The organism is Caballeronia sp. AZ1_KS37, from assembly GCF_023631165.1.
GTDB classification, from domain to species: domain Bacteria; phylum Pseudomonadota; class Gammaproteobacteria; order Burkholderiales; family Burkholderiaceae; genus Caballeronia; species Caballeronia zhejiangensis.
Genome location: NZ_JALQDP010000008.1, coordinates 57,672 through 109,928 on the forward strand (window position 1 = coordinate 57,672; position 52,257 = coordinate 109,928).

General features: G+C 64.8%; 53 protein-coding genes (1 of these 53 cut by a window edge). 28 read left to right on the forward strand and 25 right to left on the reverse strand.

All coding sequences use genetic code 11. From position 1 onward, the window contains the following. Positions 1–640, reverse strand: partial view of a hypothetical protein gene (locus NCS00_RS07315; protein ID WP_250439741.1) — the 5' portion only. 590 nt of this gene lie to the left of the window's left edge; only the first 640 of its 1,230 coding nucleotides appear in the window; it begins with the start codon at positions 638–640; the stop codon falls past the left edge of the window. A 121-nt stretch (positions 641–761) separates the two neighbouring features. Continuing rightward, entirely contained in the window at positions 762–1,823 is a 1,062-nt protein-coding gene (locus NCS00_RS07320; RefSeq protein WP_175982891.1) for an AI-2E family transporter, read from the reverse strand. A 244-nt stretch (positions 1,824–2,067) separates the two neighbouring features. Here NCS00_RS07320 and rarD point away from each other — a divergent pair, with 244 nt between their 5' ends. Continuing rightward, positions 2,068–2,943: an EamA family transporter RarD gene (rarD, locus tag NCS00_RS07325; protein ID WP_008349632.1), complete on the forward strand. Its 876-nt coding sequence runs from the start codon at positions 2,068–2,070 to the stop codon at positions 2,941–2,943. Between the two features lie 4 nt (positions 2,944–2,947). On the opposite strand, the gene NCS00_RS07330 is transcribed toward rarD, so the two are convergent. Both NCS00_RS07330 and NCS00_RS07335 read right to left on the reverse strand, forming a co-directional pair. Beyond that, the gene (locus tag NCS00_RS07330) at positions 2,948–3,943 is read right to left on the reverse strand and encodes an aldo/keto reductase (protein WP_008349630.1); all 996 of its coding nucleotides are present in this window, start codon (positions 3,941–3,943) and stop codon (positions 2,948–2,950) included. Positions 3,944–3,983: 40 nt separating this feature from the next. Continuing rightward, entirely contained in the window at positions 3,984–5,375 is a 1,392-nt protein-coding gene (locus NCS00_RS07335; RefSeq protein WP_250439743.1) for a DHA2 family efflux MFS transporter permease subunit, read from the reverse strand. A 153-nt stretch (positions 5,376–5,528) separates the two neighbouring features. On the opposite strand from NCS00_RS07335, the gene NCS00_RS07340 reads away from it, so the two are divergent. Both NCS00_RS07340 and NCS00_RS07345 read left to right on the forward strand, forming a co-directional pair. Further along, positions 5,529–6,389: a LysR family transcriptional regulator gene (locus NCS00_RS07340; protein WP_250439745.1), complete on the forward strand. Its 861-nt coding sequence runs from the start codon at positions 5,529–5,531 to the stop codon at positions 6,387–6,389. Between the two features lie 113 nt (positions 6,390–6,502). Beyond that, on the forward strand, positions 6,503–8,161 hold the full coding sequence (locus NCS00_RS07345) for a tannase/feruloyl esterase family alpha/beta hydrolase (RefSeq protein WP_250439747.1): 1,659 nt from the start codon (positions 6,503–6,505) through the stop codon (positions 8,159–8,161). Positions 8,162–8,179: 18 nt separating this feature from the next. Here the strand turns inward: NCS00_RS07345 and NCS00_RS07350 are convergent, their stop codons facing one another. Further along, a complete protein-coding gene (locus NCS00_RS07350) occupies positions 8,180–8,578 on the reverse strand; it encodes a DUF2917 domain-containing protein (protein ID WP_250439749.1) in 399 nt (132 codons plus the stop codon). A gap of 276 nt (positions 8,579–8,854) precedes the next feature. On the opposite strand from NCS00_RS07350, the gene NCS00_RS07355 reads away from it, so the two are divergent. From NCS00_RS07355 to NCS00_RS07370, 4 genes are all read left to right on the forward strand, one after another. Continuing rightward, complete coding sequence (locus NCS00_RS07355) at positions 8,855–9,208, forward strand: YciI family protein (protein WP_175982887.1); 354 nt, start codon at positions 8,855–8,857, stop codon at positions 9,206–9,208. A gap of 77 nt (positions 9,209–9,285) precedes the next feature. Next, positions 9,286–9,684 carry a VOC family protein gene (locus tag NCS00_RS07360; protein WP_008349619.1) on the forward strand — a complete coding sequence of 133 codons (399 nt, stop codon included), beginning with the start codon at positions 9,286–9,288 and terminating at the stop codon, positions 9,682–9,684. Beyond that, positions 9,681–10,985 carry an RNA polymerase sigma factor gene (locus tag NCS00_RS07365; protein ID WP_250439752.1) on the forward strand — a complete coding sequence of 435 codons (1,305 nt, stop codon included), beginning with the start codon at positions 9,681–9,683 and terminating at the stop codon, positions 10,983–10,985. The genes NCS00_RS07360 and NCS00_RS07365 overlap by 4 nt, the downstream gene beginning before the upstream one ends. 304 nt (positions 10,986–11,289) lie before the next feature. Further along, positions 11,290–12,675 (forward strand): glycosyltransferase family 9 protein, encoded by a 1,386-nt coding sequence (locus NCS00_RS07370; RefSeq protein WP_250439753.1) that lies wholly within the window; start codon positions 11,290–11,292, stop codon positions 12,673–12,675. Between the two features lie 4 nt (positions 12,676–12,679). Here NCS00_RS07370 and NCS00_RS07375 read toward each other — a convergent pair whose 3' ends face one another. Together NCS00_RS07375 and NCS00_RS07380 are read right to left on the reverse strand one after the other, a co-directional pair. After that, on the reverse strand, positions 12,680–13,186 hold the full coding sequence (locus NCS00_RS07375; protein ID WP_008349614.1) for a CBS domain-containing protein: 507 nt from the start codon (positions 13,184–13,186) through the stop codon (positions 12,680–12,682). Between the two features lie 60 nt (positions 13,187–13,246). After that, entirely contained in the window at positions 13,247–13,558 is a 312-nt protein-coding gene (locus tag NCS00_RS07380; RefSeq protein ID WP_008349612.1) for a TFIIB-type zinc ribbon-containing protein, read from the reverse strand. 244 nt (positions 13,559–13,802) lie between these two features. On the opposite strand from NCS00_RS07380, the gene NCS00_RS07385 reads away from it, so the two are divergent. The 3 genes from NCS00_RS07385 (at position 13,803) to NCS00_RS07395 (ending at position 15,288) form a co-directional block, all read left to right on the forward strand. Beyond that, positions 13,803–14,501, forward strand: coding sequence for a carbonic anhydrase (locus NCS00_RS07385; RefSeq protein WP_008349610.1), 699 nt, complete (start codon positions 13,803–13,805; stop codon positions 14,499–14,501). Positions 14,502–14,585: 84 nt separating this feature from the next. After that, a complete protein-coding gene (locus NCS00_RS07390; RefSeq protein ID WP_250439756.1) occupies positions 14,586–14,810 on the forward strand; it encodes an FmdB family zinc ribbon protein in 225 nt (74 codons plus the stop codon). Positions 14,811–15,012: 202 nt separating this feature from the next. After that, positions 15,013–15,288, forward strand: a complete 276-nt coding sequence (locus NCS00_RS07395; RefSeq protein ID WP_008349606.1) for a DUF1488 family protein — start codon at positions 15,013–15,015, stop codon at positions 15,286–15,288. A 39-nt stretch (positions 15,289–15,327) separates the two neighbouring features. Here NCS00_RS07395 and NCS00_RS07400 read toward each other — a convergent pair whose 3' ends face one another. Further along, positions 15,328–15,783: a response regulator gene (locus tag NCS00_RS07400; protein ID WP_008349604.1), complete on the reverse strand. Its 456-nt coding sequence runs from the start codon at positions 15,781–15,783 to the stop codon at positions 15,328–15,330. A 68-nt stretch (positions 15,784–15,851) separates the two neighbouring features. Next, entirely contained in the window at positions 15,852–16,334 is a 483-nt protein-coding gene (locus tag NCS00_RS07405; protein WP_250439758.1) for an ElaB/YgaM/YqjD family protein, read from the reverse strand. A gap of 323 nt (positions 16,335–16,657) precedes the next feature. Between NCS00_RS07405 and NCS00_RS07410 the strand changes: the two genes are divergently transcribed. After that, positions 16,658–17,608: a DMT family transporter gene (locus NCS00_RS07410; protein WP_250439759.1), complete on the forward strand. Its 951-nt coding sequence runs from the start codon at positions 16,658–16,660 to the stop codon at positions 17,606–17,608. A 4-nt stretch (positions 17,609–17,612) separates the two neighbouring features. Here the strand turns inward: NCS00_RS07410 and NCS00_RS07415 are convergent, their stop codons facing one another. The 3 genes from NCS00_RS07415 to NCS00_RS07425 all read right to left on the reverse strand — a co-directional run bounded on the left by NCS00_RS07415 (position 17,613) and on the right by NCS00_RS07425 (position 18,847). After that, the gene (locus tag NCS00_RS07415; RefSeq protein ID WP_008349599.1) at positions 17,613–18,146 is read right to left on the reverse strand and encodes a cupin domain-containing protein; all 534 of its coding nucleotides are present in this window, start codon (positions 18,144–18,146) and stop codon (positions 17,613–17,615) included. Positions 18,147–18,214: 68 nt separating this feature from the next. Further along, complete coding sequence (locus NCS00_RS07420) at positions 18,215–18,466, reverse strand: hypothetical protein (RefSeq protein ID WP_235366340.1); 252 nt, start codon at positions 18,464–18,466, stop codon at positions 18,215–18,217. Positions 18,467–18,496: 30 nt separating this feature from the next. Continuing rightward, positions 18,497–18,847 carry a hypothetical protein gene (locus NCS00_RS07425; RefSeq protein ID WP_008349595.1) on the reverse strand — a complete coding sequence of 117 codons (351 nt, stop codon included), beginning with the start codon at positions 18,845–18,847 and terminating at the stop codon, positions 18,497–18,499. A 235-nt stretch (positions 18,848–19,082) separates the two neighbouring features. Between NCS00_RS07425 and NCS00_RS07430 the strand changes: the two genes are divergently transcribed. The 7 genes from NCS00_RS07430 to NCS00_RS07460 all read left to right on the forward strand — a co-directional run bounded on the left by NCS00_RS07430 (position 19,083) and on the right by NCS00_RS07460 (position 28,039). Further along, positions 19,083–20,000, forward strand: a complete 918-nt coding sequence (locus NCS00_RS07430) for a LysR family transcriptional regulator (RefSeq protein WP_008349593.1) — start codon at positions 19,083–19,085, stop codon at positions 19,998–20,000. 166 nt (positions 20,001–20,166) lie between these two features. After that, a complete protein-coding gene (locus tag NCS00_RS07435; RefSeq protein ID WP_250439760.1) occupies positions 20,167–22,470 on the forward strand; it encodes a two-partner secretion domain-containing protein in 2,304 nt (767 codons plus the stop codon). Beyond that, complete coding sequence (locus NCS00_RS07440) at positions 22,443–24,209, forward strand: ShlB/FhaC/HecB family hemolysin secretion/activation protein (RefSeq protein ID WP_250439761.1); 1,767 nt, start codon at positions 22,443–22,445, stop codon at positions 24,207–24,209. Before NCS00_RS07435 ends, NCS00_RS07440 begins: the two co-directional genes overlap by 28 nt. An 8-nt stretch (positions 24,210–24,217) precedes the next feature. Then, complete coding sequence (locus tag NCS00_RS07445) at positions 24,218–24,865, forward strand: FecR family protein (protein ID WP_008349588.1); 648 nt, start codon at positions 24,218–24,220, stop codon at positions 24,863–24,865. A 10-nt stretch (positions 24,866–24,875) separates the two neighbouring features. Next, positions 24,876–25,022 carry a hypothetical protein gene (locus NCS00_RS07450; protein ID WP_250439762.1) on the forward strand — a complete coding sequence of 49 codons (147 nt, stop codon included), beginning with the start codon at positions 24,876–24,878 and terminating at the stop codon, positions 25,020–25,022. Next, on the forward strand, positions 25,019–27,247 hold the full coding sequence (locus NCS00_RS07455) for a CHASE2 domain-containing protein (protein ID WP_250439763.1): 2,229 nt from the start codon (positions 25,019–25,021) through the stop codon (positions 27,245–27,247). The genes NCS00_RS07450 and NCS00_RS07455 overlap by 4 nt, the downstream gene beginning before the upstream one ends. Positions 27,248–27,253: 6 nt before the next feature. After that, positions 27,254–28,039, forward strand: coding sequence for a 3',5'-cyclic-nucleotide phosphodiesterase (locus tag NCS00_RS07460; protein WP_250439764.1), 786 nt, complete (start codon positions 27,254–27,256; stop codon positions 28,037–28,039). Positions 28,040–28,042: 3 nt separating this feature from the next. On the opposite strand, the gene tehA is transcribed toward NCS00_RS07460, so the two are convergent. From tehA to NCS00_RS07475, 3 genes are all read right to left on the reverse strand, one after another. Beyond that, entirely contained in the window at positions 28,043–29,077 is a 1,035-nt protein-coding gene (tehA, locus tag NCS00_RS07465; protein WP_250439765.1) for a dicarboxylate transporter/tellurite-resistance protein TehA, read from the reverse strand. Between the two features lie 98 nt (positions 29,078–29,175). Then, positions 29,176–29,445, reverse strand: a complete 270-nt coding sequence (locus NCS00_RS07470) for a hypothetical protein (RefSeq protein WP_008349582.1) — start codon at positions 29,443–29,445, stop codon at positions 29,176–29,178. 143 nt (positions 29,446–29,588) lie between these two features. Beyond that, positions 29,589–29,732, reverse strand: a complete 144-nt coding sequence (locus tag NCS00_RS07475) for an alpha/beta fold hydrolase (protein WP_008349581.1) — start codon at positions 29,730–29,732, stop codon at positions 29,589–29,591. Positions 29,733–29,846: 114 nt separating this feature from the next. On the opposite strand from NCS00_RS07475, the gene NCS00_RS07480 reads away from it, so the two are divergent. Beyond that, positions 29,847–30,167: a hypothetical protein gene (locus NCS00_RS07480; protein WP_008349580.1), complete on the forward strand. Its 321-nt coding sequence runs from the start codon at positions 29,847–29,849 to the stop codon at positions 30,165–30,167. Positions 30,168–30,171: 4 nt separating this feature from the next. Here NCS00_RS07480 and NCS00_RS07485 read toward each other — a convergent pair whose 3' ends face one another. After that, the gene (locus NCS00_RS07485) at positions 30,172–31,653 is read right to left on the reverse strand and encodes an NCS1 family nucleobase:cation symporter-1 (RefSeq protein ID WP_175983162.1); all 1,482 of its coding nucleotides are present in this window, start codon (positions 31,651–31,653) and stop codon (positions 30,172–30,174) included. A 162-nt stretch (positions 31,654–31,815) separates the two neighbouring features. Here NCS00_RS07485 and NCS00_RS07490 point away from each other — a divergent pair, with 162 nt between their 5' ends. From NCS00_RS07490 to NCS00_RS07510, 5 genes are all read left to right on the forward strand, one after another. After that, positions 31,816–31,986: a hypothetical protein gene (locus NCS00_RS07490; protein ID WP_160172930.1), complete on the forward strand. Its 171-nt coding sequence runs from the start codon at positions 31,816–31,818 to the stop codon at positions 31,984–31,986. Positions 31,987–32,063: 77 nt separating this feature from the next. Next, entirely contained in the window at positions 32,064–32,975 is a 912-nt protein-coding gene (locus NCS00_RS07495; RefSeq protein ID WP_008349578.1) for a YihY/virulence factor BrkB family protein, read from the forward strand. Positions 32,976–33,042: 67 nt separating this feature from the next. Further along, positions 33,043–33,915, forward strand: a complete 873-nt coding sequence (locus NCS00_RS07500; RefSeq protein ID WP_250439766.1) for a DMT family transporter — start codon at positions 33,043–33,045, stop codon at positions 33,913–33,915. A 493-nt stretch (positions 33,916–34,408) separates the two neighbouring features. Beyond that, the gene (locus NCS00_RS07505) at positions 34,409–35,170 is read left to right on the forward strand and encodes a hypothetical protein (RefSeq protein ID WP_250439767.1); all 762 of its coding nucleotides are present in this window, start codon (positions 34,409–34,411) and stop codon (positions 35,168–35,170) included. Positions 35,171–35,204: 34 nt separating this feature from the next. Next, positions 35,205–36,281 carry a GGDEF domain-containing protein gene (locus NCS00_RS07510; protein ID WP_250439768.1) on the forward strand — a complete coding sequence of 359 codons (1,077 nt, stop codon included), beginning with the start codon at positions 35,205–35,207 and terminating at the stop codon, positions 36,279–36,281. A 9-nt stretch (positions 36,282–36,290) separates the two neighbouring features. Here NCS00_RS07510 and NCS00_RS07515 read toward each other — a convergent pair whose 3' ends face one another. Continuing rightward, entirely contained in the window at positions 36,291–37,202 is a 912-nt protein-coding gene (locus NCS00_RS07515) for a recombination-associated protein RdgC (RefSeq protein ID WP_250439769.1), read from the reverse strand. Positions 37,203–37,255: 53 nt separating this feature from the next. Next, the gene (locus NCS00_RS07520; RefSeq protein ID WP_250439770.1) at positions 37,256–38,194 is read right to left on the reverse strand and encodes a DMT family transporter; all 939 of its coding nucleotides are present in this window, start codon (positions 38,192–38,194) and stop codon (positions 37,256–37,258) included. Between the two features lie 112 nt (positions 38,195–38,306). Between NCS00_RS07520 and NCS00_RS07525 the strand changes: the two genes are divergently transcribed. Both NCS00_RS07525 and NCS00_RS07530 read left to right on the forward strand, forming a co-directional pair. Beyond that, the gene (locus NCS00_RS07525) at positions 38,307–38,777 is read left to right on the forward strand and encodes an Lrp/AsnC family transcriptional regulator (protein ID WP_250439771.1); all 471 of its coding nucleotides are present in this window, start codon (positions 38,307–38,309) and stop codon (positions 38,775–38,777) included. 86 nt (positions 38,778–38,863) lie between these two features. After that, positions 38,864–39,184, forward strand: a complete 321-nt coding sequence (locus NCS00_RS07530; protein ID WP_008349571.1) for a hypothetical protein — start codon at positions 38,864–38,866, stop codon at positions 39,182–39,184. 111 nt (positions 39,185–39,295) lie between these two features. Here NCS00_RS07530 and NCS00_RS07535 read toward each other — a convergent pair whose 3' ends face one another. Beyond that, positions 39,296–39,451 (reverse strand): hypothetical protein, encoded by a 156-nt coding sequence (locus NCS00_RS07535; RefSeq protein ID WP_167354197.1) that lies wholly within the window; start codon positions 39,449–39,451, stop codon positions 39,296–39,298. 187 nt (positions 39,452–39,638) lie between these two features. On the opposite strand from NCS00_RS07535, the gene NCS00_RS07540 reads away from it, so the two are divergent. Both NCS00_RS07540 and NCS00_RS07545 read left to right on the forward strand, forming a co-directional pair. Further along, entirely contained in the window at positions 39,639–41,033 is a 1,395-nt protein-coding gene (locus NCS00_RS07540) for a selenium-binding family protein (RefSeq protein ID WP_034474191.1), read from the forward strand. A 20-nt stretch (positions 41,034–41,053) separates the two neighbouring features. Next, positions 41,054–41,677 carry a hypothetical protein gene (locus NCS00_RS07545; protein WP_250439772.1) on the forward strand — a complete coding sequence of 208 codons (624 nt, stop codon included), beginning with the start codon at positions 41,054–41,056 and terminating at the stop codon, positions 41,675–41,677. A gap of 81 nt (positions 41,678–41,758) precedes the next feature. Here NCS00_RS07545 and NCS00_RS07550 read toward each other — a convergent pair whose 3' ends face one another. From NCS00_RS07550 to pcaF, 6 genes are all read right to left on the reverse strand, one after another. Then, the gene (locus NCS00_RS07550; protein ID WP_250439773.1) at positions 41,759–43,258 is read right to left on the reverse strand and encodes an efflux transporter outer membrane subunit; all 1,500 of its coding nucleotides are present in this window, start codon (positions 43,256–43,258) and stop codon (positions 41,759–41,761) included. Continuing rightward, positions 43,258–44,466, reverse strand: coding sequence for an efflux RND transporter periplasmic adaptor subunit (locus tag NCS00_RS07555; protein WP_250439774.1), 1,209 nt, complete (start codon positions 44,464–44,466; stop codon positions 43,258–43,260). Before NCS00_RS07555 ends, NCS00_RS07550 begins: the two co-directional genes overlap by 1 nt. 27 nt (positions 44,467–44,493) lie before the next feature. Next, a complete protein-coding gene (locus NCS00_RS07560; RefSeq protein WP_250439777.1) occupies positions 44,494–47,682 on the reverse strand; it encodes an efflux RND transporter permease subunit in 3,189 nt (1,062 codons plus the stop codon). Between the two features lie 254 nt (positions 47,683–47,936). After that, a complete protein-coding gene (gene paaK / locus NCS00_RS07565; protein ID WP_008349558.1) occupies positions 47,937–49,277 on the reverse strand; it encodes a phenylacetate--CoA ligase PaaK in 1,341 nt (446 codons plus the stop codon). 33 nt (positions 49,278–49,310) lie between these two features. Beyond that, complete coding sequence (locus NCS00_RS07570; protein WP_250439779.1) at positions 49,311–50,825, reverse strand: 3-hydroxyacyl-CoA dehydrogenase; 1,515 nt, start codon at positions 50,823–50,825, stop codon at positions 49,311–49,313. 13 nt (positions 50,826–50,838) lie between these two features. Further along, a complete protein-coding gene (pcaF, locus tag NCS00_RS07575; RefSeq protein WP_250439781.1) occupies positions 50,839–52,041 on the reverse strand; it encodes a 3-oxoadipyl-CoA thiolase in 1,203 nt (400 codons plus the stop codon). Positions 52,042–52,257: the final 216 nt, after the last annotated feature.

Here is a 52,257-nt window from a genome sequence, read left to right on the forward strand (position 1 = left end):
GTTCGATGAGCGGCGTTCGCTGCGCGGCATCCAGCGTCATGAACGCGCACTGCTGCCATGCATGCGCAGGTGCTTCGCCGGCATACGCGGAGAGCCGCCCGGCAACATAATCGGCTCGCCATGTCAGATTGCGCATCGACTCCATCCCGATGATGCCGTCGAAAGGCCTCTCATCGACGGAAGAAAGGCGCGCCATGTCACCGATGAGCACCGGTCCGCCCGCCGCCATCGACCAAGCGTCGAGACGGGTCGGCGGACTCGTGCCAAGCTCCATGCGCATCGTGTCGCTCGCCGTTCCGCTCGTGACGGCGCGGTCGCCAACGGGCTCCGGTAGCAGGCCGTTCCTGAGGAAAACCGCTTCGGCGGCCGGCGTCATCGGGACGGCGGCCAGCCGACCGCGACTATCGAGTACGTTCAGGGTCGCACCTGTATCCAGAAGGACCCGCACTGATTTGCCGTCCGCGCTGCGCGCCTCGAGGAGCCAGTGGCCGTCACGCTTGAGGGGAACCGAAAGCACCGGAACGTCGTCGGCCGCGGCGGGCATGTCGTCGTGCCTGCCGTTGCAACCGGCGAGCACCGCGCAAAGTAAAAAGCCAGTTGCCGTTGCTCGGAGTTTTGCGAGTCTGGGATCGGTTGTCATGCGGTACTGCCGGATGGTGGTTCGAAACCGCCACCATACAGACAGCCTACACGCCAAGACACATCTTCTTGATGATTCGTTACAGACGAGCAGGCCACGACACCAGGCAGACCAACGCGCGTCACTCGCCCCGGCCGCTCACCCCATCCTGCGAAAACAAATCCCAGCTCGCCATGAACAGCGCCGCGACGAGCGGCCCGATCACGAACCCGTTGATGCCGAAAAGCGCCATCCCGCCGAGCGTCGAAATAAGCACGACCCAGTCCGGCATTTTCGTATCCTTGCCGACGAGAATCGGTCGCAGTACGTTATCGACGAGCCCGATCACCACGACGCAGAACGCGACCAGAATCAGCCCCTTGACGATTTGCCCCGTCATGAAAAAGTAGAGCGCGGCGGGCGCCCACACGATTGCCGCGCCGACCGCGGGCAGCAGCGACAAAAACGCCATCAGCACGCCCCACAAAAGCGAACCGCCGATGCCGAGAATCCAGAAAATCAGCCCGCCGAGAAGACCCTGGACGGCCGCAACCGCGATGTTCCCCTTGACCGTCGCGCGCACCACGGTCGTGAACTTCGCGATCAGATGCTGCTTCGGCTCGGGATCGAGCGGAATCGCGCGCCGGATGCGCCGTCCGATTTCGCCGCCATCGCGCAGTAGAAAAAACACCAGATAAAGCATCACGCCGAAGCTCACCACGAACTGGAACGTGTTCTGCCCGATCGACAGCGCCTGCGTCGCGGCGAACTGGCTGATCTGCGACGCGCCTTCCATCAGCTTGCGCTGCACGCCGGGAATGTCGTCGAGTCCATAACGGCCGAGCAGTTGCTGCACCGACGCCGGCAACGCGTGCAGCACATGCTGGAAGTAAAGCCCGAAATTCAGCTCGCCGCTCTTGATCCGCGCGTAGACGAGGGCGATTTCCTGCACGAGCGTCACCGCGACGATCGCGAGCGGAATGATGACGATGAGAATCGCGGCGGCCAGCGTCGTCAGCGCGGCGAGGTTTCGACGCTTGCCGAAGCGCGCGGCGAGGTAACGCTGCATCGGCTGAAACAGGATCGCGAGAATCGCACCCCAGAAGATGGCGCCAAAAAACGGCAGCAGCACCCAGGCGAGCGCGAGCGTCACGACGCACAGCAGGATATGGAAGAAATTCTGATTGACGTTGTGGTTATTCATTAGCGGCCAGGAAACAAACAAAAGGGCGAAGAGCGGGGCGTTCGCGCTAGGGTTCGAGCAAGAATTCGTCCAAGGGTTCGCCGCGAACCGGCCGATTGTTCGGTCACTGCTGGAGCCGAACCGCTCGCGTCGACTAAAATCCGGCTTCCAATCCTTGCGGATCGCTTTCCGGGAACACGGCGAGCAGGCGCGCGAACGAGCCGATCGTTCGTACGCGGCGTTTATCCGCTCAACGCATCGAACAATGAATCCAGGCGTCGTCTACGCATTCGCGGCCTTTGCCATCTGGGGCCTTTTTCCGATTTACTTCAAGGCCTTGCATTCGATCGGCGCGGTCGAGATGCTCGCGCATCGCATGGCGTGGTCGATGGCATTCCTGCTGATCGTCATGACCGTGCGGCGTCAATGGAAGTGGCTCGGCCCCGTCCTGCGCGACAAGCGTCTGCTTGCGCGTTTCGCCGCGAGCGCCGTGCTGCTGTCGGCGAACTGGGGCATCTATATCTGGGCGGTGAACGACGGGCGCATCGTCGAGGCGAGTCTCGGCTACTTCATCAACCCGCTCGTCAACGTGCTGTTCGGGATGGCGTTCCTGCACGAGCGGCTGCGGCCGGTGCAGTGGCTCGCGGTAACGATCGCCGCGGCAGGCGTCGCGTGGCTGACGTGGGTGAACGGCGCGCCGCCGTGGATCAGTCTCGCGCTCGCGCTGACCTTCGGCGGCTACGGGCTGTTGCGCAAGACCGCATCGCTCGGCGCGCTCGAAGGACTCACGCTCGAAACGATGCTGTTGTGTCCCGTTGCGCTGCTGTATCTCTTTTTTCTGAATTCGCACGGCGGCAGCGGCTTCGAACATGCCTCGCTCAGCGTGAAACTGCTGCTTGCGGCGGCGGGGCCCGTGACCGCGGTGCCGCTGCTGCTGTTCGCGGCAGGCGCGCGGCGCATTCCGCTATCGATGCTCGGGCTCATCCAGTACATCACGCCGTCGCTGCAATTGCTGATCGGCGTCGTGATCTATCACGAGTTCTTCGGGCACGATCAGGTGATCGGCTATGGCGCCATCTGGACCGCGCTCGCGATCTACTCGCTCGAAGGCGTGGTTCGCGCCCGCGCGGCCCGCGTCTGAACGATCAGCGCAACGCGTCGCCGAAGCGGTATTCGACCGTCGCTTCATCGAGCTTCGCCTTGATGTCGGGATCGATCGGCTGATCGACGGCCGCGAGCGTCTCGTTCAGCTGATCGGGCCGGCTCGCGCCGATGATCGCCGACGTCACCGCCGGATTCGCCAGCACCCACGCGAGCGCCGTGCTCGCGAGCGAGCGTCCGGTCGGCGCAACGATTCCGTTGATCGCTTCGATGGTGTGAAATTCGCGCTCGTGCCAGTACCGCTGCGTATACATCGCGCCTGCCTTGCCGACCGCGCCGGTGAAGCGTCCGTCGCTCGGGGCGGCGTCGTAGCGGTGCTTGCCCGTCAGCAGTCCGCCGGCGAGCGGGTTGTAGGGAATGACGGCGAGTCCTTCCTCGGTCGCGAGCGGCAGCAATTCGCGCTCGATCTGGCGAAAGAGCAGGTTGTAGCGCGGCTGCACGGAGACGAAACGCGCGGCGCGCAGCACATCCGAGCGGCCGAGCGCGCGCGCCAGCCGGTACGCCAGAAAATTCGACACGCCGATATAGCGCGCCTTGCCTTGCCGCACGATGGTATCGAGCGCTTCGAGCATCTCGTCGAGCGGCGTGTCGTGATCGTCGTTGTGAAGCTGATAGAGATCGACGTAATCGGTATCGAGCCGTTTGAGCGATGCATCGATCGCGTCGAGCAGATGCTTGCGCGATGCGCCCTTGTGCCACGCGAGCGGCCCCATTTCATGCACGGCCTTGGTCGCGAGAATGTAATGGTCGCGACGGCCTTTCAGCCAGCGGCCGACGATTTCCTCGGTGCGGCCCGCGAGATCGTGCCCGCTGCCGAGCGGATAGACGTTCGCCGTGTCGATGAAATTGACGCCCGCGTCCGCCGCCCGGTCCATGATGCTGCGCGACACGTCTTCCTCGGTCTGCAGGCCGAAGGTCATCGTGCCGAGGGTGAGACGCGAAACGGTGAGACCGGTATTGCCGAATTTGCGGTATTGCACGGTTGCGCTCCAAAGATCGGTTGGACGGACAGAATACTTGCTATGCCGCGCGCTTGCCCGCTGCGGCAGGCGCGGAGCGGCCCGGCGCGTCATCGAGATAGCGGAACACGACACCCGACAGCAACGTGACGACGCCCATGCACACGAAACTCAGCTTGAAGCCGGTCGCAGTCGAGAACGACCCCTCGAAGAGCTGCACGAGCGAGCCGCCGATCGACACGCCCAAACCGATCGCGAGCATCTGCACCATCGAGAAGAGGCTGTTGCCGCTGCCCGCGTCCTTGCTCGACAGGCCTTTCAACGTGACGCTGTTCATCGCGGCGAACTGCATCGAGTTGCACGCGCCGAACACGGCGAGAATCGCGATTTCGACGGCGAGCGGCAGCGTCGGCGAAAACAGCGCGAACGCGACGATCGACGCGCCCACGAGCGCCGTGTTCACGAGCAGGAACATGTCGTAGCCGTAACGCTTCACGAGCTGCGCGATCCAGCGCTTGCTGATCGTGCCGGCGATGGCGATCGGCAGCATCATCAGACCCGAATGCAGCGGGCTGTAGCCGAGTTCGAGCTGCATCAGAAGCGGCAGCAGAAACGGCACGGCGCTCGATCCGATCCGGCATAGCAGATTGCCGATCAGCCCGACGCTGAAGTTCGGCTCGCGAAAGAGCGCGAGCTGAAAGAGCGGATTGCGCTTCTTGCGCGCGTACGGAACATAAGCGAACGCCGACACGGCCGCGAGCGCGAACAGCGCCGCCGATACCGCGCCGCGATGCGTCTCGACCGGGCAATCGAGCGCGAGCGAGAACGACACCATGCACATCGAGAGCAAGCCGCAGCCGACGAAGTCGAAGGGCGGGGCGTCATGCACCGTGTCGTTCGGCAGGAAGCGCTGCACCGCATAGAGGCCGACCGCGCCGATCGGCACGTTGATCAGGAAGATCCAGTGCCACGAGAACGACTCGACGAACCAGCCGCCAAGCGTCGGGCCGAGAATCGGGCCGACCTGGCCGGCGACGGAGATCATCGCGAGCGCGGAAACGTAGGCTTCGCCCGACACGGCGCGCAATATGGCGAGACGCCCGATCGGCAGCAGCATCGAGCCGCCGACGCCCTGCAGCACGCGCGCGAGCACCAGTTGGTTCACCGAGTGCGCGTTCGCGCAGGCGAGCGAGCCGATTACGAACAGCGAAATGGACACCTGATAGACGCGGCGCGTGCCGAAGCGGTCGGCGAGCCAGCCCGATGCGGGTGTGAGCAGCGCCATCGTGAGCGTGTAGGCGACGACGATCGACTGCATCGCGAGCGGCGCGGCGTTCAGACTGCGCGCGATGGAAGGCAGCGCCGTGTTGACGATGGTCGTGTCGAGCGCCTGCATGAAAAAGCCCACGGCGACGATCCAGAGCAGTGCCGTGTGGGAGGAACCTTTGGTCATGTGGAAGCGGAGTTGCGGAGGGCCGCGCGCCCACGAAAGCCTTTTGAAAACAAGGTCGTTTGCGCGATATGTGAAATCTTAATGACTCCGCACGTCATCGGGAAGACCGCTAGCCGCATTGACTGTCATCGGAATATGCGATGACAATATCGCATGCTCAATCCAGTCTGGCTGACGACATTCGCGACGGTGGCCGCGTCGCACAGCTTCACCGACGCCGGGCGCCAGCTCGGGCTGCGGCAGTCGAGCGTGTCCGAGCATATTCGTCGCCTGGAGGAGAGCGTCGGGCGGCGGCTTTTCGTGCGCGATACGCATTCGCTCGCGCTCACCGCCGACGGCGAAGCGATGCTGGTCCACGCCCGCGTGATTCTGGAAGCGATGACGCACGCGCAGTCGCAGTTCAGCTCGCCGCGGCTGCGCGGACGCGTGCGGCTCGGCTCATCGGACGATATCGCGCTCGGGCCGCTGCCGAGCGTGCTCGCGGCCTTTCGCGACACGCATCCCGATGTCGAGCTGGAGATTACGATCGGCATGACGGGACGGCTCTATCAGATGGTCGATGCGGGCGAGCTCGATCTCGCGGTCGGCAAGCGGCGTCTGGGCGATGCGCGCGGCATGCGGCTTTTTTCCGGCCGGCTCGAATGGCTCGCGAAGCCGGGAACGGTCGTCGATACGAAAGAGCCGCTGCCGCTCATTCTGGTCTCGGAGCCGAGCGTCACGCGCGGCGTCGTGCTCGATTCGCTCGCGATGTCCGGCGCAAGCTGGCAGATGGTCTGCACGAGCAGCAGCCACGCGGGCTGCATCGCCGCGGCGCGCGGCGGTCTCGGGCTGACGGTGCGCTCGCATTTCCTGGCGGCGCGCGGACTCGCGCCGCCGGTGAATCGCGCCGACTTGCCCGAATTGCCCGAAGTGGAATTCATCGCGTTCGGCGCCAAACATCTGAGCCGTCCGGCCGAAACCTTGCTACAGCTTCTGGAAAATAGCGATCTGCGCGGCGAATGGGACGGCGAATGACATGCGCGGGCAGGGCACCGGACGCGGCCCTGCAACGACCGGCAGACCCGAATGGCTATCTGCAAACTGTTCTTATATATTGTGCGGCGTTTGAAGTAGCCACCTTAAAAGACGTGCTTCGGTTCTTCCTTTTCTTCACTTCCGGTTTGCCCGGCATCCGTGCGCTTCTCGCGGCGATCGCGTTCGCCGCGTGCTCGAACGCCCACGCGGCGACCTATCTGACGAAACACTGCGCCGATCTCGAAGGGAAAACCGTGCCCGCGTCGATCATCGGCTTGCCGACGCGCGGCGCGGCGATCGTTTCGGCATCGGTCGTCAAGGCGGCGGCGCTCGGCAACCGCAACGGCGAATACTGCCGCATTACCGGCTTCATCAGGGCGCTGCAGGACACGACGCCCGATATCCGCTTCGAAGTGAATCTGCCGAGCCGCTGGAACGGCCGCGCCCTGCAGATGGGCGGCGGCGGCTACAACGGCACCATCGTTTCCGGCACCGAGCCGATGTCCTTCGCCCCCGATTCGACGCCGCTCGCGCGCGGCTACGCGACCTTCGGCTCCGATTCGGGCCACGTCGGCAATTCGGGGCGCGCGGACTTCGCCGGCAACGACGAAGCCATCGTGAACTTCGGCTTCGGCCATCTGAAGAAAACCCGCGACGTCGCGCTCGCGCTGATCCAGATGGGCTACGGGCGGGCGCCCGAAAAGACCTATTTCGCGGGCGGCTCGACCGGCGGCCGCGAGGGCTTCACGGTGATCGAGCGGTTTCCGAACGACTACGACGGCGTCATCGCCAACGCGCCCGCCATCAACTTTTCCGGCGTGCGGCTGATGGGCGTGAAGATCGGCCAGGCGTCGTATGCGAAGCCGGGCGGCTTCGTCGGCCTTGCGCAGCAGCGGCGCGTATTCGAGACCGTCGTGCACGATTGCGACCGGCTCGACGGCGCGGCGGACGGGATCGTCAGCAATGTCGAGGCGTGCAGGAAACTGGAGCCGCAGATCATCGCGTCGCTGCGTTGCGAGAACGGGCAGCGGCCTTCCTTGCGCGACAGTTGTCTGTCGGACGCGCAGATCGACACGCTCGAAACCCTGCGCGACGGCGTCACCTTGCCGTATCCGCTCGCGTATGACGTCAGCGCCTATCCGGGCTACAACGTGTTTCAGGGCGTGGACTTCTCCGGCGCGCTCGGCCTCGGCGATTCGCCGACGCTGCTCAATCCGCCGACGTTCGCCGCGAACGGCTATCTGTTCGCCCAAGGCGATGCCTATATCCGCCACTTCGTCACGCGCGATCTCGCGTTCAGCTCGCTCACGTTCGACGTCGACACGCCCGGGCGCTTCAAGCAGCGCCTCGTCACGCTCGCGTACACCGTCGGCGCGATGAACCGGTATTACACCGCGTTCATCGCCCATGGCGGCAAGCTCATCGCGATGCACGGCCTCGCCGACGAAGTCATCAGCCCGAATCAGACGATCGCGTTTTATCGCGGGCTCGTCGATCGTTACGGAAAGGACAGCGTCGATGCGTTCATGCGGCTCTACATGGTGCCGGGATTCCAGCACGGCAACGGCGTGTTCATCCCCGCGTGGGACGAGCTCGGCGCGCTCGACGACTGGGTGAGCAACGGCATCGCGCCGGAGACGCTCATTGGCAGCGACATCGCGCCCGCCACCAACGGACGCACGCGGCCGATGTGCCGTTATCCGAACTATCCGCGCTATATGGGCAAGGGCAGCATCAACGTCGCGGCGAGCTTCCGTTGCGTCGAGCCGTGAGCATCGGCATCGGCATCGTCAGAATGCGTTGGCGTGCCGGTCCGACATGCGCGGCCAGTATCTCGCCAGCCAGCGCGACACGAGTCCGCGCTTCGCGACGCGATACGACGTGAGCGACACCTCGATCGGCTGATCGCTCTCGGACGTGAGCCACACACGCTCGCCGCGCGCGAGACGCACGACATCGCCGGGCTTCATCCAGTAATCGTACGGATCGCGATGACGCGTCAGCCAGATCGACGGCGCCGCCGCATCGCCGATGCGCAGTTCGGCGTCGCGCGTGAGCCGCCACGACACCATCTGATGCGGATGCACTTCGACAAAGACCACGACGCGCGCGCCCGATGCAGCAAGGCGCCCGGAAGCGACGCCGTGGCCGACGCCATGACGCGCGAAAACTTGCGATACCTTTTCCATCTCTGCTCTCCATGATGTGAGCCGAAGACGGAACCTTGCACGCAAAAACAAGAAGGCCCCGTCTTGCGGCGGGGCCTTCGGAATCTGTCTGCTTGCTTTTCTGCTAGCGCACACGCTGTCCCGATGACCCGCCACGGATGGCGTTCATGCGGTTTTTAATCGCGGCGATGGAGAAAAGGATGGCTGCGTGCATGTGTCGCAGTATCGATGGGCATGTTCGTGTTTGTCAATATCGAGATAGACTTGAACGCATCAGAAAACATTCGGAGGCTCGTCGTGGCTTATCTGCTACTCGTCGTGGAACCGGTCGAACAGCGTGGCCAGCGCACGGAAGAAGAGGGGCGCGAGGCGTATCGCCAGATGGGCGAATTCGCGGAAGGACTGAAGGCGCGCGGCGTGCTGCGCGCGGTCGAATCGCTGACATCGCTCAGGGATGCGGCGCGCGTCAGCGCAACGAACGGCGATGCACGCGTCATCGACGGACCGTTCGCCGAAGCTAAGGAGATGATTGGCGGCTTTTTTCTGATCGATTGCGAAACGCGCGCCGAAGCGGTCGCGATCGCGGCCGAATGTCCGGCAGCGAAATGGTGCACCGTCGAAGTCCGAAAAGTCGGCCCTTGCTATACCTGACACGCGCTTCGTGTCGATTTTCCTGCGCGCCGTTCGTCGTGGTATTGAAAACAGCGATCAACCCGGAGACCGCCGCCATGCACAAACAAATTTTCGTGAACCTTCCCGTTCGCGATCTCAAGCGTTCGATGACGTTTTTCAAGGCACTGGGCCTGAGCTTCGATCCGGCGTTCACGAATGACGACGCCGCGTGCCTCGTCATCGGCGAAAACATTTACGCGATGCTGCTCGTCGAAACGTTCTTCCAGACTTTCACCAAAAAACCGATCGTCGATGCCCACGCGAGCACCGAAGCGCTCGTGTGCCTGTCGTGCGAGAGCAGGGCGGAAGTCGACGATCTGGTTGCGAAAGCCATCGCCGCGGGCGGACGTGCGCCGCGCGCGCCGCAGGATCACGGCTTCATGTACGGCCACGGATTCGAAGATCTCGACGGCCATATCTGGGAGCTCGTGCACATGGATCCGGAAGCGGCGTGAGCGGGCGCGCGAAACGGGACAGCACGCCGGACGATGCCGCCCGGCGCGCCATCGACGCGGTGTGGCGCATCGAGTCCGCGAAGGTGATCGCGAGCGTGGCGCGCGTCGTGCGCGACGTCGCGCTTGCCGAGGAACTGGCGCAGGACGCGTTCGTCGCCGCGCTGGAACACTGGAGCCAACCGGGCGTGGGCGTGCCCGAGAAGCCGGGAGCGTGGCTCATGACGACAGCGAAGAACAAGGCGCTCGACCGTCTGCGGCAACACGCGCTGCACGCGCGCAAGCACGAAGAATACGGACGCGATCTCGACGCGCGGGAAGGGCATATCACGCCCGATTTCGTCGATGCGCTCGATGCCGCGCGCGAGGACGACATCGGCGACGATCTGCTGCGGCTCATCTTCACGGCGTGTCATCCGGTGCTGTCCGTCGATGCCCGCGCCGCGCTGACGCTGCGCCTGATCGGCGGACTCACGACGGATGAAATCGCGCGTGCGTTTCTCGTGCCGGAGCCGACGATCGCGCAACGTATCGTGCGCGCGAAGCGCACGCTGTCGGCCGCCCGCGTGCCGTTCGAGGTACCGAAAGCCGATGCGCGCGCCGCGCGGCTCGGATCGGTGCTCGAAGTCATCTATCTGATTTTCAACGAAGGCTATTCGGCGACCGCCGGCGACGACTGGATGCGACCGGCGTTGTGCGAAGACGCGCTCAGGCTCGGGCGCATCCTCGCGGAGCTGACGCCGGATGAGAGCGAGGTTCACGGGCTCGTCGCGCTGATGGAGATTCAGGCGTCGCGGACCAAGGCGCGCGTCGACCGGGAAGGCCGTCCGGTGCTGTTGCCCGATCAGGACCGCAGCCGCTGGGATCCGCTTCTGATCCGGCGCGGGCTTGCCGCGCTGGAGCGATCCGAAGCGCTGGGCGGTGCGCGCGGCGTGTATGCGTTGCAGGCGGCGCTCGCGGGGTGCCATGCGCGCGGGCCGAGCGCCGCCGACACCGACTGGCCGATGATCGTCGCGCTCTACGACGCGCTGATGCAGACTGCGCCGACGCCTGTCGTCGAACTGAATCGCGCGGTCGCCGTGAGCATGGCGTACGGGCCGGAAGCCGCGCTGCCGATCGTCGACACGCTCGCCGACGCACCCGCGCTCAAGAGCTATCACTGGCTGCCGAGCGTGCGGGCGGATCTGCTGGCGAAGCTCGGACGCAAGAACGAGGCACGCGCGGAATTCGAGCGCGCGGCTTCGCTGACGAAGAACGGGCGGGAACGTGCGTTTCTGCTGGAGCGGGCTGGCGAGATGGGATGAGACCGTGAGAGATGGGCTTCGTCCGATCGCGTCATTGATTTAACATAAGACAAATTATCGGCATTTTTGATGTTACGCCAAATTGGAATGTCGTGTTTTGGTCATCGCGCCGGGACCGACTCGAGCGAGTTTACCCGCCGGCACGCCACCTATAATCGAACGAGACGCGCCGCTATTTTTCAAAAATTGTCGGAATATCAACGCATTAATCAAGAATCCGAAATTTTTGTGAAAAGGCTTGCCGCCTGCGCGCCCGACGCTTCGGCGCACGCAATAATGCCGCCACCTGACTCGGCAAGCTCCCATGATCGACAGTTACCAACAGTTCCATTCCAGCCTGTATGCAGGCGAAATCGAGGCATGTTTCCGTTTTCTCGATGGTCGCTTCGCCGCCGACGGACACACCTCGGAGTACCTGCACGCGCGCGCGCTCGCGCATCTGCGAGGGGGCGAATTTCTGCGCGCCGTCGATATCGCCTGCGAGCTCACGCGCCGATCGAACACCTTCGGCTTCCAGCTTCACAGCCTGTGCGACGCGTGCGCGCATCTCGGATTGAAGGAAGTCGCGCTCAGCATGATCGAGTACGTGGGATGCAAGCCCGATGTCGCACCGATCTTCGCATTCCTGTGGCGCGTCTACGGCTGGCATTATCTCGGCTGCGACGACCGGGTTCTGGAACTGAGCGCGCAAGACGTCGACGAACATTCCGCCTATGTGCTCGGACATCATCAGGGACGCAGCGCGATGCGCCTGAACGGCATCGCGAGCGGCGTCGAACTGTTGCATCGCTATTGGTCATCGCACGAAGCGCGCCGCGTGCTGTTTCCCGATGTCGATATCGAGCATTACTGGTGCGGACAGCGGGTCCTGCCGGCGCATCTGACGATGACGTCGATCGCGTCGGGCCACGGCGATCAAGTGAACTGGGTGCGCTACGCCGGCGCGCTTCAGGCGCTGGGCGTGCAGATCGCCTACGCCGACGGCTCGGACCGGAACTATCGCTTCGCGATGCCCGACGCCGAATCCGCCCGAGACGCCGAAGCCATGCGCGCGGCCGGCTTCGCCGTCGCAACGGACGGCGCGCTGTGGACCGATCCTTTCGCGCTCTTTACCGCGCTTTTCCCGGTGCTCGGTTATGCGTCGTCGGCACGCTATATCGAGCCCGCCGATCCTTGCGCCGCCGATGCAATCGTCGATGAGATCCGCCAGCGCGCGCAGGGCCGGCGCTGCGTCGGCATTTTCTGGTCGTCGTGCGAATCGGCGAACAATTTCGCCAGCCGCAGCCTCGCCCTGCCTGATCTCGTCCCGCTTTTCGACAGCACGCCCGACATCCACTGGGTCGTCATGCAGCGCGGCTTCGAGCGCAAGCGCTGGCTGAACGCCCCGCGTTCGAATGACGTCGACCGCTTCACCACCCTCGCCTCCGACGTCACGCTGACGCAAAGCGTGAGCATCATCGACAGGCTCGATGCGTTCGTCGGCAATGATGGCGCGCTGTCGCACATCGCGGGGGCGCTCGGCAAGCCGTGCTACTTGTTTCTCAATCAGGTCGCGGAATGGCGTTACGAGCGCGATCCGCATGTCACGCCCTGGTATGCCTCGATGCGCCTGGTTCGCGCCCGCGGCCTCGGCGACTGGAACGATGTCGTGCGCAACCTGCAGGCGCTTCTGACGGCGCAAGCGCGCTGACGCGCTACACGATACGCAGTGCGAGTGTCTGCGGAATCTCGCTACGCCGCGTGAGCGCGCACGTCGGTGCATCGTGGCGCGGGCCGCGCACATAGCTTTCGAGCTGGTCGATGGCGAACTGCTGCTCCTCGATCAGATGCCGCACCATATCGCCGATCGAAATCATCCCGACGAGCCGGCCGCCCTCGATCACCGGCAGATGGCGAATCCGCTGCCGCGTCATTAGCGTCATGCATTCGTCGGCGCTCGTTCCGAGGCTGACCGACATCACCGGCGCGGTCATGATCTCGCATACGGTGGTCGTCCGCGAGACTTTGTCCTGCAGGATCACCTTGCGCGCATAGTCGCGTTCGGTGACGATGCCGCACACCGCGTCGCCCACCACGACGACGAGCGCGCCCACTTCCGCCCGCGACATCAGCGCGATCGCTTCGTACACGCTCGCCTCCGCGTCGATGGTGTGAACCGTCGTGTCGCGCTTTGCCTTCAGGACTTGCTTCACCGTTGACATTTGCCGTTCTCCTTGCTGTTTTGCCGCCGAATTACTGCCGATGCGCGTGACGCTCGCCGATCAGTCGAAGTCGAACAGATCGCCGAGAAAGGATTTTTTGCGCCGCGCATGTTCGCGCTTGCCGCGCGAATCGCCGTAGTGGTAACCGTCCTGCCGATGCGTGCGGCGCTCGCGATCGTGTCCGCGCTCGTCCCATTCGTCGCGCCCGGACGCTTGCGCCTCCGCGAGCGACGCCTGCGCCGCGCGCCGGATGATCTGATCGAGCTCGCCGCGGTCGAGCCACACGCCGCGACAGTGCGGGCAATAGTCGATTTCGATGCCCTCGCGCACGGTCATCAGTAGTTCGGTCGCGGGACATACCGGGCATTTCATGTCGTTTCCTTTCTGATTGCTTTCAATGAAAACAATCTAGCGGAATGGTACGCGTCGAAAAATAGGAGATTTTGAGCGCGTCACTTCGGGAAAACCGAACCGGATGATGCCCTCGCACCGAATTGGTGCGCCCGTGAAGGTCTTGAATCGGAGCGACTTGCGATCCATCTCAAAACCCCGCAAGCTTTCGCCTTGACGTGACGCGCACGCACGCGCGTCGGAACCGCACAACAAAGGCGACACCATGTCCGACAAATCGATGAGCGAAGAACGCCACGGCGCCGAAACCGGCGACCTGCTGTACCTGCTGCAAGGCGCCGACGACTTCAGCCGTTTCGTGTTCCCCGACAGCGAAGCGCTGTTCAAGAGCCTCGCGCGCCAGCAGGCGCCGCATACGCTCTTCATTACCTGCGCGGATTCGCGCGTATCGCCGGAAATGATCACGCAGACGCGCCCCGGCGAGCTTTTCGTGTGCCGCAACATCGGCAACATCGTGCCGGCTTATGGCGAGATGCTCGGCGGCGTGTCGGCGGTGGTGGAATTCGCGGTGCTCGCGCTCAACGTCCGGCAGATCGTGATTTGCGGCCACTCGGATTGCGGCGCGATGAAAGGTCTCGCGTCAGGCGCGGCCATCGCCGATGAAATGCCGACGGTTCACGCATGGCTGCGCAACGCCGAAGCCGCGCGCAGCGTCGTGATGGCGCGCAAGCTGGAAGAAGAACGCATCGTCCAGGCGATGGTCGAGGAGAACATCCGCCTGCAACTGACGCATCTGCGCACGCATCCGGCGGTCGCGGGCCGGCTCGCGCTCGGCAAGCTGCAGGTGCAGGGCTGGGTGTACGACATCGGGCGCGGCAAGGTGTCGATCTACGACGAAGCCGACAGCAAGTTCGAGTCGCTCGAAGAAGCGCGTCTGCGCCTGTTGCGCAAGGACGGGCGTTGACATCGGCACGCCCGGCTTCGCGGCGAGGCGTTGCATAGCGCTTGCTACCGTGATCGATGCCCTCTTTCTCCGAGTGAAAACGTCATGCCTGTCTACGATTACCAATGCGCGGATTGCGGCGCGTTCGAAGCCGTCCGCCGCATCGCCGAGCGCGACGATCCCGCGGCCTGTCCACAATGCGGCGCGGCCGCTGCGCGCGTGACGATCGGCGCGCCGAGCGTGGGCGGTTCGAGCGCATCCGCCGGCGCCGCCGAAGAAGCCGGCAGTTACGGCATGAGGCATCGCGGCGGCTGCCTCTGCTGCGGATAGGGCGCTTTGTACCGCGCGGGCACGGTCATTGCAAAGTCACCTCCCGTACGCCCCGCGCAGCGCGGGCGTATCATGCAAGACGACGTGCGCGGCGCGCAAGGCCGCACGCAGTCGTAGGCATCGACATCGCGGGCGCGTCGTTGCAAGTCTCGCGATGATCGCGCTCAACCGTGTTCCGAACGAAAAACAGGAGGTGATAAGGATGACGATAGAGTTCAGCGGGCGCCGTCATGTCGTGGCGGCAGCGCGTGTCGCGTTCGAGGCGAAGGTGGACGGCCGCGAGGTGTGGTGCAGCATTTCCCTCGATGCACTCAACGATCACTTCGGCAATAGCGGGACGTCGTCGCACGATCTCCTCTCCGCGTTCGAAGGCGGACGCGTGCAAATCGAAGACGCCGCCCGGCGCGCGCTCGAGCGCAACGGCGGCCAGTCGGTCGAACTGGAAACCAACGATTTCAAGGCATCGCGAGCGGTTTAGGCCTCAAGCGGCGGGCGGCGGCGCAGTGCACCGCCCGCATCAGTGGACGTAGAAACACTTCAATACGTCGAACATCCACCAGACCGGGCACGGCGTTCTGCAAAAGCCGTCGTAGCCCGCGGCGTGCAATGCATCGCGCGGATCCTGCTTGGCATCGGCGGCGAGCGCAATCAGCAACTCCACTTCGCCCTCCGTCCGATCGACGGTCAGCGCTTCGCGCAGCGTGCGCGCCGGCGCGTGGTCGTGCGCGTCGCCGATGAGCGTATCCACGAACAACACCTGCGGCCGCCAGTTGCGGATGAATTGCGACGCGGCCGCCGCATCGCCGATCTGCACGGCCTCGAAACCGCGCATCGCGAGGAGCAGCGCGAACGAGTCGCCGACGTTCGATTCCGAATGCACGATCAAGACGCGCCGCGGACTGGCGAGCGCCATCGTCAGCGGATTCCAGATTTCGCACCGGTCGGTGCAGAGGTCGTACGATCGTTCTTCCATGTCGGTCCGGCACGGCGATAAGCCTCTGCCGATATCAGCAACCCAGCAAGGTTGAGGCCCGCCGCGCTTCAGCGTGCGGCCAGCAGACCGACGATGAGCCCGCCGACCGCCGCCAGCGCAATCGATTTCCACGGATTGTCGTGCACGTAATCGTCCGTGCCCTCCTTCGCCTGCCTGTACTGCGTCGCGATGACGTCCTGCGCGCCCGCCAGCACGTCGCGCGCGCGCCGCGGCATCGGTCGCGACGGATGGTACTGACTGCCCTGTCCCGCGGCGTGCGTCGCGGCGGGCTGCGCGAGCACCGTCGGACTGTCGCCGCCTTCGAGCACATCGCCGTGCACGTGATACGGCGAATACCTTGCGGGCTTGTGCGCCTCGCCCGGCGTGAGCGGCGTCACGCTCGCGGCCTGTCCGTGCGCCATGCCGGGCGCGAGCGCCGCGTCCATCGCGCTCGCGACCGTGCGGCGCGAGAGCGGCGGATCGGCCGGATCGCCCCGGTCGCTGTTTTGCATCGACTGAATCGTGGATGCGTTGCCGTTTGCATTGTCCATGGCTTCTCTCCCGTTGACTGCGTCCATCGCGCTGCAAGAACCATCGTCCATCTTTCGATCATGCAAGAGTCGCACCGATCGGGCCTGCCAGCAACCTCGGCGTCGGCGGTCGGTCGAGCCGCGCGGCGCTTGGCAATTTTTCTCACATAACGGTGAGAAATGCTCGTTTGCGGCGGCATCGGCGCGCGCCTACGATGCGGGATTCCGGGAGCTGGGCGAGCGGGTGAATCGCGCCGCATCTTTCGTTTCACGCCGCGCCGAAACGTCGGCACGACGCACGCCGATACGATGGTTTCGCTCCCGACTTCTATCGCCAAGCCGCCATGAATCCCGTCAATCTCGCTCAACTGTTCGTTCTCGCCGCGCTCTGGGGCGGCTCGTTCCTGTTCATCCGCGTCGGCGTGACCGATCTCGGCGTCGCGCCGCTGATGGCGTTGCGCGTGGGCATCGGCGCGCTGTTTCTGCTTCTGGTGCTAGCGCTGCGCGGCAAGGCGCGGCCAGCCTTCTCGACGATGCGCGAACGCGCGTGGCCGCTCCTCGTCGTCGGCGTCCTCAATTCCGCCGCGCCGTTTTGTCTCTTCGCGTATGCCGAGCTGACGCTGTCGGCGGGCGTCACGTCGGTCATCAACGCGACGACGCCGCTCTGGGGCGCGATCGTCGCGTATCTGTGGTTGAGCGACCGGCTGACGCGCATGCGCGTGGCGGGACTTGCGATCGGCTTCGCGGGCGTGCTCGCGCTCGTCTGGGATCAGATGTTCGCGCACGACGCGAGCGCCGCCGCCGCCTCCCCGATGGCGACCGCGCTGGCCGCACTCGCCGCGCTCGCCGCATCGGCTTCTTACGGCGTCGCCGCGAGTTACACGAAAAAGCATCTGATGGGCGTCGATTCGCTGACGGTCGCCGCCGGCACGATGAGCGCGGCGACGATCGTGCTTCTGCCCTTCGCGCTCTTTTTCTGGCCGGCCGGCGCCGTATCGTTGCACGCGTGGGGCGCGGTGCTCGGGCTGGGCGTCGCGTGCACGGGCCTCGCCTACATGATGTTCTTCCGTCTGATCGCGGTCGCCGGGCCGGCACGCGCGATTACCGTCACGTTCCTGATTCCGATCTTCGGGATTCTGTGGGGCGCGCTCTTTCTTGCCGAGCGCGTGTCGATGGGCATGGCGGCCGCCTGCGCGATCGTGCTGGTCGGCACGGCGCTCGCGACGGGCGTGATCAAGCGCGTGCCGCTCGTCGGCGCGCGCCGGTCTCAATGCGTGAAGGAAAGCAAAGCGTGATCGGCTAATGCCAGTGACGCGCGAGCGGCCCGTCCTCTCCGGCGACGGGATCGCTTCGCGGGAACGGCAGTTCTTCCATCGCGATGCGTTCCTGCTCGCTGATCGCTTCGCGGCGGATATCCCATTGCTGCCCCGGCGGATAAGCCCCGACGACCTGAAAGCGCCGTCCGGCCGTCAGCAGGCAATGGCCGGTGCCGGCAGGCAGGACGAGCGCGTCGCCGGCGCTGACCGCGATCACGCGGCCATGCGGGCCGCCGAGAATCAGTTCGGCGTCGCCCGATGCGACGCCGAGCGCCTCATGAGCGGTCGAATGGAAGTGGTGATAGTCGAAGACACTGTCGCGCCACTGCGGCGGCCAGCCGTTCTGCGCGAAAAGCGCTTCGAAGCGCTCGGCGCAATCGGTGGCTTTCGGGTCGATCGCGCCGCGCCACACCAGGACGGGCAGCCGCGTGTTATTTGGCACCCAGCCGTTCGGCGGCAGCATGAAATGCTCGCAGCGGGCGTGTTGCGACAGCAAGCTTGCAGTTTGCTCGGTCATGTTGCGCTTTCTCCGAAAGAGTCAGAGAAATCGCAGCAACGCACGTTCCAGTCGGAATGGACCGCGCGTCAGCGGCCGTGCCAGTGACCGCCGCCGCCGCTCGAGAAGCCGATGCCGAGCGACACCGATGGCGCCGCGTAGTAGCCCGGTCCATACGCATAGCCATAGGCAGGCGCGTAGCCATAAGCGGGCGCGGGCGCATAGCCATAGGGCGGCGCATAAACGCAGCCGCCGAGCCCCGCCGCCGCCACGAGCGCGACGGGCACGATCAGCGAGCGCGCGAGGCGCGACCGGGTTCGAGTTCGAGTTGAATTTTTCATGATGATGCCCCGTTGCCGCCGGCTTCCGGCTTACCAGTGCCGATAGCCGTAATAGCCGCCGTGATGCGCGTACCAGTCGCGGCGTCCCCAGTAGCGATAGCCATCCCAGTAGCGGTCGCCGTGCCAACCCACGACGATCGCCGGCGCGGGCGCAACCATGACCGGCGCGGGCTGATAGGCGACGGGCGGAGGCGGCGGCGCGTACATGGGCGGCGGAGGCGGCGCATAGACGGGAGCGGGCGCGACGTACACCGGCGCCGCATAAACCGGCGCAACGGGGACCCCGAGATTGATGCCCAGGCTCACGCCCGCCACGGCGGCTTCGCAAGCGAGTCCCGCCGACAACGCGATACCGATCCCGACCAAGCCCTTGATGTTCATTTCGTCCTCGTCTGAGAAGGCCGACAAGCAGACCGCGATGCGATCCTGGATTCATATGCAGCCATGAATCCATCGTAGCCACGCCGCGTGCGGGCTGCGTTACAACGCCTGTAACAGATGTGAATCCTGAAACGAATGTGCGAAAAGCCGACGCGACGCCGCTTCGCCCGCGCAGGTTGCGCGCTGTTGCGCCGACGTGGGATAGTTCCGGCTTCGTCAAACGGATGCCTGGACGATGGACTTGTTGCGGAGCATGAGAATCTTTGCGCGCGTGGCTGAAGCGGCCAGCTTCACCGTCGCGGCGCAGCAGATGGACATCACGACGGCGCAGGCCTCGCGCGCGGTCACCGAACTCGAAACGCATCTGCGCACGCGGCTTCTGAATCGCACGACGCGCCGCGTCGCCCTCACCGATGCCGGCAACCGTTATCTCACGCGCTGCAAGGAAGTGCTCGAACTCGTCGATCTCTCCGAGGCCGAGGCGAGCAACGCCCAGGTTTCGCCGACGGGCGTGCTGCGCATGCATGCCCCGATCACCTTCGGCCAGCACTACGTGGTGCCCGCGCTCACGCGCTATCTCGAGCAGCATCCGCAGGTGCGCGTCGAGCTTACGCTTTCGCAACATATCCCCGACATGCTCGACGAAGGCTTCGACGTCTTCCTGCAAGTCACCACGTCCGCACTGCCCGACTCCGCGCTCGTCTCCACGAAGATCTGCTCGATGCCGAGCGTGTTGTGCGCGTCGCCGGGCTATCTCAAACGGGCGGGCACGCCCCAGCGCATCGACGATCTGAAGAACCACGCGTGCCTGCAACTCGTGACGACGTTTTTCCCCGTCGACCGATGGGTCTTCGAAGGCCCGCGCGGCCACGTCGAAGTGGAGCTCGACCCGGGCCGCCTGCGCGTCAATTCCGCCGATGCGCTCGCGGTCGCGCTGTCGAACGGTCTCGGCATCGCGCCGCTGCCGATGCTCGCCGCGCTGCCGTGGCTCGACAGCGGCGCGCTCGTGCGCGTGCTGCCCGAGTGCGAACTTCAGACAATGACCATCTACGCGATGTACGCGTCCCGCCAGTATCTCGATGCGAAGATCCGCACGTGGGTCACGTTCCTGCGCGAGTTCGTCGAAGAGACGCTCGCGAGCCAGGCCGCGTGATCGTCGGATAAAACGCCGCGTTCCTAATACGAATGGCGAAGAACAGCGCGTGCGCGAAGGTTCTCTAAACGCGTAGTTGCAAGCATGCTTCGGAACACTAAACTGCTTGATGGTGCGCCTGCATCTCGTCACGACGATGCGCCGCAACAGAAAGGAGTCGGCCGACATGAACAAGACTCTGCGCGCGAGCACCGCGTTCCCCGCGCGACGGCTCTGCATCGCCACGCTCATCGTCATGGCGTGCATGTCCGCGCGCGCGGAACCGAGCGGCGCGCGCGTCGTCGCGGGTTCCGGCTCGGTGACGAGCGCAGGCGCCAGCACGATCATTCAGCAGAATAGCGGCCGCCTCGCCATCGACTGGAATTCGTTCAGCACGCGCCCTGGCGAAGCGGTCACGTTCAATCAGCCGGGCGCGAATTCGATCGCGCTGAACCGCGTCGTCGGACCGCGCCCGACGGCCTTCTTCGGCAAGCTCGACGCGAACGGCCAGGTGTTCATCGTCAATCCGAACGGCGTGATCTTCGGGCCGGGCGCGCAGGTGAACGTCGGTGGATTGCTGGCATCGACGCTCAATCTGTCGACGAGCGATTTCATGAGCGGCCACTACACCTTTTCGGGCGACGGGCGCTGGCATCGGCATCATCATCATCACGAGGACGGCGCGGCGGTCGTCAATCTCGGCACGCTCACGAGCGCGCCCGGCGGTTATGTCGCGCTGATCGGCGCGCGCGCGATCAACGCCGGCACGATCGACTCGCCCGGCGGTTTCGCGGCGCTCGCGGCGGGCGAGCGCATCGCGGTCACGCTCGGCGATCACAGCATGATCGGCTTGTCGGTGGAGCGCGGCGCGTTGCGTGCGCTCGCCGCCAATCACGGTCTGATTCAGGCCGATGGCGGTCAGGCGTGGCTCGTCGCGAGCGCCGAGGACGCGCTCCTCGCCAATGTCGTGAACAACACGGGCGTCATCCGCGCGAGAAGCGCCGTGAACCAGAACGGCGTGATCCGCCTCGTCGCGGACAAAGGCGTCGTGCAGGCCGGCGGCACGCTCGACGCATCCGCGCCGGATGGCGGCAACGGCGGCGCCATCGAAACGGCGGGCACGCAGGTGCGCGTCGCGCCGGACGCGCAGGTCACGACGGCGGCGGCATCGGGACAAACCGGAACGTGGCGCATTGCAAGCGACTTCGCCGCGCTCGTCGGCGGCGGCGATGCATTCGGACAGCGCTTCGGCACGATTCAGGGCGCGACGCTTTCGCGCGTGCTCGAATCGACCAATGTGTCGATCAGCGCCGCGTCGCCGGCGGGCTTTGCGCCGTTCGGCCTCGTGCTGATCGACGGCCCGGTCGCGTGGAGCGGCGTCAACACGCTTTCGCTCGCGGCGCAGAGCGGCATCCACGTCGACGCGTCGATCAGCGCGCCGCGCGGCACGCTCGCGATGACGACCGCCGGCACCGCGACACAACAGGCGCCCATCCAGGCGGCCAATGTCGCCCTGCAAGGCGGCGCGGGCGCGTACCGGCTGACGAACGCGGGCAATCGCATCGGCACGCTGGCGGCGAACGCCGGTTCCGTCGACATCGCCGATAGCGCGCCGCTCACGATCGGCCGCGTCGCGGGTTTGTCGGGCGTTTCGGCGAGCGGCGCGGTCACGCTCACGGCGCCCGCGCTCACGCTCGCCGCCCCCATTGCGAGCCGCGCGAGCGGCACGGCGATCACGCTCGCCGCGGCGACCTTCGTGAACCGCGCGGGAGCGAACGCGCTTTCCGCGCCGAACGGCCGCTGGCTCGTCTACTCCGACGCACCCGAGGCCGACGCCTTCGGCGGACTGCAAAGCGGCAATCTCGCGCTCTGGGGCGATGCCTACACCGGCGGCGCCGATGCGCGCGCGGCATCGGCATCGGGCAACCGGTTCGCGTTCAATGCGCGGCAGCAGGTCACGTTGACCGCGATCAACATCGACGTGCCGTTCGAGACGCCGCGCACGCTCGGTCCGAACGACGTGACGATCGCGCTGCGCTACAACGGCGCGAACTACGGCAACGCATTCGCCGACAGCCCGGCGAACCACGAGCCGTTCGTCTTCACGGTGACGAGCACCGGCGCGACGCCGGGCGCGGCGATCGGCACGTACGCGATCACGGTCACGGCGACGGGCGGCCCGACCGGGTACACGATCACGACGCAAGGCGGCACGCTGCGCATCGCGGGCACGCCGCCGCCTGCGCCGCCGTCCGTCCCCGTACAGCCGGTGATGCCGCAAGAACCGGAAACGCCCGTCACGACCGTCGCGGCGCTGCCCGGCATTCTCGATTCCGTACGTACCGACGCGGCCAATCCCGCGCCGCTCTACAACGCGACGCCGGGCCGTCAGCCGGAGTCCGCGCCGCTCGTGCAGCAGCGCACCGATTCGACGAGCGACGGCAGCCGTCTGCCGGACGACGCATGGCCCGGTCACGTATGCCGCATGTGAGGCCCAGGCGCGTGCGACGCTTCGGGCCCCGCGAACGGCGCCACAGCGTCGCGTCGCGCCGGCTCGCCGTGCTCATCGCGACGCTCGTCGCGGCGACGGCGCGCGACATGCGCGAAACGCACGCCCAGACGCTGCCGAACGCGGGCAGCATCCTGCGCGAACAGCAGCAGCAAGCGCCCGCGCCCGTCCCGCCTTCCGATCTGCGTCTGAACGTGACGCCCGCGCCCGAACCGCCGCCCGTCTCCGGCGAAACAGGAGGCATCCGCTTCGAAGTGAAAGGTTTCGCGTTCACCGGCAACACGCTTTTCCCGACGGCGGAACTGCTCGACGCCGTGCGGCCGTTCATCGGTGCGGGGCGTTCGCTCGACGATCTCGAAAGCGCCGCCGATCGCGTGAGCGCGTTCTATCGGCGGCACGGCTATCTGGTCGCGCGCGCCTATGTGCCGCCGCAGCAGATCGATGACGGCATCGTGCGTATCGCGGTGAGCGAGGGACGTTACGGTCGCATCGACATCGACAACCAGTCGCGCACGCGCGACCCCGTCATCGCGCGATTTTTCGGCGCGCTCAAACCGGGCGACGTGATCGACGAGCGCGCCCTCACCCGCGCCACGTTGCTCGCGCAGGACGCGGCCGGCACGACGGGCGCGAACGCGACGATCTCGCCGGGCCTTCTTCCCGGCACCTCCGACATGACGCTCGCCGTGCCGACCGCGCGGCCCGTCTCCGGCAGCGTGCAGGCCGACAACTACGGCCAGACGACGACCGGCACCGCGCGTCTCATCGGCGCGCTGCAATGGAACAATCCGCTCGGCATCGGCGATCAGTTGGGCGCGCGGCTGCTCGGCTCGATCACCGGGCAGTTCTACGGCAACATCGGCTACACGGTGCCGGTCGGCGGCAGCGGGTTCGCGTGGGGCGTCGGCTACACGCGCTCGACGTATTCGGTCGGCGGTCAGTTCGACGAACTCGACGCCTACGGCAGCGCCAATGCCTTCTCGACGTTCCTGAGCTACGCGCTGCTGCGCTCGCCGTCGGCGAACGTATTCGCGACGCTCGGCTACGACCACAAGCTGCTGTCGGATCACCTCGGCGCGTTCGATTCCGTCAGCGACAAGACGAGCGATGTCGGCCGGCTCGGGCTCTCGGGCAATCTGACGCTCGAAAAGAGCATCACGACGTTCGACACGGCTATCCAGCAAGGCAACCTGCGCTATAAGACGCCGCAGCCGGAACAGATCGCCGCGCAGATCGCCGGTGCGTTCACGAAGTTCGTGTTCGCCGTGACGCACACGCAGGTGATCGGCGATCAGGCCAACGGCACGCAGCTCTACCTTTCGCTCAACGGCCAGGCGACTTCGCGCAATCTCGATTCGTCCGAGCAGATCTCGCTCGGCGGCCCGTATGCAGTGCGAGCCTATGCGACCGGCGACGCGCCCGTCGACGAAGCGTATATCGCGACCATCGAACTACGGCAGACGATCAGGCAATCGCTCGTGCCGGTGCTCGTGACGCTATCGGGCTTCATCGATACCGCCGACGGGAAAATCGCCGCGCATCCGGTCGCGCCGGGCAGCGATCACGTCCGGCTTTCCGGGCTGGGCGTCGGCGCGACGTTCGCCGCGCCGCACGACTTTCTGCTGTCGATGTCGTACGCGCACACGCTCGGCTACGTGCCTTCGACGCTCGGCACCGGACACGCGAACCGCTTCTGGATCGCGCTCACGAAGTCCTTCTGAGACCGAACATGACGCGCGCCCGACACCTTCTTCTCTTCCTCTTCCTGGCGATGACCGCGCGCGCGGCGTGCGCCGAAGCGGTCGCGACGATCACCGCGCTCGTCGGCAATGTCGCGATTCAATCGGCGGGCGGCGCGCAACGCGTGGCGGCGGTCGGCGGCGACATCGACAACGGCGACACCGTGCAGACCGGCGTCGGCTCTGAAATCGTGATGATCTTCACCGACAAGCAGCGCGTGTATCTGAAGCCCGGCTCGGTGTTTCGCGTCGACGATTTTCATTACGCGGCGAACGCGCCGCAGGAAGACCGCAGCTTTCTGTCGCTCGTGAAAGGCGGATTGCGCGCGCTCGACGGGCTCGTCGCGAAGGAAGGCAAGCCGGAGAACTATCGCGTGAAGACGCCGACGTCGACCATCGGCATACGCGGCACCGAATATTCCGTCACCGATTGCGCGAATCTCGAACCGGGCGCGAACGCGGATTGCAAGGGCGATCAGATCGTCGTCTACGACGGTCAGATCGTCGTCATCAATCAGGTCGACAGGCAGATCGTGCGCGCGGGCGAAGGCGCGATCGTCGTGAGTCCGCGGCTGCCGTTCGGCGTGCTGCCGGCATCGCGCGTGACGCCGGTGGTGCCGTCGGCGGCGTGCCGTTAGCGAGCCCACGATGAGCGAAAACACGAGCCGCGATACGGACGTCATGCGCGCAGCGCAGTTGCACGCGGCGCTCATGTCTTTCGGCGTCGATGCGCACGCGCGCGTGCTGGCGGCGCGGCTCGTCGTCGCGAACGAGCAGAACCGGGCCGCGCAATGAGGGTGCGAGAACCGCTCGCGTTCACGTTCAAACGCTCGGGCGCGCGCTGGGCGCTCGGGCTCGCGATCGTCGTCGCGCTCGCGGGACATGCGCTGTCGCGCTATGACATCCGCTTCATCGATTCGCTCGACGCGATGATCTACGACGCGAAAGTGCGTGTCTTCATGCCGCGCACGACGGACGCGCGCATCGCGATTCTCGATATCGACGAGAAAAGCCTCGCCGAACTGGGCCGCTGGCCGTGGGATCGCGCGCGCATGGCGGCGCTCGTCGATACGCTGTTTTCGCGCGAGCGCATCGCGGTGCTCGGCTTCGACATGGTGTTCGCGGAAGCCGACGCGAGTTCGGGCCTTGCCGTGCTCGACGAACTCGCGCGCGGCCCGCTCGCCGAGGACAACGCGTACCGCAAGACGCTCGATGCGCTTGCTCCGCGCCTCGATTACGACCGCCGTTTCGCCGATGCCCTTGCCGGTCATCCCGTCGTGCTCGGCTTTTACTTTTCGAATCGCGATGCATCGAGCGGCGCGATTCCATCGCCCTTGATGAGCGCGCGCGCGTTCGGCACGCATCCGCTCATGCTCTTCGACTGGACGAGCTACGGCGGCAATCTGCCCGCGCTGCAACAGGCGGCGAAGCGCGCCGGATACTTCAATCCCGTGATCGATTTCGACGGCTCCGTGCGCCGCGTGCCGCTCATCGCGGCCTATCGCGACGGCGTGTACGGCGCGCTGTCGCTCGAAGTGATCCGCGCGCTGTTCGGCGACGCCGCGGTGACGCCGGTCTTCGACGACGCAACCGATCCCGCCGCGCCGCTCGCGGGACTCGCGCTCACGACGCCGCGCGGCACGCGCACGATTCCTGTCGATGAAAACGGCGCGGCGCTCGTGCCCTATCGCGGCCCGACCGGCAGCTTCCCGTATTACTCCATCGCCGACGTGCTCGGAGAGCGCATTCCCGCCAACGCGCTCGCGGGCAAGATCGCGCTCGTCGGCACGACGGCGCCGGGCCTGATGGATCAGCGCACGACGCCCGTCGGCGAGGTCTATCCGGGCGTCGAGGTGAACGCGAATCTGATCGGCGGCATGCTCGACGATACGATCCGCTTCGAACCCCCGTTCGCGTCGGCGTTGCAGGCGTCGATGCTCGCGCTCATCGGACTCGCGATGATCTTCCTCTGGCCGTGGCACATGCCCGCGCGCGCGACGATCTTCACCGCGATGTTGCTCGCGCTCGTCGTCGCGGCGGATCTCTTCGCGTTCGCGCGGCTTCGCTGGTCGATCCCGGTGGCGTCGCCGCTGCTCGCTGCGCTCGCGCTCTACGTGCTCAACATGTCGTACGGCTACTTCGTCGAGGCGCGCGCGAAACGCCATTTCACCGCGCTGTTCGGGCAATACGTGCCGCCCGAGCTCGTCGAGGAAATGAGCCGTCATCCGGAGGACTACAGCATGGCCGGGCGGCGCGCCGAGCTGACCGTGCTGTTCTGCGACGTGCTCGGCTTCACGGCCATCGCGGAGACGCTGGAGCCGGAAGCGCTCGCGCGTCTGATGAACGAGTATCTCGGCACGATGACCGAAGTGATCCGCGCGCATCGCGGCACGCTCGACAAGTACATCGGCGATGCGATCATGGGTTTCTGGGGTGCGCCCGTCGACGATCCGGATCACGCGCGCAACGCCGTCGCGGCGGCGCTCGGCATGCGCGCGGCGCTCGTCGAGCTGAACCGCACGCTCACGGCGCGCGGCTGGCCGACGCTGTGGATCGGCATCGGCATCAATACGGGGCCGATGACCGTCGGCGACATGGGCTCGCACGTGCGCCGCGCCTACACCGTGATGGGCGATGCCGTGAATGTCGCGGCGCGGCTCGAAGGCCTCACGCGGCGCTTCGATATCGACATCATCGTGGGCGAAGCGACGCGCGAACGGGTGACGGATATCGCGTTCCGCGAGATCGATCGCGTGCGCGTGAAAGGACGCGTCGCGCCGATTGCGGTGTTCGAGCCGCAGCCCGCGCACGAACACGGCGATGCGCTCACGCGCTGGCACGCGGCGCTCGCGCACTATCGCGCGCGCGAGTGGGACGAAGCGCAAACGCTACTCGCGACGCTCGCGGCGCAGTATCCTGAGCGACAGGTGTACGCGATGTATCGCAGGCGCATCGATGCGCTGCGCGGCATTGCGTTGCCCGAGGACTGGGATTGCGTAAGCGAATTCGACACGAAATGAATCATCATGAACGTTCGGGTACTCGGCTGTAGCGGCGCGATCAGGAGCGGCGGCGACGATGCGGGCGATCGCGGCGGCACGACGGCGCTGCTCGTCGACGGCGACATCATGATCGATGCCGGCACGGGCGTCGCCGTGCTCACCGACGACGAACTCGCGCGTATCGATCATGTGTTTCTCACGCACTCGCATCTGGATCACATTGCGTATCTGCCGCTCATGATCGATGCCACGAGCGACGCGCGCGATAGGCCGCTCGTCGTTCACGCGAGCCGCGCGACGCTCGACATACTTCAGGCGCACATCTTCAACAATCTGATCTGGCCGGACTTCACGCGCATTCCTTCCCCCGATGCGCCGGGCGTGCGCTTCGAAGCGCTGGAGGTCGGCGAATGCTTCATGCTGAACGGGCGCACCGTGACGGCATTGCCCGCGCGGCATACGGTGCCGTCGATGGGGCTGGCGGTGTCGAACGCAACGGCGTGCATCGCGTTCAGCGGCGATACGACGAGCAATCCCGAGTTCTGGGCCGCCGTGTGCGCGTTGCCGGGACTGCGCCATGTGATCGTCGAGACCGCGTATCCGGATGCGCAGATCGCGTTGGCGCGTGCGGCGCATCACTATTGCCCGAAGCTCATCGCCGATGATCTGCGTGGCCGCGCGATGAAAGCCGAATTGCTGATTTCGCATCTGAAACCGCCGCACGGCGCGCAGATTCTGGAAGAACTGCGCGCCGCGTTGCCCGATGTGTCGCTGCGTGCGTTGCGCGCGGGCGAAGTGCTGACGTTGTGATGTTCAACGCGAACCCGCTGCCGCACGACGCTCGATGCTGATCGGCGTGACGTTCGCCGGCGCCGACGTAACCGCGGCCGGCAGCAACTCGCCTCGCACGATCGCCCGCACCGTTCCCGCGATCATGAGACCGATCACCACGTTGGCCACGACGAACGCAGCCGGTGCGATCCACGTCATCGGGCCGGTGGCGCCGCGTTCGAGCATGCGAATAGCCATCGTCGGCAATGCTGCGGCACCGAAGCTGAAGGCCCAGTACGAAGGCGTGAACGCGCGTTGGCGAATCCAGGGCACGAGGCGCGCGAGCATCAGCGCCTGATAGAGACCGTAGCCGAGCAGCATGTATGCGAACGTATCGGGTACGCCGTGCGTGATCGCGAGATACGACACGCCTCCGACGACCGGCGGCGCAAGCTGGATGCCGAGCGTAGGGCGCAATGCTTCGGGCAGCGGTTCATGCACGGCGGCGCGATGCAGCACGATCGATTCGATCGCGAGCCACGAGAACACGCCCGCGCCGAACAGCAACATGCCGATTTGCGTGAAACCGAGCCCGGCCGCCGCCGTCGCCGCGACGAAGCTGGGCGCGACCGTCGGAAGGTAGATGGCGGGCGTCGTCAGCTCGGGCTTGCGGCCGCCCTGCCAGAACCGGCCATGCAGATACGCGCCGAGCGCGAGCGAACTCGCGACGCCGATCGCGAAGAGCGCGATCGCGAGCGGCCGCGAATAAGGCTGCACGGCTTGTGCGACGAGCATCGCCGATACCGGCACGAGCGCCGCGAACGAAGACTGCACCGGATGACGCATTTCCGCGATGGCCGCATCGCGCTGGACGAGCCACTTGCGCCCGTATGCGACGAGCACCGCGATCCAGACGACGAGCGCGCCCGCCGTCAGCCATGCGGTCACCGCATCGGGAATCGCCCACACGCGAGCCGCCGCACGCCATGCGCCCGCGAGCGCGAGCCCGCCGACCGCGATGCCGAAGAACGCAGCCGGCATCGGCGTGCGATTGTTCGTACCATTGTTGCTGTTCATTGCCCTTCTCCTTGATTTGCGTCGTTGGAGAAAGGTTAGTGGCGGCGGCCTTCCGCGCGAATGCCGCAGCGTCTCATTGCGCTGCGCGCGCGTCTCAATCAGTCGCCGCCGCGCAGCTTCACCGCGATTTCGTGCCAGTCCTCTACCGCGTGTTTCAGCTCGCGGCACAGTCTCGGATCGAGCGCATCGAGACGCGACCACAGACGATCGAGCGTCTTCTCACGGGCTTCGTACACGGCGACCGCCGCGACTCTGCTCGCGCCCGACAGACGCGCCTCGGCATCGGCGCATTCCATGTAGAGATGCGCGAGATGCGGATCGGCAAGTTCGACGGGACGCAGGTGAACGGCAGTGAAGCGTGACTTCATGGTGGTTTCCCCGGCTCTTCTTGTTATCGGCGCGCGCTTTCGCATCGCGGTTGCGCGACAGTATGAAGGGCCGGGAAATGCGCCGACAAGCTAAAACGCGTGCGTTCTGTGCGCTATGAAGCGATAGACGTGTTCGGCGTCGCTCACCTCGCGACGAACGCATCGACATGCCGCGCGAGCTCGATCGGATACCGGAACATCAGCGCGTGTCCCGCGTCGCTGACCACATCGAGCGTCGCGCGCGGAATCATCTGTTCGAGACGGCGCGCGTTGGTATCGGCAAGCACATCGTCGTTCGCGCCCGCGAGAAAAGAAAACGCGACGCGCCAACGGCAGCGGGGAATAATAGGCGGCGAATTGCGCGCGTTCAACAAGAGCTTAAGAACAAGGAGTTAAAGCAGATGAATCGATTCTTCCGCTTGTGCCTTCTTCCCGCCGCTGCATTCGCGCTCGTCGCGTGCAGCACGCCTGTCGAGTTTTCGGCGAGCGCGAATCCGCCTTCATGGAATAACGACGGCGATGCCGATTTCAGCGGCATGGACAACGCGATGTCCGCATGCAAGGGCGCCGCGAAAAGAGCCGGCGCGGGCCGTTGCACGCAGGTGCGCGCCTACGAGGCGTGCATGAAGGACAAGGGCTACATCACCGTGCTCGGGCCGGAGAATCCGCCGAACTGCGGCCAGCCCGATTGGGAAAAGGACGTACGAAAGTGGCTCGAATAAAGCGCTATTTGCGGTTCGCCATGCGCATGAAGAGCACGTACAGCAACGCGCCCGCCACCGCGCCGATCAGCCAGCCGAGATTGTTCGGCGGCAGGAGCTTGAAGAACTGCGTCGACAGTTCCCAGCCGACCGAGATCACGCCCGATACGATCAGCGCCGCGAGCCCGACCTTGTTCCATCCGCCGTCGTAATAGAAGCGTCCGCCGGGCTGCATCGAATACAGTTCGGCGGTCCTCACCTGCTCGCGCTTCACGAGGTAATAGTCGGACATCATCACGCCGTACATCGGCGCGAGCACGGCGCCGAACACGGACACGAAGATCGTGATCGCCTTCGGGCTGTCGACGAAGATCCACGGACACACGAGCACCGCGAGTATCGACGCGATCAGGCCGCCCTTCTTGAAGTCCACATGCTTCGGAAACAGATTGGCGATGTCGTACGCGGGGGACACGAAGTTCGCGACGATATTGATGCCCATCGTCGCGATGACGAACGTGACGCTGCCGATCGCCACCCACACCTTGTTCTCGATGCGCGAGACGATTTCGACCGGGTCCATGATCATCGTGCCGAACACTTTCTCGCTGCCCGCCGTGACGATCACCGTGATGATTGCAAACGCAACGAAGTTGAACGGCAGCCCGAGGAAGTTGCCGATCTTCATCTGCCGCTCGCTTTTCGCGAAGCGCGAGAAGTCGCCGAAATTCAGCAGCAGCGCGGCGAAATAGCTCACGACGAGCAGGATCGCGTTGATCATCGCGTGAAGTTGCTCGTCGCCGGTCAGCACCTTGCCCGAGAGCGTGAGATTCAGGCTGCCGAGACCCGCGCGATAGAGAATCCATCCCATCAGCACGAACATCACGACATACACGGCCGGCCCGCAAAAATCGATGAACTTGCGGATGATCTCCATGCCGCGCTGAAAGATGACGAGCTGCAGCAGCCACATGAAGAGGAAGCTGACCCAGCCGAGCATGTCGAGCCTGAGAAAGCTCGTATCGCGCCACGCGGCGACAGACGGCACGAAAAGCAGCAGCAAGGTCGCGACGGCCTTCGACGCGAAATACGTCTGCACGCCGTACCACACGATGCCGACCACGCCGCGAATCAGCGCGGCGAGATTCGCGCCCATCACGCCCATCGAGACGCGCGCCATCACCGGGAAAGGAATGCCGTGTCTCAAGCTCGGCTTGCCGACCCAGTTCATCAGCACATACACGATGAGAATGCCGATGGTCAGCGCGAGCAGCACCTGCCAGCCCGAGATGCCGAGCAGAAAGAGACTCGCGGCGAAGGTGTAGCCGCCGACGCTGTGCACGTCCGACATCCACATCGCGAAGATGCTGTAGCCGTTCCAGGTGCGCTTCGCGCGCGGCACGGGCGCGAGGTCGTGGTTGTAGAGGCGCTCGTCGGCGTTGACGATTTCGGCATCGGCACCGAGCGCGGCGGCGTCGGCGGCGGAGGTTGCGTGGGATGCGGCCATCATGTCCTCCAGTGCCTTCGGCGGGCTCGAGTTATGAACCTAGATTAATGCATCAAAAAGCGAAAATGAAACGGCGTGCGCGTTGCGTTGCGACGCATTAAAGTCGTCCGTGCGCCTGCCGTTATGCTGGCCATGAGAAAAAAACGCCTTCACTCCCGGGATATGAACAACGCCTTCGCCGCCGCAGCCGAGGCGCTCGCGCTCTTCTGCCGGCTGCGTAACGTCGATGCCGCCGACCTGAGCGCGTGCGAAGTCGATGTCTTCCTCAATCTCGCATTCGAGGAAGCCGCGCAGCAAGCAGCCGCACGCATCGAGGCGCGCCGGACAGGCTGAAGCGTGCGGACCTTCGCTACGGGTGCGGATCTTGCTCGTCCACAAAGGATGGCCAGCGATCGCGCCGCGGAGGTTCCATGTCGAAGATTCTCGGCCCTGTGCTGGGCCCGCAGGTGAGAAGCGTCGCGCGTCATCCGTTCGGCTTTGCGATGCGCACGTTCAAGGCTTTTCGCGCCAATCAGGGCCTGCTGCTCGCGGGCGCGGTCGCGTATTACGCGCTGCTTTCCATCGTCCCGCTGCTGATCCTGATCGTGATCGTGCTGTCGAAATTCGTCGGGCAACAGCAATTGCTCGACACGCTCGCGCATCTGCTCGAATGGCTCGTGCCGGGCCAGGCGCACGCCGTCGTGGGCGAGCTCGCGAATTTTCTTGCGCATCGCGCGGTGCTCGGCTGGCTGCTGCTCGTCACGATGATCTTCTTCAGTTCGCTTGCCTTCACGGTGCTCGAGAACGCGATGTCGGTGATCTTCGTGCATCGCGTCGCGGTCAGGCGGCGGCATTTTCTGCTCTCGGCGCTCCTGCCTTACTGCTACATCCTGTTTCTCGGCGTCGGCATGCTGATCGTCACGCTCGTGTCGAACGGCCTTCAGGCGATGGGCAGCAACAGCGTCGACCTGCTCGGCGTCGAGGTGTCGCTCAGGGGCGTGTCGCGGCTTTTGCTGTATCTGCTCGGCGTCGCGGGCGAGATCTTCGTGCTGACGTCGATCTATCTCGTGATGCCTGTCGGCCGACCTTCGCTGCGGCTCGCGCTGCTCGGCAGCGTGACGGCCGCCGTGCTCTGGGAAATCACGCGGCATGTGCTCGTCTGGTACTTCGCGACGCTCTCGCAAGTGAGCGTCGTTTACGGATCGCTGACGACGTCGATCGTCGTGCTCTTCAGCCTCGAAGCGCTCGCGACGCTGCTTCTATTCGGCGCGCAGGTCATCTCCGAATTCGAGCGCTTCGGCTCCGAGGCCGATGCGCCGCCGCAGCCCTTCACCACCGGTTGAACGCGCCGCAGCATGTCTTCGCGACGCGCGTGCGCTACAGTGATGCGCCCTCATTCCAGCGCCGCCGATGTCGACACCCACACGCTCGCACGGCACGCGCATCGCGCTCTTCACCGTCGTCGCGATGATCGCGTTCGCCGGCAACTCGCTGCTGTGCCGCCTCGCGCTCAGGGGCGCGCGCATCGACGCGGCGAGTTTCACGCTCGTACGCGTCGCGTCGGCGGCGCTCGTGCTGTGGATCATCCTGCTCGCGCGCGGCGCGCCCGGCGACGACACGCGACGCGCCGGAAGCTGGGTATCGGCATTCGCGCTGATCGCGTATGCGGCGGCGTTCTCCTTCGCGTACGTTCGGCTCGCGGCGGGCACCGGCGCGCTGCTGCTCTTCGGCGCGGTGCAGGCGACGATGATCGGCTACGGCATCGCGACCGGCGAGCGTCTCGCCGCGGCGCAATGGCTCGGCCTGCTGCTCGCGCTCGCCGGTCTCGTGTGGCTCGTGCTGCCGGGACTCGCGGCGCCCGATCCCGCGTCGTCCGCACTGATGATCGCGGCGGGCATCGGTTGGGGCGTCTATTCATTGCGCGGACGGGGCCAGTCCGATCCCGTCGCCGCGACGGCCGGCAATTTCCTGCGCGCGCTGCCGTTCGCGATCGCGGTGTCGGCGCTCGCGCTCGCGTTTGCGGGTACGGACGCGGATGTCTCGGGCCTGGCCTACGCGATGACCTCGGGTGCGTTGACCTCGGGGCTCGGCTATGTCGTCTGGTACGCGGCGTTGAAAGGATTGAAGCCCGCGACGGCGGCCACGGTGCAACTGAGCGTGCCGCTCATCACGGCGGCGGGCGGCGTGCTGCTGCTCGGCGAAACGCTGACGATGCGGCTCGCGGCCAGCGCGGTCGCGATTCTCGGCGGCATCGCGCTCGTCGTGTCGTCGAAGCCCCGATGACGAACTGTGGCGCGCGTTCCACGCGCAAACGGCTGCCATGCGCGTATGTGCGGCACCTCACATACGCGCGGGAACTTCCTCTGAAGAATGATGCATGCACCGCACTTCAAATCGGGGCAGGAACGGGAAATGCTGACGTACTGGCCGAAGTTGCTTCGCCGTCGCGACACGCAATGAGGTGAAATCGCCGTGCAACGGTGCGCCGGACCGTGCCACGGCAGGTGCGCCGCGCATCGGCGCAAGGATCCGGAGCGTCGTTCCAACGCCTCCTCGCCGCCCCTGATTGTGGCGATATGTGGCGCGAGTTACATTGTTTGGCAAAAAAGGGCCGGCGGCAGATGCTGAACCGGCAACCGGCTGTTACGTCCGACGAAGCCGCATCGCGTTTGATTGTTCATATGATGGGACGCGCGAGGTGAAGCATCGGGCCGGACGCGCGCTGTAAGTCCGCGCTGGTCCGCTGTCTGACGAATAGGTTCTGGAGAGCGCTGTCATGCCTCAGCACGCAAAGCTACCCGAAGAGAGCATCGCGGAACGCGCAAGTCCTGCGAATGATCCCACTGTCACTCACTTGCCCGAGACTGCAATCGATTACGACGACGAACCCGGCCCCATGCGCGCGCCGCTGCGCTTCGGGCGTCTCGCGCTGTGGATGGCGTCGGCGAGCGCGCTTGGCATCGGCGTGCTCGGCACGGTCGCGTACGGCATGTGGTTCAACCACGATCAGCGCGTCTATGCCGAGGCGATGGCGAGCGCGCGCCGCACGCTCGGCATCGATCAGCCGGTGATCACCGCGCAGACGCAATCGGGCGGCGCCGTCGAAACGCCCTTGACCGCCGCGCCCGGCAGCGCGATTCCGTACTCGTCGAACGACGGTCCGACGGCCGCGCCCATCGACATGGCATCGCTCGCGGACAACGCACCCACCGCCGATCCCGCCGACGAAACCACCGTCGCCAACGCTGGCGCTGACGGCTCGGGCGCGGCCGCCGCCGCGGCGCTCGCGACGGCTTCCGCGCAACCTTTGGCGCAACAGGCGCAACGCCGCGGCACGCCGTCCGCGACGCAGCGTGCGGCCGTCGATCGGAGCAATCGCGCCGATCAGTACGCGCAGGCACGCAGGCATCAGGCGCGCGCGAACGCAAGGCAGCAGTCCGAAGGCGGACTGTTCGCGCGCGTGGGCGCGTTCTTCCATCGAGTGAGCTATCGACACAATGTTCCGACCCGTCAGCGAGAGGAGTATTCACGTCCCTGAGGAGACGCTGGCGAGCCGTGCGCGGCACGCGATCATGCGCTTGCGCCTGCGCGTGCCCGGCCCCGCGCCGCTCGCTGGCGCGGCCTTGCTGTGTCTGCTGATCGGGCTGCTGTTCCTGGCGTTGCAGGTACGCGCGATCTTTTCGGCGCAACTGCAGCAGGAGTACGTCGGGCTCGTGCTCGAAGCGGTCGAGCGCGCCGATACCGCCCGCGCGACCGCGCTTTCCCTGCAGAACACGCCGGCGAGCGATACGCAGCGCCAGGCCGCGTATCGCGAGGCGCGCATCGAATTGGCCGGGCGGCTCGCGGCGCTGCATGCGCTGGTGTCGTCGAGTCCGATGTCGGCGCCGTCGCTGCCTTCCGCCGTGCTCTCGCCTTCCGCCGCGCTCGGCGAGGCCAGCTCCGCGCTCGATTCGGCCTACGCCTGGTGGCGCGCGGAGCGCGAGCGCACGAGCGCGGACGTGCGCGAGCGCATCCTGAGCGTGTCGCATACGCTGATCGCGTTGTCGGCGATCGTATTCGGCGTGCTCATCACCGCGCTCGGCATGTATGCAAAACGCAATCGGCAGCTTCTCGGGATTTCGAACGAATTCGAGCAGGCGTCGCTGCACGATCCGATGACGGGCCTGCCCAACCGGCGCAAGCTCTTCGCGGCGCTGGAAGAAGCGGCGAATGCGCTCGCGAGCGGCGCGCGCGGGGCGTCGCGCATCGCGGTGCTGTATATCGATCTCGATGGCTTCAAGCGCGTCAACGACACGCACGGCCACCGCATCGGCGATGAGTTTCTGATTGCGGTGTCGCGGCGTTTTCGTCAGGCGGTGCGCGGCGGCGATCTGGTCGCGCGTATCGGCGGCGACGAATTCGCGTTGCTCGTGCGCGAGTTTTCGAGCGATGGCGAGCTCGCGGTGATCGCGCAGAGAATCATCGCGTGCGTCGCGGAAACCGACGCGCAGATGGGCTTGTCGATCGTGCGCGCGAGCGTCGGCATCGCGAGTTTTCCGGATCGTGTCGACGATTACTGGCGGCTCGTCGCCGCTGCCGACGACACGATGTACACCGTCAAGCGCAACGGCAAGAACGGCTACGCGTTCGCGTCGGCGCCGTCCGCCTGACGCTCGGTTCTACGCGGCGGCGCGCAGGTCTTCTTCGCCGCCCAGCGCCTCGGTCAGCGCCGACAGCATGCGCGCGAGTTCGCCTGTCATCAGGATGAAGTCGGATTCGAAGCGCTCGTCGTCGTTCGACGCGGTCGGATCGGCGGCTTCCTTGATGACGTCGAGCGCGCTCACGCGCTTCAATGTGAGCGATGGCGTCAGCACGTACGACACGCGATCGTCCCACGTCATCGCGAGACGCATGCACTGCTTGCCCGCTTCGATATGGCGGCGCATGTCTTCCGTTTCGAGCGCGTGACCGACGTAGCGGACGGTCGCGTTGCCTTCGCCGGTCGAGCGCAGTTCCGTATCGCGATCGAGCGTGAAGCCCGCGGGCGCGTCGCCGGAAAGCAGCCATTCGGTCATCGCCGAAACGGGCGAGCGCGCCGTGCGGACGCTCGCGAGCGGCAGATCGGTGACGGACTTCACCAGCAAGCCGATGATGTCGTCGCACAGCGTCGCCGACGACGAATCGATCGCGAGCCAGCCGTTCACCGGATCGATCCACACGCGCGTATCGCGGCGGATGCTGAAGGCGCGCGGCAGGAGTTCGTCGGTGATCTGTTCCTTGAGCTCTTTCATCTGCTTGCGGCCGGGTTTGAAGCCCTGCTGCTCTTCGAGCTCGGCGGCGCGTTCCTTCACGAACTGCGTGACGACGGATGCGGGCAGCAGCTTCTTTTCCGCGCGATAGACGATGAGCATCTGACGGTTCGCCGTGTAGACGAGATCATCGTCGCCGCGCGGCGAGACCCAGCCGCGCCGCTCGTTCTCGATGCTCGACGCCGCGCTGAACGCGAGCGGCGCGAGCCATTGCTGCATCTGCTGCGGCGTGACGGACCAGTGTGCGGGAAGACGGTGAAGCTGAAGATTCTTGAACCACATGGCGCGGGATTTCGATGTAGTCGGAAAGGGGCGCCATTCTATACGAGTGCGCGTCAGTCGTTCGCGCGCCATTTTTGCGGCACGATCCGCCATTGCAGATTCACGCCCGCCGCGGCGAGCAGGATCAGCGCCGCGCCGGCCACTTGCAGCCACGCGAGCCGTTGCCCGAACGCGAGCCAGTCGACGACGATCGCCACCACCGGATAGATGAACGACAGCGCGCCCGTCGTCGCGGTCGGCAGCTTCTGGATCGCGCCGTACAGCAACACGTACATCAGTCCCGTGTTGACGACGCCGAGCACGACGAGATCGGTCCAGCCGCCGATCGTCGCGGGCATCGCATCGAAGCGCGCGAACGGCGCGAGCATCGCGATGCCGAACAACACATGCAGCATCGCGATCAGATGCGGCGGCGTGGCCGCGAGGCGCTTCGTGACGATCGACGATATCGCGTACAGAAAAGCCGCGCCGAGCGCATACGCAATGCCTTCGAGATACTGCCCCGGCATCGCGAGCACGGACGGCTCGACCCGCACCACCATCACAAGGCCGATGAACGCGACGCCGAGCCACGCGATCGTCGATACCGACACGCGCTCGCGCAACACGAGCGCGCCCAACGCGACCAGCATGAAGGGCTGCGTGTTGTAAACGGTCGTCGCCATCGAGATCGACGCGCGCGAATACGCGGCGAAAAGCAACAGCCAGTTGCCGACGATCGCCACGCTGCCGAGCGCGACGAGGCCGATCATGCGCCACGAGAAATAGCGCCTCTTCAAGAAGCCGAGCGCCGCGCACACGGCGATGAGCGTCGCGCCTCCGAACACGCAGCGGAAGAACACCACGTTCCAGGGCGTCTGCCCCGACGACACCACGAGCCAGCCGATCGTGCCCGACATCAGCATCGCGAGCGACATCTCGATCGCGCCGCGACGCAGTTCATTCGCACGCGATGCGCCGCCAAGCCGCGCATCGATTCTTTCGCTATTCATTTCGCGCCCGTCATGCAAGTTTCGATGGCTTCAAGTCTATCGATGCGCATCGCTCGAAACCATGCCTAAAATTAGGCTCACGCATCTTTCGACCTCTGAATCGAAGGCCATCATGGGAAAACACCTGAGCAACCCGCCGCACGCGGGCATCGACGCAATCGATCGCGAACTTATCGCCGTGCTTGCGAGCGATGGACGCATCGCCGTGAGCGAGCTTGCGAAGCGCGTCGGCCTGTCGGCGCCGAGCACCGCCGAGCGCATGCGGCGCCTCGAGACGCAAGGCGTGATTCGCGGCTTCACCGTCGATATCGATCCGCGCGCGCTCGGCTACACGCTGCAGGCGATCGTGCGCGTGCAGCCGCTGCCGGGGCAATTGCATCTCGTCGAAGAAGCGATAAGGCGCATTCCCGAGTTCGTCGAATGCGACAAGGTGACGGGCGACGATTGCTTCGTATGCCGCCTCTATCTGCGCTCGATCGAGCATCTCGACGACATCCTTTCGCGCGTCACCGAGCGCGCCGCGACGAGCACGGCCATCATCAAGGCAACGCCGATCGAAAGACGCCTGCCGCCGCTCGGCTGATCGCTGCGCGTTTTTACCTGCAGAAGAACGGGGTTACACTTGAGTCGCCTGAAACCGCATCACAGCTATGCGCGCGAGGAGCGAACATGAGTGACTTCGACGCCAACCGCACCTTCCGCGGACTTCCGCTGACACCCGAGCAAGATGCCGAAGTGCGGCATTACATCAAGAAGAAAAAGCAGCGCGACGAGCCGTGGGACACGCCGGAACTCGAGGCGATGCTGCAGGACATGCTGGAGCCGCCAGGCGACGAAGACGGCCCCGCCGACGACGAAACCGACGAGGAAACGCGTTCGGCGGCAGAGCGCGCGTCCGCGTTCATCGACGAAGGCATGGACCCGATCGAGAACAGCGAGGAATGGCACGCCGCGATGGAAGCCGAAGCGATGAAAGGGCCACGACGCTAACGCGTTTCTCGCGCCGCGCAAAAAAAAGAAAGCGCCGGTCGATGCCGGCGCTTCATCCCTCCACTTCGCGCTTCACACTTCGCGCTTCACACTTCGCAATTCACTGCACGTTCAATGCCTGTGCCGCCAGTCGCGCGGCGGATGCGTATCCAGCCAACGCGCTTTCGGAGTATGGATATGCGGATGCCGGTGATGCATCACGATTACCACCGCGACGCATAGCACCAGGACGAGTCCCGCCATCAGGCTGATCATTGGCTCGGCCATCGCTACCTCCTTTCTTCGACAGGCGATGCCTGTATTTTAGGCGCTGTTTCGCGCGACGAATCACGCCCCGCGCGCACATGCTTCGCATGAAAGCAGCTAAGTCATCGAAAGCATGACGTGTTCCCATGTCCTATAGTGCTTTAGCACGTTTGGTTTGAAGATCCACGAAATCAACCGGGAGACGCAGATGGCGACGTGGAAACCCGATCCGAGCTTCTATCCTTCCCCGCGGCTCGCAGCGAAAGCGCCGCGCGAAACGCTGGCTTATGTCGCGACGTTCGATCCCGAGCGCAAGTCGCCGGACAAGATCGCCGTCGTCGATGTCGATCCGGATTCGCCGGACTATACGAAGATCGTCGGCGAAATCGCGATGCCCGATGTCGGCGACGAGTTGCATCACTTCGGTTGGAACGCATGCTCGTCGTGCCTGTGCCCGAATGCGCCGCATCCGCACATGGAGCGGCGCTATCTCGTCGTGCCGGGGCTGCGTTCGTCGCGCGTGCATATCATCGACACGAAGCCCGATCCGAAGAAGCCGGTGATCGTGAAGACGATCGAGCCCGCGGAACTCGCGGAAAAGACCGGCTATACGCGGCCGCATACCGTGCATTGCGGGCCGGGCGGCATCTATATCACCGCGCTCGGCAACGCCGAAGGCAAGGCGCCCGGCGGCGTGCTGATGCTCGATCAGCAGAGCTTCGATCCGCTCGGCCGATGGGAAGTCGATCGCGGACCGCAACAGCTCGCGTACGACGGCTGGTGGCATCTCGGCTACGACACGATGGTCACGAGCGAATGGGGCACGCCCGACACCTTCGAGGAAGGCCTCGTGCCCGATCTGCTGCTCGGCGCGAAGTACGGGCGCAAGCTGCATTTCTGGGACTTCACGAAGCGCAAGCACATTCAGGAGATCGATTTCGGCGACGAATATCAGCTCGTCTTCGAACTGCGTCCCGCGCACGATCCGACCAAGGCATATGGTTTCGTGAACTGCGTGATCAGTCTGAAGGATCTGTCGTCGTCGATCTGGACCTGGTATCGCGACAAGGACAAGTGGGCGGTGAAAAAGATCATCGACATTCCCGCCGAACCCGCCGATGCCGACAAGCTGCCGCCGTTATTGAAGGGCTTCAATGCGGTGCCGCCGCTCGTCTCCGATATCGATCTGTCGATGGACGACCGCTTTCTGTACGTGTCGTGCTGGGGCACCGGCGACATGCTGCAATACGACGTCTCCGATCCCTTCGCGCCGAAACTGACGGGCAAGGTGCGTATCGGCGGCGTGGTCGCGCGCGCGACGCATCCGGGCGCGAAGAACGGCGCGCTGAATGGCGGCCCGCAGATGGTCGAAGTGAGCCGCGACGGCCGCCGCGTCTACTTCACGAATTCGCTGTACGGCGCGGTCGATGCGCAGTTCTATCCCGAAGGCATCGACGGCTGGATGGTGAAGCTCGATGCCGATCCCAACGGCGGCCTCGCCGTCGACGACAAGTTTTTCATCGACTGGCCCAAGGGACATCGGCCGCATCAGATCCGGCTGCAAGGGGGCGATTGCTCGTCGGATTCGTACTGCTATCCCTGATCCGCCGCGAGACACTTCGCATGGACGCCGCATCGCCCGCGCTCCTCCTCACCGCCGCGGGCCTCGGCGCGTTTCACGGTCTCAATCCCGCGATGGGATGGCTCTTCGCCGTCGCGCTCGGCCTGTATGCGCGAAGCCGCCGCGTCGCGCTCGTATCGCTCGTGCCGATCGCGCTCGGCCACGCGGCGTCGGTCGCGCTCGTGCTCGCGGGCGCGCTCACGCTCGGCGCGGCGATCGGCCATGACCTGCTCGCACGCGGCTGCGGGGCGCTGCTGATCGGCTGGGGCGTGTGGAGCGCGTGGCGCGGGCATCGCGGACGCCCGACCGTCGGCATGCGTACCGGGCTGGCCGGTCTCGCGTTATGGTCCTTCATGATGTCGAGCGCGCACGGCGCAGGTTTGATGCTGGTGCCGGCGCTCTTGCCGTTGTGCACGGGCGCGATGCCAAAGACGGCTTTCGAAGCCAGTGCACTCGCGTTGACCGTGCATACCGGCGCGATGCTCGCCGTCATCGCGACGATCGCCATGTTCGCCATGTCCCTTCAGGAACGCGGCGGACTCGGCTTTCTACGCAGCGGATGGATCAACGTCGACTGGATCTGGAGCGCGGCATTGATCGCGTGCGGCTTATTTCTGTTCGTCTGACGCGGAGTCCTGCACGCCGAATTGCATTTTGCATACGTTATGCGCGATGGCATTTTGCATGCATCGCGCATAGCACAGAATTCAATCGCGGCGCGACACTTCCTCCGGACTCGGCAATTCGGCGGTGGTCCACCCTCCGCCCAGCGCCTTCACGAGAGCGACGCTCGCCGCCATGCGGCGCCGCTCGATACGCACCGCCGTGCGTTGATCCGACAGCACGATTGCCTGCGTCACCACCACGCTCAGATACGTGATCGCGCCGTTCTCGTAGCGATTGCTGACCTTGCCGAGCGCGCGCTGGGCGGCATCGACGGCATCGCGTTGTGCTTCGCTTTCGCGGCGCAGCACTTCCAGCGCATTCAGGTTGTCTTCCACTTGCCCGAACGCGGTCAGCACGGTTTGCCGATAATCGGCGACCTTCTCGTCGTAGTCAGCGCGCGCCGCATCGCGAGCCGCCGCGCGACCGCCGAAGTCCAGCACCGTGAATGCGAGCTGTGGCCCGAGCGACCAGAATCGGCTCGGCGCTTCGAGCCATGAGCTGAAGCGCGTCGCCTCGAGACCGCCCGTCGCGGCGAGCAGAAGGTTCGGAAAGAACGCCGCCGTCGCCACGCCGACGCGCGCATTCGCCTCGGCCACGCGCCGCTCCGCCGCCGCGATATCCGGCCTGCGCTCGAGCAACGCGGACGGCACGCCGGGCGGCAGCACCGCGAGCGCCGCCGACGGATGCGGCGAATGCGCTTCGTTGAGCGGCGCGACATCGAGCGTAAAACTCGACGGACTCTCGCCGACGAGAATCGCGATCGCATTGACGAGGCTCGTTCGCGTGGTCTCCAGATCGATGAATTGCGCCTGCGTCGCGCGCAGTTGCTCTTCGGCCTGCGCGACATCCGATTCCGCCGCGACGCCGCCCGCAAAACGATCGCGTGTGAGCGCGAGCGCCTTCTCATAGGCTTGCAGCGTCGCCTGCAACAGCCGTTCTTCTTCGACGATGCCGCGCAAATCGAAGTAGTCGGTCGCGAGTTCGGCCTGCATCGACAGAATCGCGCTGTGCAGATCCGCGGCGCTCGCCTGCGCTTCTGCGCGGCCACCTTCGACAGCACGCGAGATGCGGCCCCAGAGATCCGGCTCCCACGAGATCTGTGCGTCGATCAGATAGTCGGGCACGGTCACGCCCGCGCTCGATTTGTACAGGACGTTCGACGATACCCGCGACTGATTGAATGCGGCATTCGCCGTGATGGTCGGAAAGTACGCCGAACGCGCCTGCGCGGCCGCCGCGCGCGCTCCACGAAAACGCGCGGCGGCCGCGGCCACGGTCTGATTCGCTGTCGCGACACGTTCTTCGAGCGCGTTCAATTGCGGATCGCCATAGACTTTCCACCACGGCGCGCGCGGCTTCGCATCGGCGGGCTGCGCAGGCTTCCAGTCTTGCGATGCCGACGCAGGCGCATCGAGCGGCATCTGCGACTTGTACGCAGCAGGCGTAGAAGTTTCGGGCCGCACGTAATCCGGCCCGACGGCGCAGCCGCCCAATGCCGCGATAGTTAGCGATGCAACTAATTCGAGCGATGCGCGCCTCATCACGACTCGCTTCCTTCAGCCTTCGCTGCACCACCGCTCGCGGCGTCGCTCGAACCCGCGCGGCCGATACGCACCGCCGCGCCATCGATGATCGAATCGGGCGGATTGACGATCACGCGCTCATCGCCATTCAATCCGGAGACGATCGACACACGCGTGCCGTAGTCGGTGCCGAGCGTGATCGGCAGAAGCTTCACGCGGTTGTTCGCATCGACGCTCGCGGCATGCACGCCATCCGGACGGAACAACAGCGCATTGCCGGGCAGCGTGTATGAAGGACTCGCGCTCGTGAGACGAAAGCGCACTTGCGCATACGCGCCCGCAAGCAATTCGCCCGCCGGATTCTTCACATCGACTTCGACGCGCAGCGTGCGCGCGACGGGATCGACCGCGCCCGCGGTACGCACCGTGACGCCGTCGAACTTGCGATTGCGCTCTTCGTTGAGCAGCAACTCCGCGGGCAAACCCACCGTGATCATCCGCGCATACGCTTGCGGCACATCGACGAACACACGCAACGTCGACGCATCCTGAATGTGGAAGAGCTCGCGGCCGGCGGCGCCGCTGCCGGCGTCGATCAACTGACCGACATCGGTGTTGCGCGCGGTGACGACGCCATCGAAGGGTGCATAGATCTTCTGGAACGACACGAGTTGTTCGAGCCGCGACACGTTCGCCTGCGCCGCGTTCAGCGCCGCTTCCTTCGCGAGCATGTCGCCGTTCTTTTCATCGGTCTCCTGGCGCGACACCGAGTTGTTCTTCAGCATCTGCGCCCAGCGCTCCGCAGTCGTCTTCGCAAGCAGATAGTTCGCGCGCGCCGTTTGCGCATCGGCGCGCGCCTGACGAAGCTGATCGTTGATTTCGGGCGCATCGATCTCGGCGAGCAACTGGCCCTTCTTCACCTTCGTGCCGATATCGACGGTCCAGCGCTTCAGATACCCATTGGTGCGCGCGAAGATCGGCGCATCGGAGAACGCGCGGATATCGCCTGCGAGCACGAGATCCTGCGAGGCCTTCATGCGCGTCGGCTTGATGACCTCGACCGTCTGCAAGCCGTGCTCGTTCGCATCGCGTTCGAGTTCCGCGTGCGCGGCGCGGCGCGACAGGATTCCCTGCGCGATGAGCGCGACGACGACCACGAGCGCGATCACGAGCCATAAGCGCCCTCGCCGCCTGTTGCCCGATCGTTGCGACAACTGCTCTTCCATTCTTGCTCCGCCCGCTGTTCGATTGTTTTATTGCGCCGCTTTCCGTGCCGCCGCGCCCGGTCCCTTGCCGCGTGCTTCCATGCGCCGATAGACGATCGAAAACACGACCGGCACGAAGAACAGCGTTGCGATGGTGCCGACCATCAGGCCGCCGATCACCGCCCGCCCGAGCGGCGCATTCTGCTCGCCGCCTTCACCGAGCCCGATCGCCATCGGCACCATGCCGATCATCATCGCGAGCGCGGTCATCAGCACCGGCCTGAAACGCGTATAGCCCGCTTCCAGCGCGGAGCGCACTGCGTCGCCATGTTCGGCGAGCGCGGCGCGCGCGAAGCTCACCACGAGAATGCTGTTTGCCGTCGCGATGCCTATGCACATGATCGCGCCGGTCAATGCGGGAATCGACAACGTCGTATGCGTCAGGAACAACATCCACACGATGCCCGCGAGCGCGCCCGGCAATGCGGTGATGATGATGAACGGATCGAGCCACGACTGGAAGTTCACGACGATCAGCAAGTACACCAGCACGACCGCGAGAATGAGGCCGAATGCGAGACCCGAAAACGATCCGTTCATCGTCTCGACCTGGCCGCGCATTTCGATCGTCGAGCCTTTGGGCAATTCGCCGCGCGCTTCGTCGATGATGCGTTGCACGTCGTCCGCCACTGCGCCGAGATCGCGCCGCTCGGTGGTCGCATAGAGATTGATGGTGGTCTGCGCGTTGTAGTGATAGACGACCGCATCGCGCGCGCTGCGCGAAAGCGTTGCGAGCGCGCCGAGAATATTGGTCTTGCCGCTCGACGATGTCACCGGAATGTTCGCCACCGATTGCAGCGAGTTCATGTCGTATTGCGGCGCCGTCGTGATGACGTTATAGCTCACGCCATTCACCGGATTGAGCCAGAACGTGGGCGTCGTCTGCTGACTGCCCGACAGCGTGATGAGCAGGTTGTTCGCGACATCGCGCTGCGTGAAGCCCGCTTGCAACGCCTTCGTGCGATCGACCTCGACGTTGATCGCAGGCAGATCGGATGGCTGCTGGATGCGCGCATCGACGAGACCCGGCACGCGGCGAATCTTTTCCAGCATGCGATTCGCCAGCGCGCGATTGCCGCGCACATCGCGTCCGGTGATCGCTATATCGATCGGCGCGGGCACGCCGAAGTTGAGAATCTGACTCACGATATCGGCGGGCAGGAATGAAAACGTCACGCCGGGAAACTCCTGCGGCAGGCGCTTTCGCAACTCGTGGATATAGCCTTCTGTCGGCGCGTGATCTTCGTTGAGGCTGATGAGCACGTCGGCATCGGCGGAACTGACCGTGCCCGTGTTGTTGTACGAGAGATTGATACCCGATACCGGCAAGCCCATGTTGTCGATGATCGAGCGAATCTCGCCGCGCGGAATCAGTTGCCTGATGCGTGCATCGACGCGATCCGTCAGCGCCGCCGTTTCCTCGATGCGCGTGCCCGTCTTCGCGCGCATATGCAGCGCGATCACGCCTGAATCGATCGACGGAAAGAAGTCGCGCCCGAGGAACGGCGCAAGCCCGAGCGACAGCAGGCAGCACAGCAGAAACAACGAAGCGAAGCGGCCCGGTTGCGCGAGCTGCGCTTCGAGAAAGCGTCGATAGCGATGGCGCACGGACTCGAAATGACGCTCGAACGCGAGATGAATCCGCACGAACGGATTGCGCGAGCCTTTCATCGATTCGACATCGCCGCCCATGTGCTCGTGATGACGCAACAGATACTTCGCCAGCGTCGGGATCAGCGTGCGCGAGAAGAAGTACGACGCGAGCATCGCGAACACGACGGCTTCGGCCATCGGCACGAACAGGTAATGCGCGACGCCCGTCAGCAGGAACATCGGAATGAACACGATGCAGATAGAGAGCGTCGACACGAGCGTCGGCACGGCGATCTGCTGCGCGCCATCGAGAATCGCATGCTCCAGTTCCTTGCCCTGCTCCAGATTCTGGCTGATGTTTTCGATTGCAACTGTCGCGTCGTCGACGAGGACACCGACCGCAAGCGCGAGGCCGCCGAGCGTCATGATGTTGATCGTCTGCCCGATCGCGGAGAGCGCGACGATCGACGTCAGCATCGAAAGCGGTATCGAGATCGCGATGATGAGCGTCGCACGCCAGCTTCCCAGAAACAGCAGCACCATCAGCGCAGTCAGGCCCGCTGCGATCACCGCTTCACGCAGCACGCCCGACACCGACGCGCGCACGAAGAGCGATTGATCCGCAACGGGCTCGATCTTCAGCGACTCGGGCACCATGCCGCGCAAGGTCGGCAACAGGTTCTTCACGCGCGCGACGATATCGAGCGTCGATGCATTGCCGCTCTTGTTGATCGTGAGTAAGGAAGCGCGGGTGCCGTCCACCCGCACGATATTGGTTTGAGGCTGGAAGCCGTCGCGGACATGCGCGACGTCCTTGATATAGATCGTGCCGCCAGGACCGGTGCGGATCGGTATGTCGTTGAGTCCTTCGATCGAGCCCGGACTCGCGTTCAGGCCGACCGAGTATTCCGTTGCGCCGATCTTCGTCGTGCCCGTCGGCAGAATCAGATTCTGCGCGCTGATTGCATTGACCACGTCGGTCGGCGCGAGGTTCTTCGCCTGCAGCTTGCGCGAATCGATATCGACCATGATCTGCCGCTGCTTGCCGCCATAAGGCAATGGCACCGAAGCGCCTTGCACGGTCGCGAGCTGCGTCTTCAGAAAGCTATTGCCGAAGTCGTAGAGCTGCTGTTCGCTGAGTTCCGACGACGACAACGCGAGCCGCAGAATCGGCACCGTCGATGCATTGAAGCGCAAGATATTCGGCGGCGTGATGCCGGGCGGCAGCGAGCGCAATTGCGTTTGCGAGAGCGCGGTAATCTCGGCGATAGCTTCATCGACATTCGCATTAGGCTGAAAGTAGATGCGAATGACCGCAATGCCCGGCAGCGATTCCGACTCGATGTGCTCGATGTCGTTGACCGCCACCGACAACCCGCGCTCGTAATTGAGCGTGATGCGGCGCTCCATTTGATCGGGCGGCAGGCCCGTATAAGACCAGATGACGCTGACAACGGGAATATCGATATTCGGAAAGATATCGGTCGGCGTCCGCACGATGACGAGCGGACCGATGATCAGCAAGAGCAACGACAGGACGATGAATGTGTACGGGCGCTTCAGCGCGAGTCTGACAATCCACATCTAGGTTTCGCCTGCCCCGTTCGTTGTTCGTTATTCGAATGCTATGCGACGACACTGCGCCCGCAGACGCAAATGCACTCGATACGATGACACAACTGAAGCTTACAAAACAATTTGCGCAAACGGTTGCGAGGGTTTTTGCGGAATGATTTCTGCAGAAGAATGCGGGGCCGCACCGAAAACGGAACGCGCGTTCCAATTGTTGGAAATGAATTGCGCCTCGCAGAGCGCGAGGCGCTTGGCGATGCGGAAAGTTATGCCGCTACGGGACGAAGATCGAGTACGCGCTTGGCCTTGCCGGTTGCCGTCGTCGGCAGTTCGCCGGAATCGAGCACGCGCACTTGCGTCGATACGCCGACCATCGTCTTGACGCGATGCTGAAGTTCGCGCGAGAGACCGGCGCGGTCGCTCTCGTTCAGCGTTGCGCAGACTTCCGGGCGTGCTTCGACTGAGACGGACAGCGAATCCATGTGGCCGTCGCGCGACACGCACAACTGATACTGGCCGCTCAGGCGCGGAATCGCAAGGATCAACTCTTCGATCTGGCTCGGGAACACATTGACGCCGCGAATGATAAGCATGTCATCCGAGCGGCCCGTGATCTTCGCGAGGCGACGCATCGAGCGCGCGCTCGGCGGCAGCAACGAAGTGAGATCGCGCGTGCGGTAACGGATCATCGGCATCGCTTCCTTCGTGAGCGAAGTGAAGACCAGTTCGCCCGTGCTGCCTTCCGGAAGCACTTCGCCCGTCACGGGATCGATAATCTCGGGATAGAAATGATCTTCCCAGATCGTCGGGCCATCCTTCGTCTCGATGCATTCACACGCAACGCCCGGACCCATGATTTCCGAGAGGCCGTAGATGTCGAGTGCCTGTATGCCGGCACGCGTTTCGATCTCGCTGCGCAATCCCTGGCTCCATGGCTCGGCGCCGAAGATGCCGATCTTGAGCGACGTGTTCGCCGGGTCCATGCCCTGCCGTGTCATTTCATCGAGCAGATTCAGCATGTACGACGGCGTGACGAGAATGATCTTCGGCGCGAAATCGCGGATCAGTTGAACCTGCTTTTCGGTCTGACCGCCTGACATCGGCACCACCATGCAGCCCAGACGTTCGGCGCCGTAGTGAATGCCGAGACCGCCGGTGAAGAGACCATAGCCGAACGCATTGTGCAGCGTGTCGCCTCTGCGCCCACCAGCAGCTCTGATTGAACGCGCCGTGACGTTGGCCCACGTGTCGATGTCTTTCGCGGTATAGCCGACCACCGTCGGCTTGCCCGTCGTGCCGCTCGATGCATGCACGCGCACGACCTGATCGCGCGGCACGGCGAAGAGCCCGAAGGGATAGTTGTCGCGTAGGTCGGTTTTCGTCGTGGTCGGGAAACGCGCGAGATCGGATAGCTCGCGCAGGTCGTCTGGATGCACGCCCGCAGCGTCGAAAGCACGGCGATAGTGTGCGACGTTTTCATAGGCGTGACGCAACGTCCACTTCAGGCGTTCGAGTTGCAGTGCCTGAAGCTCGTCCCGGCTCGCGCGCTCGATCGGTTCCAGTTCGCTTTGCTGTGCAATGGATTGAACCACGGTTGTCTCCTGCATGAATGCTCGATGAATGAATGATGCGTCTTCGCTTCAGTGAAAGCGCTGGCCCGAATAACGCAATGCCGCGATGAGCGGCGATGCGCGATAACGGTCTTCGCCGTAATGCGCAGCGAGATGAAGCAGCACGTCGTGAACGCGGCCGATGCCGATGCGTTCGCCCCACGCGAGCGGTCCGAGCGGATAGTTCACGCCCTTCTCCATCGCGAGGTCGAGATCGGCGCTCGTGCAAACGCCTTGATTCACGGCGTCGGCCGCTTCGTTGACGAGCATCGCGACGGTTCGCATCACGGTCATGCCGGCGACATCGTTCAATGGCACGACTGCATAACCGGCTTGCGCCAATGCGCCGGCTGCCGCAGCGTAGGCTTCGCCGGAGCATTGACGCGCGTGCGTGAGCGCCACGCTTTGCGCGTTCGCATAGTCCAGCGCGAGATCGATCAGCACGATGTTGTCGATGCCAAGCGCATGCGCGCGTTCCGTCGCCGTGCGTCCATCGGTAAGGAAAAGATACGCATCATCGATTTGTGCGATCAGCCCGGGCATGTCGTTTCTAGCGACGCTCGCCGGCGCGATGCGCGCTTGCAGGCGTTCGTATAAAGGCACGCTTTCTCCGAGCACGATCTTCGAAGGCGTATGAGCATTCGTTTCGATGCGCGCGACAGGCTTCGTGGCATCAGCGCCATAGTCATAAAAGCCACGGCCGGTCTTGCGACCAAGAAAGCCCGCGTTCACCAATTCCTGTTGAATCAGCGAAGGCGTGAAGCGCGGATCGTTGAAGTACGCGTTGAACACCGATTGCGTCACGGCGAAATTCACGTCGTGGCCGATCAAGTCCATCAACTCGAATGGACCCATTCTGAAGCCGCCCGAATCGCGCATGACGGCATCGATGGAAGCGGCGTCAGCGCCCTGCTCGTTGAGCACGCGCAAGCCTTCCGCATAGAACGGCCGAGCCACGCGATTGACGATGAATCCCGGCGTCGATTTTGCATGTACCGGCGTCTTGCCCCATGCCGCGGCTGTGGCATGCACGGTTTGTGCGACCGCATCGGATGTTGCGAGTCCGTGCACGACTTCGACGAGGGCCATGAGCGGTGCCGGATTGAAGAAGTGCATCCCGACCACGCGCGACGGATGCTTCAAGGGCGCCGCGATCGCCGTGATCGAAATGGATGACGTGTTGGTCGCGAGCATGCACTCGTGCGTCACGATGCTTTCGAGCTCGATGAACAGCGCGCGCTTGAGCTCGAGACGTTCCGCAATGGCTTCGATGACAAGCGATGCCGTGCGCAAGTCAGCGAGACTCGTAACGACGCGCACGCGATCGATGGCTTGCTGTCCTGCGGACTCTTCGAGCTTCTTCTTGTCGATCAGGCGCTGCACGTTCGCCGCGATTGCATTGCGCGCCTTGTCGAGCGCTTTCGCATCGAGATCGTAAAGCAGCACGGTGTGCCCCGCGAGCGCTGCGACCTGGGCAATGCCTGCGCCCATCGCGCCGGCGCCGATCACGCCGACGATCGCCGATGTCTGAATGGCCTGTGTCATGTCGCCAAGTCCCTCAGACGCGCTCGATTGCGATCGCGATGCCCTGACCCACGCCGATGCACATCGTGCATAGCGCATGGCGCCCGTTGCGGCGCTCGAGTTCGTACATTGCGGTGGTGACGAGGCGCACACCCGATGCGCCGAGCGGATGACCGAGCGCGATGGCGCCGCCATTCGGATTCACGCGCGGATCGTCCTCGGCAAGGCCCAGTTGACGAAGCACCGCGATGCCTTGCGATGCGAAGGCCTCGTTGAGTTCGATGACGTCGAACTGATCGAGCGTGAGGCCTGTACGTGCAAGCAGCTTCTTCGTCGCGGGCGCGGGACCGATGCCCATGATGCGCGGCTCGACACCCGCCGTCGCCATGCCGATGATGCGCGCTCGCGGCGTGAGTCCATGGCGCCTCGCAGCATCCTCGTTCGCGATGATGAGCGCGCATGCGCCATCGTTCACGCCCGATGCGTTGCCCGCGGTCACGCTGCCGTCGGGACGCACGACGCCCTTCAGCTTCGCGAGCGATTCGAGCGAGGTCTCGCGCGGATGCTCGTCGCGATCGATCGCGATCGCTTCGCCCTTCTTTTGCGGCACATTCACCGCGACGATTTCCTGTGCGAGCGTGCCATCGGCCTGTGCGCGTGCCGCACGCTGCTGGCTGCGCAGCGCGAAGCGATCTTGCGCATCGCGCGAAATGTTGAAATCGACCGCGACGTTCTCCGCGGTCTCCGGCATCGAGTCGACGCCATATCGCACACGCATCGCGCGATTGATGAAACGCCAGCCGATGGTCGTATCGAAGATATCAGCCGAACGCGAGAATGCGCTCGATGCTTTACCCATCACGAAAGGCGCACGCGTCATGCTCTCGACGCCACCCGCAAGATACAGCGAACCGTCGCCGGCCTTGATCGCGCGCGCGGCACTGCCGACCGCGTCCATGCCCGAGCCGCACAGACGGTTGATCGTCGAGCCCGGCACGTCGATAGGCAAACCCGCGAGCAAGCTCGACATGCGCGCGACGTTGCGGTTATCTTCGCCAGCCTGATTCGCGCAGCCGTAGATCACATCGTCGATCTGCGTCCAGTCCACCGACGCGTTGCGCTTCATGAGCGCGGTGATGGGCACGGCGCCGAGATCGTCGGCGCGGACGTCCTTGAAAACGCCGCCGTAGCGGCCGAATGGAGTACGAATCGCGTCGCAAATGAAGGCTTCAGTCATGACAAGTCTCGATGTGGAGAATGATCGATCGCAGCGAAGCCGCGCAATAGTTGCATTGCTAACGACTTCGGCGCTTGAATAGATTTGGAATCGCTTCGGCTTCACGCGCACCGTTGCGATGCGCGACTTTCTAATGAATCGGGACGTCGCTTACCGCTCGTCGAAGCTCACAACCACGCGCTCGCTCACCGGATGGCACTGGCAGGTCAGCACGAA

Bases quoted from the DNA above. Each gene is read 5' to 3' on its own strand.
- NCS00_RS07375 (WP_008349614.1), bottom strand. From the start codon at position 13,186: ATGTCAACGGTGAAGCAAGTCCTGAAGGCAAAGCGCGACACGACGGTT.
- NCS00_RS07540 (WP_034474191.1), top strand. From the start codon at position 39,639: ATGGCGACGTGGAAACCCGATCCGAGCTTCTATCCTTCCCCGCGGCTC.
- NCS00_RS07550 (WP_250439773.1), bottom strand. From the start codon at position 43,258: ATGAGGCGCGCATCGCTCGAATTAGTTGCATCGCTAACTATCGCGGCA.
- pcaF (WP_250439781.1), bottom strand. From the start codon at position 52,041: ATGACTGAAGCCTTCATTTGCGACGCGATTCGTACTCCATTCGGCCGC.
- NCS00_RS07505 (WP_250439767.1), top strand. From the start codon at position 34,409: ATGCCTCAGCACGCAAAGCTACCCGAAGAGAGCATCGCGGAACGCGCA.
- NCS00_RS07470 (WP_008349582.1), bottom strand. From the start codon at position 29,445: ATGAAGTCACGCTTCACTGCCGTTCACCTGCGTCCCGTCGAACTTGCC.
- NCS00_RS07555 (WP_250439774.1), bottom strand. From the start codon at position 44,466: ATGGAAGAGCAGTTGTCGCAACGATCGGGCAACAGGCGGCGAGGGCGC.
- NCS00_RS07440 (WP_250439761.1), top strand. From the start codon at position 22,443: ATGGCCCGGTCACGTATGCCGCATGTGAGGCCCAGGCGCGTGCGACGC.
- NCS00_RS07420 (WP_235366340.1), bottom strand. From the start codon at position 18,466: ATGAAAAATTCAACTCGAACTCGAACCCGGTCGCGCCTCGCGCGCTCG.
- NCS00_RS07380 (WP_008349612.1), bottom strand. From the start codon at position 13,558: ATGAAATGCCCGGTATGTCCCGCGACCGAACTACTGATGACCGTGCGC.
- NCS00_RS07535 (WP_167354197.1), bottom strand. From the start codon at position 39,451: ATGGCCGAGCCAATGATCAGCCTGATGGCGGGACTCGTCCTGGTGCTA.
- NCS00_RS07360 (WP_008349619.1), top strand. From the start codon at position 9,286: ATGCACAAACAAATTTTCGTGAACCTTCCCGTTCGCGATCTCAAGCGT.
- NCS00_RS07490 (WP_160172930.1), top strand. From the start codon at position 31,816: ATGAACAACGCCTTCGCCGCCGCAGCCGAGGCGCTCGCGCTCTTCTGC.
- NCS00_RS07435 (WP_250439760.1), top strand. From the start codon at position 20,167: ATGAACAAGACTCTGCGCGCGAGCACCGCGTTCCCCGCGCGACGGCTC.
- NCS00_RS07425 (WP_008349595.1), bottom strand. From the start codon at position 18,847: ATGAACATCAAGGGCTTGGTCGGGATCGGTATCGCGTTGTCGGCGGGA.
- NCS00_RS07460 (WP_250439764.1), top strand. From the start codon at position 27,254: ATGAACGTTCGGGTACTCGGCTGTAGCGGCGCGATCAGGAGCGGCGGC.
- NCS00_RS07450 (WP_250439762.1), top strand. From the start codon at position 24,876: ATGAGCGAAAACACGAGCCGCGATACGGACGTCATGCGCGCAGCGCAG.
- NCS00_RS07560 (WP_250439777.1), bottom strand. From the start codon at position 47,682: ATGTGGATTGTCAGACTCGCGCTGAAGCGCCCGTACACATTCATCGTC.
- NCS00_RS07390 (WP_250439756.1), top strand. From the start codon at position 14,586: ATGCCTGTCTACGATTACCAATGCGCGGATTGCGGCGCGTTCGAAGCC.
- NCS00_RS07350 (WP_250439749.1), bottom strand. From the start codon at position 8,578: ATGGAAAAGGTATCGCAAGTTTTCGCGCGTCATGGCGTCGGCCACGGC.
- NCS00_RS07495 (WP_008349578.1), top strand. From the start codon at position 32,064: ATGTCGAAGATTCTCGGCCCTGTGCTGGGCCCGCAGGTGAGAAGCGTC.
- NCS00_RS07395 (WP_008349606.1), top strand. From the start codon at position 15,013: ATGACGATAGAGTTCAGCGGGCGCCGTCATGTCGTGGCGGCAGCGCGT.
- NCS00_RS07320 (WP_175982891.1), bottom strand. From the start codon at position 1,823: ATGAATAACCACAACGTCAATCAGAATTTCTTCCATATCCTGCTGTGC.
- paaK (WP_008349558.1), bottom strand. From the start codon at position 49,277: ATGCAGGAGACAACCGTGGTTCAATCCATTGCACAGCAAAGCGAACTG.
- NCS00_RS07520 (WP_250439770.1), bottom strand. From the start codon at position 38,194: ATGAATAGCGAAAGAATCGATGCGCGGCTTGGCGGCGCATCGCGTGCG.
- NCS00_RS07405 (WP_250439758.1), bottom strand. From the start codon at position 16,334: ATGGACAATGCAAACGGCAACGCATCCACGATTCAGTCGATGCAAAAC.
- NCS00_RS07400 (WP_008349604.1), bottom strand. From the start codon at position 15,783: ATGGAAGAACGATCGTACGACCTCTGCACCGACCGGTGCGAAATCTGG.
- NCS00_RS07445 (WP_008349588.1), top strand. From the start codon at position 24,218: ATGACGCGCGCCCGACACCTTCTTCTCTTCCTCTTCCTGGCGATGACC.
- NCS00_RS07510 (WP_250439768.1), top strand. From the start codon at position 35,205: ATGCGCTTGCGCCTGCGCGTGCCCGGCCCCGCGCCGCTCGCTGGCGCG.
- NCS00_RS07415 (WP_008349599.1), bottom strand. From the start codon at position 18,146: ATGACCGAGCAAACTGCAAGCTTGCTGTCGCAACACGCCCGCTGCGAG.
- NCS00_RS07430 (WP_008349593.1), top strand. From the start codon at position 19,083: ATGGACTTGTTGCGGAGCATGAGAATCTTTGCGCGCGTGGCTGAAGCG.
- NCS00_RS07530 (WP_008349571.1), top strand. From the start codon at position 38,864: ATGAGTGACTTCGACGCCAACCGCACCTTCCGCGGACTTCCGCTGACA.
- NCS00_RS07525 (WP_250439771.1), top strand. From the start codon at position 38,307: ATGGGAAAACACCTGAGCAACCCGCCGCACGCGGGCATCGACGCAATC.
- NCS00_RS07370 (WP_250439753.1), top strand. From the start codon at position 11,290: ATGATCGACAGTTACCAACAGTTCCATTCCAGCCTGTATGCAGGCGAA.
- NCS00_RS07410 (WP_250439759.1), top strand. From the start codon at position 16,658: ATGAATCCCGTCAATCTCGCTCAACTGTTCGTTCTCGCCGCGCTCTGG.
- NCS00_RS07500 (WP_250439766.1), top strand. From the start codon at position 33,043: ATGTCGACACCCACACGCTCGCACGGCACGCGCATCGCGCTCTTCACC.
- NCS00_RS07480 (WP_008349580.1), top strand. From the start codon at position 29,847: ATGAATCGATTCTTCCGCTTGTGCCTTCTTCCCGCCGCTGCATTCGCG.
- NCS00_RS07455 (WP_250439763.1), top strand. From the start codon at position 25,019: ATGAGGGTGCGAGAACCGCTCGCGTTCACGTTCAAACGCTCGGGCGCG.
- NCS00_RS07570 (WP_250439779.1), bottom strand. From the start codon at position 50,825: ATGACACAGGCCATTCAGACATCGGCGATCGTCGGCGTGATCGGCGCC.
- rarD (WP_008349632.1), top strand. From the start codon at position 2,068: ATGAATCCAGGCGTCGTCTACGCATTCGCGGCCTTTGCCATCTGGGGC.
- NCS00_RS07485 (WP_175983162.1), bottom strand. From the start codon at position 31,653: ATGGCCGCATCCCACGCAACCTCCGCCGCCGACGCCGCCGCGCTCGGT.
- NCS00_RS07335 (WP_250439743.1), bottom strand. From the start codon at position 5,375: ATGACCAAAGGTTCCTCCCACACGGCACTGCTCTGGATCGTCGCCGTG.
- NCS00_RS07545 (WP_250439772.1), top strand. From the start codon at position 41,054: ATGGACGCCGCATCGCCCGCGCTCCTCCTCACCGCCGCGGGCCTCGGC.
- NCS00_RS07515 (WP_250439769.1), bottom strand. From the start codon at position 37,202: ATGTGGTTCAAGAATCTTCAGCTTCACCGTCTTCCCGCACACTGGTCC.
- tehA (WP_250439765.1), bottom strand. From the start codon at position 29,077: ATGAACAGCAACAATGGTACGAACAATCGCACGCCGATGCCGGCTGCG.
- NCS00_RS07385 (WP_008349610.1), top strand. From the start codon at position 13,803: ATGTCCGACAAATCGATGAGCGAAGAACGCCACGGCGCCGAAACCGGC.
- NCS00_RS07340 (WP_250439745.1), top strand. From the start codon at position 5,529: ATGCTCAATCCAGTCTGGCTGACGACATTCGCGACGGTGGCCGCGTCG.